The organism is Streptomyces sp. PTL18 (assembly GCF_059510295.1).
This window is the reverse complement of sequence record NZ_JCAJZO010000001.1, coordinates 846,391-904,061: the sequence shown is the minus strand read 5'-3', so window position 1 is coordinate 904,061 and position 57,671 is coordinate 846,391. Positions and strand designations below refer to the sequence as shown.

Sequence of the window (57,671 nt, the reverse complement as noted above, 5' to 3'; positions counted from 1 at the left end):
GCCCCCCGTCCGAAGGTCTCCTCCTCGACCACCCCTGCGACCACCAGGTGCACGGGGCCGACGTCGGCTGTCGCGGCCGCGCAGATCATGGTGGCCAGTGGCCCCTTGGCGTCCACCGTGCCACGCCCGTGCAGGACGGTGCCTTCCTGCCGCACCTGAAGCCGGCTCGGCACGGTGTCCATGTGGCCGATCATCATGATCGTCGGGCCGGAGGCCGGTCCGCGCCCGGCGATGACGTTGCCGACCTCGTCGATGTGCGTCTCGAAGCCCCAGTCCCGCAGCTCCCGGGCGAGGAAGGCGGCCAACTCCGCCTCGCCGCCGGACGGCGAGGGGATCTCGACCATGCGTCGCAGCAGTGACTCGGCGCGCGTGCTCATCGGGTCCTCCCTTTCAAGCGGGTGAGAACTGGTCGTTCCTGCAACGGGTGGGGGCCGGTGGCTTCGGGTGGGGCTTCGGGCATGGCTGTCATCGGGCAGCCGTCGGACGGCACAGGGAGCGGCCCTCGTTACGGAGTGTCATACGGGTCGGGTTTCGCGTCACACGCGCGGTCCGACATCGGAGCCGGGAAGCGCCCTGACGAATGTGGTGCCGGCTCCCGTCCGTGCGGCGAGCACCGGGGAGTCCTGCCGGCCGTCGGCGAGGACGACATGCGGGACCCCGGTCAGGAAGGCCTCAGCCGCGCTGTGCAGTTTGACCTTCATGCGCCCTCCCACGTTGTTCAGGTAGCGGGACAACTCCTCGCAGGGCACCTCGGTGACGAGGCTCGTCGGATCCGCGGGGTCGCGCAGCAGCCCGGGCACGTTGGACAGGATGATCAGCCAGTCGGCTGCCAGGGCGATGGAGAGCCGGGCGGCGAACCGGTCGGCGTCGACGTTGAGCATGCCGCCTGCCGGATCCAGTGCCGGAGGCGACACCACAGGGACGTAACCGCCGCCCAGCAAGGTCAGCAGGAGATCCGGATCGACCTTGTGGATCCGCCCGGACAGGTCGTCCCGGACGACCCGCTCGACGCCGTCGACCACAGCCCTGGCCGGCGGCGTCCGGTGGGCGGTGACCAGGGATCCGTCGATCCCCGACAGGCCGACAGCGCGTAGTCCGGCGCTGCTCAGAGCCGTGACCAGCGCCGGTTTGAGACGGCCGAGCATCGCCATGGCGAGCGCGTCGAGCGCGGACGCGTCGGTGCAGCGGCTGTGCCGGCCGTCACGCGCGGTCATGGTGCGGGTGGGCCGGCCGAGTTCGGCGGCGAGCCGGTCGGCTTCGGCTCCACCACCGTGCACGACGACCACCTCGGCGCCCTGCTCGGCGAGTTCGGCGATGTCGGCGCATGCGCCGGCCGTCTCCGCGCCGAGCGAACCGCCGACCTTGATCACGAAGCGCTCAGGCCGGGTGGAGCCCGGCGAACCGCAGTCCCGCAGTCTCGTCGTGGCCGGAGGCGACACATCGCGGCCCATGAGGACAACGGCATGATGAGCTACATCGACGTCGTGGACCAGATCCGCCCCGGTTGGCCCGCAGGCGAACACCGCCAGGTTCACGAACCGGCGGAAGGACACCTGGGGCGTGTGTCGAATATGCCGGTCACCGCACTCGTCGCCGGCCGCGACGAGTGGCGGTCGCCCCGACCGGGACGAACTTCGGCGGCCGGCCACCGTGAGAGCCGCGCTTCCTGCGGTTGCGGGCCTGGTCGGCGTTGTCCGGGATGGTGCGGTGGACGCCAAGCGTCAGGCACCGGCAGTCGACCGGCCCACGGGACGGCCCGTCGTACGTCGTGGCCTGCTGTACGTCATGCACGCGCCGGCACTCACGCGCAGTACGGCCGGGTGTTCACTCCGCTTGGGCGTCGTACCGATACGGCAGGATCGCCGCCTCCTGCGAGGCGGCGATCCGGATGCTGCTTCACCGCTGTGGGCCGGCTTCGCGGGAAGCCGGCCTCGAGGTCAGTTCCAGATGCCTGCGATGTCGGAGGCCTTGGCAGCGGCCCCCGCGTGGGTGGTCAGCCCGGCCAGGTCCTCGAGGGTCCGCAGCGTGTCGTAGTGGTTGTAGCGCGTCGAAGTGGAGCTACCCGGCGCTACGTGCGCACCGTAGAACACGGTGGCGATGTGGTTGCTGTGGGAGCTGTCGTCCTCGTCGAAGGTGACGGCGAGGATGCTGTTGTGGCTCTGGGCCCAGGTGGCGTAGGCGCTGAGGTTGTTCTTCAGCCAGTTGTCGCCCGTTGTGATGGAGCAGTCGTGCATGTCGTCGCACAGGTTCGGGATGACGAACGACACCTTGGGCAGAGTGGTGTAGTCCGTCGGGAACTGCGTGAAGGGGTACGCCGTGTTCAGCGGGACGTTGCTGAAGGCGAACCACGGGTTGTGCTTCCGCGCGTACTTGGTGGAGGAGTTGGTGCACACGGTGGAGCCCTGGGAGGGCAGGCCCTCGTTGTAACTGCGCCACGTCTTGCCTGCGGCGATGAGCTCGGAGCCGAGGTTCGCGGCGCTGCTGAACTGCGGGGTGTAGCAGTTGTCGTTGGTGATGCCCTGGTTGTTGCCGGAGAACAGATCCAGGTAGTTCGGCTGGCTGGGGTGGGTGATGGCGTACGAGCTGGTGAGGTTGCCGCCACCGGCCACCAGCGTGTTGTTCAGGTACGGGGCGCTCGAACTGCCGATGACCTGCTGGTAGGCGTGGTTCTCGAACACCACGACGACGACGTGATCCGGTGCGGGGAGCGCGGCGGCCTGCGCGGCCGGGGCAGCGGCCCACACCCCGACCAGGGCGGCGGGCAGGGCGGCGGCCAGGCCGAGCGCCCGGCGGGAGCGCTTGATACGGGACAGCAAGGACACGGTGGACCTCCCGGATGAGCGGCGGGGAAAACGGCGGGAAGCGTGTTCACCGATCAGACTCTTCCTGATCAGGCGGTAGGAGATTAGGGGAGCCGTGTCGACCCCGTCAGGTGGCTGCACATGAAGACCCGTCAAACAACCGTGGCCTGTCCCGGGCTCATCCGCCCTTCGTGTTCACCTGCGCGGGCCAGGGCGGGCAGCGTGTGGTGCTCCTTGCGTCTTCGACGTCGCGAGGTCACCGTGTGTGGTGGCCGGGGGCGCGTGGGCCCGGGCCTCCCCGGGATTCACTCGCTGTTCTCTCAGGGGGCCTCACCGCGACTCGCCGGCCTTGCCGGGCCGCCGTCCGGCTGCTCGGTGTGGAGGACCACGTAGTCCGCCGACGGGGCACCGTCTGCGGGACATGTCGTGGGCGGCAGCACCAGGTTGTGGCCGTAGTCGGCACTTGACTGCTGGAATCCGGTGTCGGCGCCGACACGGTATCGGGTGGACGCTGCACTCCCACGCGTCGGGCGCACTGCACCGGGACGGGATCGACTCCGCCTGGGCCGAGGCGGACGAATCCAACGCCGCGGCGATCGCGCCGGCCGAGGGCGCCGGCGCCCGAGCAGCCACCCGGAGGCGGGCACCGCTGACACCTCCTCAGGTGCCGCGGTACAGCAGCGAGGAAGCGCTCCCGGGAGACCTCGGTCCCGCTTCGGCCGCCGTTGCCGCCACGGCGCCTGTCGCCTCGTGCCGCCGTCGACGTCCCGGTGAGGCATGTGATCCGGGTCCGCCCGGGTCGGCGCGGTCCCGGCCGCCGCGCAGACGGTCTCCGGCAAGAAGTCGAGCGGGTGGAGAACGACCGCTGCCTTTCGGTCCGGGGCGGCGAACAGGTCCACACCCGACGTTCGGAGCTGCTGCCGGCGTATCCGGCGGACCGATGCCCTTGTTCCTCGCGGGGCGTGTGTTCCCCGCTCCGCTGATGCCACGTCCCGGGTCCGGATGGGTGCGCCTGGCAGACGGACGGCGCGCGTCGGCCACGGGGCGCCTTCGGTGAGCAGGGTTGCGGTCAGGCGGCGGCCATACCGGGAAGGAGCTCGGACGGTGGACCGGGTGGTGTGCGTCTCCGGCCTGATCGACACCACCGTGTGCGCCGAACCGCGGCGACGCTCCTCTCCCCGTGCGTCACCGAATGGTGACAGTCCGCGAGGGAAGGATCGCCGGGCGGCTGCGACGGTGAGCGGTGGTGGCCCCTGCGCGTCACGGCTGCTCGCCGGGTTGTTCGCAGGTCGCGGACGAACGGCGATAAAATGACCCGAATCGGTGGCCCGGCTTCCGGGCCCTGGGCTGCCGCTCGACCCGTACGACTCTGGGAAGCGGCACGGTGGCGAGGTCTTCTGAGGACCGCGGAGGTATGCACAGCGGTGGTCTGCGGGGCAGGGCGCTGTCCCTGCTGCCTGCTCTGCTGCTGTTCATCGGCCTGTTCATCGGCCTCTTCACGCCCCGTGACGTCAGACCGGATGCCTTCCTCGCCACGGCCATGGTCTCCGCCGCCGCGCTGCTGCCCCTGTGGGGGACCGTGCTCATCGGAGTGGGCGCGTGCGCCACCTTCGTCGGCCTGATGGTGGACTTCGATTCGCTGCGAGATGCGACCGCCTACTCGGAGCTGGCCACCCTCACGGCGATCGCGGCATTCGCCGTCTTCTTCAACCGCCTGCTCGGCCGGCGCGCCCTTCAGCTGCTCCAGGTCCGCTCAGTGGCCGAGACCGCCCAGCTGGCGGTGCTGCACCCGGTGCCGCGACACCTCGGCCCCGTCGCGCTCGAGAGCCTCTACCTGGCCGCCGCCGCGGAAGCCCGGATCGGCGGCGACCTGTACGAGGCGCTGCGCACCCCGCACGGGGTACGGCTGCTCATCGGCGACGTGCGCGGCAAGGGCCTGCTCGCGATCCAGACGGCGGCGACGCTGCTCAGCGCCTTCCGCGAGGCCGCCCACGACGCGCCCGACCTGCCGCACCTCGCGCGCCGACTGGAGACGAGCATGAGCCGCCACGCCTCCCAGACCCCCGGGGTCCCGGGCTCGGAGATCGCTGAACGTTTCATCACCGCCCTCCTCGTCGAGATCCCGGACGACGAACCGGTCGTCCGGACCGTCACCTGCGGCCACCCGCCCCCGCTGCTGCTGCACCGCGGCGAGGTCCGGGAGCTGCGGCCCGCCGACCCCTCGCCGCCGCTCAACCTCGGCATGCTGGTGAGCGGCGGGTACCACGTCGACCTCACCCCCTTCCACCCCGGAGACCAGATCCTGCTGTACACCGACGGGGTCACCGAGACCCGCGACCGCTCTGGCGTCTTCTACCCCCTCGCCGAACGCATCCGCTCATGGAGCGGCGAGGCGCCCCACCAGCTCCTCGACCATCTCCACCACGACCTGATCGCCTACAGCGGCGGCGAGCTCGACGACGACATCGCCGCCCTCGTCGCCCGGCGGCGCCCGAGCAGCTGAGTCTGTCGCCCAGGAGCCGCACGACCGGCCGGGTCACCTGCCGTAGCCGGCCTCCGGTGATGCCGGCCTGCACCGCGTTGCCGCACCGGCCCCGGGCCGGTGTCCTCGCTGTTGTGCTCGGTCGCGGCCGGTCGTGGGGTGGCGCGACGACATCGTTGCCGGCCGCCCCGTCGACGGGGGGTGAGCAGCTGCGACGGCGTCGAGGCGGGAGGACTGCCGGCGGGAGATCCAGCGTGGACGGTGCGGGCTGCGGACCTTTCGTGCCGAACGCCCGCCCTCGCGTATCTCTTACCGAAAAGCGACGGTGGGCAGGGAACAGGTGGCGCGGGAATCCGGTCTTGTGGGGTGACAGCGTCTTGGTCCGACCGCAGCCGTCGGCGGTAGGGAGGCCGCAGCGGGCCGGGACTTCGCATCGCATGAGGGGGAGGACGACGAGATGGATCGTGGGATCGGCCGTGCCGGGAAGGCAGGCTTGGGGCGTCAGGGGGTCAGGGTTGCCGCAGTGGGGGCACTCGGAGCGGCTGCCCTCGTACTGGCGGTGACGCCGGCGTTCGCCAAGGGTAGCGCCGACCTGACCGTGTCGCCGAGCACCGTCCGGGCCGGCCACACCGTCCATGTGACGGGGCAGGGCGACAGCGACGCGGTGCAGTACGCGATGTTCTGCGCGCAGGAACGCGCGGGCACGCACGGCGCGTGGCACACCCTCGCGTGCGGCCGGATCGTGGAGAGTGCGGCCGAGGAGGCCACGGTGGACGTGGAGTTCAAGGTCCGCCACCGTGGCGCAGTGCAGTTCCGCGGCGTGCTCTACGGCGTCGACGGCCCGCGCGGCGGCCACCCCTACCAGGACATCACCACTCCCGCCAGGACCGTCCACGCGCACTGATCCCGTCGGGAGCGACGACTCAGGCGGCGCCGACGCCGGCCGTTCAGCCTCGGTGAGTTCGTGCTACCGCCGGGTGCCGCACCCCGGGCAGAACGCCGCACCGTCCGGCACGACTGCGGAACACGACGAACACTGGTGACGCTGAGCGAGCTGGTAGCCGCAGCCGGAGCAGAAGGCGGCTCCGCGGGTCTCGGTGTGGCAGCGCGGACACACCAACTGCCGTGGCGTGGTGGTGTCGTAGCTCTGCCCAGCCTGCTGCCCGGCGGCGTACGAACGCTGTGCGGCCATGTCGTTCAGGCCGCGCTGCTGGGCGGCCATGGCCTCGGCCGCGGTGTCCGGGGCGCAGCGCAGGCACAGCCCCTGCGCTGCGTTCCAGCAGCGTCCGCAGACGTAGTCGGTGCAGCGGGCGCAGCGGTTGAAGTGCCCTCGTGCGTTGCTGGTCGCTCTCTCGAAGGCGTGGTCGCGCGCCCGTCCCCAGCCGGCGCCCGCCAGCCCGTCGGCCGCAGACAACAGCCCGCCGCCGCTGCGCCCCAGCAGGCCCCAGGCCATGTCGACACCCTTTCTCAGCCAGGTGGCGGCCCGCTCGCCGGTGTAGGGCTCGAACGGCGAGCGCCAGGTGTCATAGCAGCGCGAGCACGAGAACTCGAACTGGAACCCCGCCCCCGTGCCGTTCCGCTCGCACAGGTCGCGGTAGTTGTTGCTGAAGTAGAGCTCGCTGCTCATGTAGTCCCCCCATGGACCAGGCGGTTTGCACACACTGTCGTACGACGCTGGAGGAACGGTAGCGGTTCTGGCCAGTCGACGATGCATCCCGGCCAACGACTGGAGATCTCAGCCACGGGGCCGTCGCCGGGTGCGGCCGTGGCTGTCAGCCTCCGTCGGACTGCTGTGCCTTCGGGGACGACGACGGGGAGACGGAGGCGCTGGTCGGCGAGGTGTCCTTGGCGGTGGCGCTCGGGCTCGCGCTTGTGCCGGCCGAGGGAGTGCTCGGTGACGCGGACGGGGAGGTGGCGGCCGTGGGAGCGGTCGGTGACGCGGACGGGGAGGTGCCGGCCGTGGGAGCGGTCGAGGGAGGCGTCCGGTCGGGCGCGGCCAGCACCGCGTCGATGACCAGGCCGTCCGCGTTGGTGGTGAGAGTGACGGGGTCGGTGGCGCCGAGCAGCTGGTCGCAGCCCAGGTTGGTGAACGTCTGGTTGGCCCGTGCGGCGAGGAAGCCGAAGAGGTTCGGCGCCATGGCGGGGTCCGGCGAGGGCGCCTTTTCCAAGAGCGCCTTGTCCTTGAAGACGCGTTGGATGCCGGCCGGATCGCGGAAGAGGGTGGTGCAGAAGGCCGCTCCGTCACCGTCGGCACCGGCACCGACCGCGGGCATGTCGACTCCCGCGCGGTACGCGTTGGTCTTCGCGACGCTGCGACGGCCGTCGACGAGCGCCATCGGATCGTTCTGCGGTACCAGCGCGACGGGGGCCTTCTGGTGTGCCGCGGCGGACAGTTCGTCCAACGCGAGCGCGGACGTGGCCTGGCCGTCGCTGGACTGGTCGGGCACGGTGAACGGCTTGCAGCCGAGGGCAGGGTCCATGAACTGGGTCAGCAACAGGTTGTCGCTGCCGTTGGCCAGATCCTTGGGGGCGCGGGTGGTCGCCCACTTGGCCCTGCCGTTGTGCCGGTGGCGCCGGTCGCCCCGGTTGCTCAGCCGGGCGGCCTTCTTGAGTGCGGCCCTGCTCGCGGCGTTGTTCTGGGCGATACGGCCGTGCGCGTCGGCGAGGTAGTGGGTCACCACGTTGTCGCTTCCGTCCTGGTCCACGACCGAGAAGTCCCGCGTGGTCGGGCAGGGCAAGCCGTCCTTGGCGGTTCCGAGCGCCGGAATCCTCAGGTGGCCCTTGGCGATCTGGGCGTTGGCGGCGCGGAAGAAGGCCGGCGCATTGCAGTACGCGAACTGGCCGAAGGCCGATCCCCGCAGGCCGTTGACGCACTTGCTCCGGGCGAGTCCGTGCGGACGGCCGCTTGCCCGCAACGTCAGCTTGGCGCTGTTGAAACCGAACCAGATGCCCACGGTCGAGCCGCGCGGCACCCAGGGCCGGGCGGTGCGCGCGGCCGGTCTCGTTCCCTTGTCGATCACCAACGGGTTGTACAGCGTGAGCTTGCCGTTCGGGGTGACGATCGCGGCTTCCACGAACGCCGACTGATCGGGGTTGGCCTCGTGGCAGGGGCCCTGTGCCGGATCGGTCGCGACGAGTCTGTACGGCGTGGCCAGGCCACGGGCGGTGAGCGGGTTGTCCGGCACCAACAGCGTGCAGTTCGGATCGGGTTTGCCGGCTGCCGCGGGCTGCGCGGCGGCTCCCCGGTTCCGTTGCGGGCGGGGCTGGTAACGGCTTTCCGCGGCGAACACCGAACCCGCGACGACGGCGAGGATCACCGGCCCGCCGATCAGCGCGAGCGACACCTTCGACCGCTTCCAGCCTCGGGCGTGCTCCCGCCGCGACGTACGCGACGACGGTGTCAGGTTCTTGCGGGCCACTGAGCTGCTCCTCACTGTGCGTCCTCCGTGGGCAGTGCCCCACGGTCGCGTGGTCGCACGACGGTCATGACAGTCCGGATCCATTCGCGGTACGTGCCGGGCCCACGGGATGTTCAACGGCCGCACGTGTCATTGCCGAACCTTGGCCGAAGAGCGGGGCCATGGAGCGCCTTCGGCGCGGTGCACGGGGCCCGCGGAAAGCGTCAGGACGCGGGGCCGCCCTCACCGTCGAGCAGGACCTCAGCGAGTCGGCCGGCGCGCGGGGGTCACACGTCAGACCGAGGCGGAGGGCAGGGGCTGTTCGGTCCAGATCGACTTGCCGGTGCGGGTGTGGCGGGTGCCCCATCGTTGGCAGAGTGCGGAGATGAGCTGCAGGCCGCGGCCGTCCTCGTCGGTGGCGGAGGTGTGGCGGATGTGCGGTGTGGTCAGGCTGGCGTCGGAGACCTCGCAGATCAGTGCGCGGCTGCGGAGCATGCGCAGCCGGATGGGACCGCAGGCGTGCCGGACGACGTTCCCGACCAGCTCGCTGACCAGGAGCTCGGTGGTCATGATCAGGTCCTCATCGGCCAGAGCCCAGTCGGCGAGCTGGGCGCGGACCAGTTCGCGGGCCTGGCCCGCCGCCACCGGGTCCTCCGGCAACGGCCACTCGGCGACGTTCTCCGGGCCCAGCGGGTGGGTGCGGGCCAGCAGCAGAGCGGCGTCGTCGACCAGCGCGCCGTGGGCGGGGAGGAGAGCGGAGGTGAGGGTGGCGGAGAGGGCGTCCAGGTCGGACGCGTCAGGCGACGTCAGCATGGCGTTCACGGACTGCATGAGGAGGTCGGCGAGGCGGCTCATGCCGGTGGTGACATCCCTGTCCTTGCTCTCGACCAGGCCGTCGCTGTAGAGGGCGAGCAGGCTGTCGGCGGGCAGGAGGGTCTCGAGGGTTTCGAAGGGGGGAGCGGCCACCCCGAGCGGCGGGTCCGGGGTCATGGACAGGAAGGTGACGCTGCCGTCGGGGCGGGCCACCGCCGGGGGCGGCTGGCCGGCGCTGGCGTACGACAGACACCGGGTCACCGGGTCGTAGATGCCGTACAGGCAGGTTGCGAAGGCATCGGTGCCCAGCTCGCCGACGATGTCGTTGAGGTGGCCGAGGATTTCGTCGGGCGGCAGCTCCAGCTCCGAGAGGGTGCGGACGGCCGTGCGGAGCGCGCCCATGGTGGCGGCCTCGGCCATGCCGTGGCCCATGACGTCCCCGATCACGAGCGCGACCCGGGCCGCGGACAGCGGGATCACGTCGTACCAGTCGCCGCCGACGTCGGCTCCCTGCTTGGCCGGCTGGTAGCGCGCCGCCGCCGTGACCTCCGGCAGCTCGGGCAGCGCCTGCGGCAGCAGGTTGCGCTGCAGGGTACGGGCCCGCGTCGTGGCCTCGTCGTAGAGCCCGGCCCGCTCCAGGGCCTGCGCGATCAGGCCGCTGAGTGCGGTCAGCAGTGTCCGTTCGTCGTCGTCCGGCACCCGTGGCCGGCCGAAGCAGATCACCGCCGCGCCGATCCCGCGCCCGGATACCGCCAGCGGCAGGACGGCCCACGCCTGCTTGCCGTCCTCGCGGGTGAGGATCTCGGCCCCCGGGTAACGCCTCAGGAGGTCCTCCGGGGAGGAGATGTAGAGGGAGGTGCGGGTACGCAGGGCGTCGCTCACCGGGTTCGTGGTGTCCTCGACCGTCCACTGCCCGTCCAGCAGGCGGGTGAACTCCTCCGAATGTCCCCGGGAGCCGACCACGGTCAGCCGGTCGCCGACCACGCCGAGCACGATGAGTCCGGTGGCCCCGAGGGGTGCCATCACACCGTCGGCCACCGCCGTCATCACGTCCTGGGCCGTGACGGCCTCGGCCAGATCCCGCGTGATCCGCTGCACCAGGGCCGCCCGCTCCGCGGCCGCCCGCTCCGCGGCGGCCCGCTCGGCCTCCCGCAGATGCCGCTCGGTGATGTCGGTGATGTAGAGCGTGAGGCCTTCCGGCACCGGGACAAGACGCAGGTGGTACCAGGACGTCCCGTCCGGCCCCGGTACGTCGAATCCGGCGGGCCGGCCCTCGGCCGCCGTGGCCCGGCAGCATTGTTCCAGCCCCGGCACGGCACCCATCGCGGGAACGTTCCAGAGCAGGGCCCCGGCCACGTCTTCCGCAGCGCCCAGGAGCCGCTCGGCGGCCTGGTTGAGGAATCCGATGCGCCAGTCCGTGTCCAGGGAGACGAAACCGTCGCTCATGTGCCGCAGCGCCCGTCCCACCGACTCGGCGGCGGCGTGCGTTTCGCTGCTGTCCCGGACGGCGCCGACCACCTCCACCGGCGTCCCCTCTTCGTCCGTGATCGTCCGGACACGGGCCTCGATCCAGAGGTATGTGCCGTCCTGGCGTCGGATCCGGTACTCGTTCCGGAAGCCGCCGCGCACCTGTATGCCGGTGTCGAAGCCGGCCACCGCCCCTGGCAGGTCATCCGGGTGGATCAGCGCTGCCCAGGCCTCGATGCCGCCGGCCATCACCTCCGGATCGATGCCGGCCAGCACCTCCTCGACGGGCCGGTCGGCGGTCAGCTCGCCGGTGCGCAGGTCCCAGGTGAACGTGAGGGAGGGCACCCCTTCCAGGTCCCACGGGGTGGTGGCATCCCGCGGTCCTGGCCCGTTCTGCAGGGCGCACAGCACGGTGGGGGGCGGATTGAGGATCCCGGACGACTTGAGCCTTCCGGATATCCAGACCGCCACCTCGTTCAGAAACGCACGCTCCGCCGCGCCGGGCTCGGTGCCCGGCGGGAAGAGGACGGAGAGCGCGCCGCGTCGCCGGCCACCGCCCGGAACGGGGACGGCCAGGTGACCGATGCCGACGGGGAGCCGCGAGGGCCACAGGGCGGCGGGATCCCGTCCCGGTACCGGGTCGGGCGGGGCCAGGTGGGGCTGCCAGGTGACGGTGTCGTCGCGGGCGGCCCTGCTGGGCGGTGCCGTGCCCCGTGCCGGGATGATCAGCCAGGGCCGGGTCATCGACTCCGGCAGGCCACTGTCGGCGACGAGGTAGAGGATGCCGCTCATACCGCCGCCCGGGAGATGCACCATGCCGCCCAGCCCCTGGACCTCGGCCACCGCCTGCTGGAGCGCGGTCAGCAGCACCTCGACATCGCGCCGGTCCTCGTCCACGGCGTCCAGCAACCCCATCCGCAGGTGTCGGGACAAGGACCGCGAGGCTCCTGTGGTCCGCGGGCCCTGAGGCCGGTGCGACGGATGGAGGACGCGGGGCATGGTCGGGTTGGTGTCGTCGGCATCGCCGCCTCTGGTGGTCGCCACTGCAGACTGTCGCCTCCGCTCACGCTTCGGGTACCGGCTGGACCGTATATGACCGGATGTGGACCTGTGGCGATCTACATCCGTCGAAATACATCCTAATCAGAACAGCTCAGGCGATTTCATCCGTCAGGGGAAAGTCTTTGGCGCTGGTCAACCGTGCGTGACGCCTCCTCGCCCTGTGTCGCCGCGGAGGATCTTCCGTTCGGTGGTTCGGTGGAGGGGTCCTGTCGTGTGGCGCGGCTCCCGGACGCAGGCCCGGGACCCCGGTGCGATGGGACGGGCGGGGGGCGGGGGATCTGATCCCGCCGCCGGCACTGTTGAACGGCGGGGAGGGGAAGGTCGCCGTACCGACGGTCTCGCCCCCGGGAGTCGGCGCGGTCCGGCGGAGCCCTCCTTCACGTCTGCCTCTCGAGGGCGACGGGGCGGGCGGGGCGTGAAAAGCATTGCCGTACCAGGGGTGTTGACGGGCCTCACGAACACTTTAAGATCCCAGCTGCTCGAAGTACCGATCGTCGTACGAAATATCGGACGAGGTCAGCTGACGCTTCGGCGGGCTGCCTTACTCCGGCCGGTACGCAACACAACGGTCCGTCACAAAGGAATGAGCCGCATGCCTTCAGAAGCCGGAGTGCCGCGCAGAACCGTCCTGACCGTCCTGGGCGCCGCCTCCCTCGCCGGGACCTTCGCCGCCGCCGCTCCCGCCGGAGCCGCCGAACTCACCGGCACCACCGCGAGCGCCCCCGCCGCGGAGCTCCCCGCCGCAGCCGCCCACTGGACCTTCGACGAAGGCTCCGGCACCTCGGCCGCCGACGCCTCCGGCAACGGTCGTGACGCGACGCTCCAGGGCGCGGCCGGCTGGGCCACCGGCAAGGTCGGCACCCACAGCCTGAGCCTCACGGCGGGCGGCGACGCCACGGCCGGCGGGCCGGCCCTCGACACCTCCAAGGCGTTCTCGGTGGGCGCCTGGGTCAACCTCGCTCAACTCGGCGGCTACCAGACCGCCGTCAGCATCGACGGCAAGGTGGTCAGCGCCTTCTACCTGGGGCTGCGCGACGACACCGGCACCTTCGCCTTCGCCCGGCTGGCCTCGGACGCCACCCAGGGCGCCTCCGTGGCGGCCGCCGCTTCAGCGCCCCCCACCGGCACCTGGACCCACCTGGCCGGCGTCAGCGACCCGACCGCCGGTGTCATCCGCCTCTACGTCAACGGCGTGCTGGAGGGGGAGACCGCGTACACCGCGGGCTGGGCCGGCAGCGGTGACACCGCCATCGGGCGTGCGCTGTACGGCGGTGGGCACGTCGACCAGTGGCACGGCCTGGTCGACGACGTGTGGATGTTCCCGTCCGCCCTCACCTCCGAGCAGGTCGCGGCACTGGCCGGGGTCCCCGTGGAGACGACGACGCCGCTGCTGAGCGTGGACGTCGCCCACCCCGCGCACGCCGTGTCCCCCGTCCTTCCCGGCTTGATGTTCGAGGACATCAACCACTCCGGCGAGGGCGGCATCTACGCCGAACTGGTGCAGAACCGCTCGATGATGGCCGACGACACCACGCCCGTCCACTGGTCCGCCGTCGGCGGGACGACCCTCGCCCTCGACACCGCCACCCCGCTCAACGCCGCCCTCGACCGTTCCCTCAAGGTCGTGCTGCCGAGCGGCACCGGAGCCGGAAACCGGGCCGGCGTCGCCAACGACGGCTTCTGGGGCATACCCGTGCGACCCGGAACCACGTACACCGCCCGGTTGTTCGCCAAGGCGTCACGACGCATCGGCCCGGTCACGGTGGCCATCGAGTCCCAGGACGGCGCGACGGTGTACGCGTCCGCCCACGTGCCCCACATCGGCACCCACTTCCGCGACCGTCCGTTCGAGCTGACCCTGCGCACCACTTCGCGCACCCCCGTGGTCGGCGACGCGAGGCTGACCGTCACCACCGCCGACCCCGCCGCCGCGGGCCAGACCCTGTGGCTCCAGCACGTCTCCCTCTTCCCGCCCACCTACAACAGCCGGCCGAACGGTCTGCGCATCGACCTGATGGACAAACTGGTCGCCCTGAAGCCGAAGTTCCTGCGTTTCCCCGGCGGGAACTTCCTCGAGGGCAACACCATCGCGACCCGGTTCAACTGGAAGAACACCATCGGTCCGGTCTGGGAACGCCCCGGCCACATGGACGACGCCTGGGGCTACTGGTCCACGGACGGCCTCGGACTCCTCGAATACCTGGAATGGGTCGAGGACATGCACGCCCAACCGGTCCTCGCCGTCTACGCCGGTTACGCGCTCAAGGGCGAACACGTCACCGGCGACGCACTCAGGCCGTTCATCCAGGACGCACTCGACGAGATCGAGTACGTCACCGGTCCCGTCACCAGCACCTGGGGCGCACGACGTGCCGCCGACGGACACCCGGAACCGTTCCCCCTGGAATACGTCGAGATCGGCAACGAGGACTGGTTCGACTCCTCGGGGTCGTACGACGAGCGGTTCGCGGCCTTCCACGACGCGATCAAGGCGAAGTACCCGCATCTGAAGCTGATCGCCACGACGTCCGTGACGAGCCGTACGCCGGACCTGATCGACGAGCACTACTACCTCGCGCCGTCGGCCGCCCAGGCCTCCACCCACAAGTACGACAACCGGGACCGCTCGTCGACGAAGGTGTTCGTCGGGGAGTGGGCCGCGCAGGAGGGCCGCCCCACACCCGACCTCAATGCGGCGCTCGGGGACGCCGCTTGGCTGGCCGGGCTGATCCGCAACTCGGACCAGGTCCTCATGGAGTGCTACGCGCCGCTCTTCTCGCACGTCAAGAACAACGTCTGGGCCACCAACCTGATCGCCTACGACAACCTCACCAGCTACGTGTCGCCCAGTTACTGGGCACAGCACATGCTGACGAGCAGGCTCGGCACCACGGTGCTGCCGGCCACCGCACGTGCGCTGCCCGGCCTCGCCACCGTGGCCACCCGCTCCGGGAACCGCCTCTACCTCGCGATCGTCAACTGCGGGACGGCGAAGGCGAACGTGCCGGTCGAACTGAAGGGGCTGGCCAAGGGAGTCAAGAGGCAGGCCACCGCGACGGTCCTGACCGGCCCCTCGCGCACCACCACCAACACGCTGACGGAACCCGACACGCTGGTGCCCAGGACGAGCACCGTCACCGGCGCGGCAGCGTCCTTCACCAGCACCGTGCCACCGCTCTCGGTCACCGTACTGGAACTCGTCCTGACCTGATCGCGCACGGCTCGGCGCTCCTGCCCGGGCAGGGGAACCGACACCCGCTTCCGGCTCCTGGCCGGGGCGGGTGTGCGTCCCTTCCTCCGCCACCGCCTCGCTGCGGTGGGAACCCCGCCTGCCTGCGGTTGGCCGGCCACCGCTGCCTCGGTCCGGCCGGCCGGAGCCTTGGGCCGTATCTCCCGCCTCTCGCGTGACCTGTTTCACCCTGCACCCGCCCGAAGCCTTCTGCCCGGTCAGCGCACTGAGTCCGACGCATGGCAGGAATCGTCAACAGCCTGTCATTGTGGACGGTCCTCCGCGGGGAACAGGCTGTCACCATGAGACAACGACATGTTGTTATCGTGGTCTACCGCGGTGCCCAGACCCTGGACGTGAGCGGACCGCTCGAGGTCTTCGACACGGTGAACCGGCTCATGGCCGAGCACGCGAGCGCCTACCGTCTGCAGTGCGTCTCCCCTGATTCCCCGTCAGTGGCGACCTCGGCGGGCCTCGTCGTGCAGGCCGATCCCCTGGAGGCCGCGGAGGGGGCGATCGACACCCTCGTCGTGCCCGGTGGGCCGGGTCTCAGAGAGGCTTTGACGGATACGTCCTTCGTCGCATGGATCAGGTGCGCCGCGGCACGGTCCCGACGCGTGGCCTCCGTGTGCGGTGGGGCCTTCCTGCTGGCGGAGGCCGGCCTCCTCGACGGACGACGGGCCACCACGCACTGGGCGTTCGGGGAGCAGATGGCGCGGCGCTACCCCGAGGTGACGGTGGATCCCGAGCCGATCTACGTCCGGGACGGCCCGTACATCACCTCGGCGGGGGTGTCCACCGGTATCGACATGGCCCTGGCCCTGGTGGAGGACGACCTGGGGGCGGCGTGCGCCTTGGAAGTGGCGAAGTACCTGGTCCTGTACTTCAAACGGCCCGGTGGCCAGACCCAGTTCAGCATGGTCCTTGACACACAGCTGACCGACCAGGAGCCGATCCGGTCCCTTCAGGACTGGATCCAGGAGAACCTCCACCGCACGCTGACGGTGTCCGAACTCGCCGGACGCGCGAGCATGAGCCCACGTCACTTCGCCCGCGTCTTCGCGCAGTCGGTGGGTATGACGCCGGGGCAGTACGTACGGCGATTACGTATCGCCCGGGCCCGTCAACTCCTGGAGGCGACCGACCTGTCGGTGTGCCAGGTCGCGAGCCGCTGCGGATTCGCCGCGATCGAGACGTTCCTGCGCGCCTTCACCGCCGTCGTCGGCGTCACCCCCGCACAGTACCGGCACCACTTCCAGCTGCGGACGCACTCCGATCCCGTCGTCGAGCCGGCATGGGCGGAACGGAGGTCCGCATGACCTGCCGGATGCGTCTGGTGGACTACGTCACCGCCGAACTGGAGCGGATCGGTGTCCGGTACGTGTTCGGCGTGGGGGGAGCGAACATCGAGGACCTGTACGAAGCGGTGCACCGCGCCCCCGGCCGCATCCGCGGTGTCGTGGCCAAACACGAGTTCTCCGCGGTCACCATGGCGGACGGGTACGCACGGGCCACCGCGCGCCTCGGTGTCGTCGCGGCCACGTCGGGGGGCGGTGCGATGAACCTGGTCCCGGGACTGGCGGAGGCCCACGCCTCGCGCGTCCCGCTCCTGGCCCTGGTGGGACAGCCGCCCACCTTTCAGGAGGGCCGGGGCGCCTTCCAGGACTCCAGCGGCAAGGCGGGCTCCTTCGACGCCCTGGACGTCTTCGCACCCGTCTCTCGCTTCTGCGCCCGAGTGACCGAGCCCGACGCGATCCCCGGACTGCTGGCCCGCGCGGTCACCGTGGCACAGACCGAGCCCCGGGGCCCCGCCGTGCTGCTCCTGCCCAAGGACGCCCAGCAAGGACACCTCGAGGTGCCGCTCGCCGGGAGAGAAGCGGGCAAGGCGGCGCACAGGACGGGGGCGCCCCACCCGCCCGCCGCCCCGCAGCCGGATCCCGCCCGCCTGGCCGAGGCGGTCGGCGTGCTGGAGAACGCCTCCCACGTCGTGGTGATCGCCGGGGAGGGCGCGGCCGGGACGAGGGCGCGCGAGGAACTGGCGGGCATGGTGCGGCACCTCGGCGCCTGCGTCGCCGTGTCACCGGACGCCAAGGACGTCTACGACAACCGCAGCCCCCGGTTCGTGGGCGTGGCAGGGGTGATGGGCCATCCCGAGGTCGAGGACTGCCTGCGCCGGGCCGACGCCTGCCTGCTGGTGGGCACGCGCCTGCCCGTCCTGGCGCGGGGGAGACTGGAGTCGCTGCTCACCGGGATGCCCGTGGTCTGCGTCGATCCGGAGCCACCCTTCGTTCCGGGAATTCCCCTGCTCGGCCCGGTCGCCGACACCCTTCGGGCGCTGGAGCGCCGTCTGTCACCGCGGCCTCCGGCCTGCCCGGCCCATCACCCGCCGTCCTCCCTGCGCCCTGCTCCGCGTTCCGGTCCGGCCCCCGGCTACACCTCGGTGGTCGGCGCGATCGCCGAGGCGCTGCCCCAGGACGCCCATGTCTTCGTGGACGCCGGCAACGTGGGGGCCGCCGCCATCCACGCGCTGCCGGCCCCCCGCGACGGCCGCTTCGTCGTGGCGGTGGGCATGGGAGGCATGGGCTACACCTTCGGTGCCGGGATCGGCGCCGCGTTGGCCACGGGCCGGCGGACCTACGTGGTGGCCGGTGACGGGGCGTTCTTCATGCACGGCATGGAGATGCACACGGCGATCGAGTACGACGCGCCGGTCACCTTCGTCGTCCTGAACAACAACGCGCACGCCATGTGCGTCACGCGCGAGGAGCTCTTCCAAGGCGGCGCCCGCCTCGAGAACGTCTTCCACCCGTCCCGCATCGCAGCCGGCGCGTCGGCGATGTTCCCCAGGCTGCGCGTCGCCTCGGCCGGCGACCCGGCACAGCTGCGATCCGCGTTGCTGCACAGCAACGACCTCGGTGGGCCGGCCCTGGTCGCCATGGACCTCGACCACCGCGAGACACCGCCGTTCCAGCCCTTCCTGACCGCTTCCGCAGCCGGTCCGGGCGCCGCCGTCGCGCCCGGACACCGGCCGATCCACGACGAGGAGATGCACACCCATGACCGACCGATCCACGTTGGCTGACATCCCGGGCCTCGTGCGGGTGGAGAACACCAGCCCCGAGGAACTGGCCGCCCGCTGCCTGGAGATGACCTCGGACGCCTATCCGCACCAGCAGGTCTACGGCGAGTACTGCACCATCCAGGAGTACGTCGACTGCCCGCCGGAGGCGACGTACGACTATCTCCGCCGCGGCCACCACCTCGAGGAGTGGACGTGCAGCCTGCGGGGGTTCCAGCCCGCGGACGCGCCGGGGCTGTGGGTGGGCCACGACCTGCTGGAGAAAGGCACCCGGATCTACTGCCGGACCGAGGCCCACCCCGGGGCGATGACCGTCGACTACCACTGTGCCTGGGACCAGGGCGACGAGCTGTGGATGGTCTACCTGATGAGGGTGGTTCCGGCCGCCCTCGTCCTCGGCCGCTCCGGATCGGTGATCACCTGGACCAACTGCCGCCACCCGTACTACCGGCGCAATCCCCATCCGGACCTGGCACCGCGCCCCGACCGGCGCTGGGTGGGTGAGTACTGGGACCTGTTCTATGCCGGTCACACCCTCGAGATGCGCAACCTCAAGGCGATTCTCGAGCACCGGCACCGCAACGGTCTCCCCGTCAGCAGCTCCCCCGTCGAGCAGGTGTCCCGATGACGTCGGTGAGCCTGACCGACGTCTCGACCTATCTCCCCGGCGAGCCGGTACCCGCCGCCTTCTTCACCGAGCACCCGGCGGCGGAGGACAAGCTGCGCGACAGCCCGATGTTCAAGGTCCCCCCGTCACGCCACCACGTGTCGCCCGACGAGACCAACGCGGACATGATCGAGCGTGCCGTCCAGCCGCTGATCGAACGCCACGGCCGAGCGGCGATCCGCCGCGTCGACGTCCTGCTCGTGCACAGCCAACTGCCGGACCAGCCCTTCGTGGGCGCCGGCACCGAAGTGGCGCGCCGGCTGGGCCTGGCGCCCCGGTGGCTGATCGACGTGGCCAACGCCGGCTGTGCCTCCTTCGTGCACATGCTCGACCTGGCCCGGCAGATCCTGCTCGACGGCGAGGCCCGCACGGCCCTGATCTGCAATGCGCAGAGCGCCGCGGGCCAGCTGTTCACACAGTCACAGGTGCGCGGTCTCTCCCAGGCCGCCATCCCGGGCGACGGCTGCGGTGTCGGCTACGTGACGACCTCCGCACACGCCCCTGTCCTCGGGATCGAGAGCCGGCACATCCCCGCCCATGCCGGCGACATGACCATGGTGCGCGACGACGGGCGCAAGTACTGGGAGGCCGGTGAGGCCCAGGTCCACATCGGGTTCACCGAGACGGGAGTCACCCATGTGCTTCAGCGGGGCAACCATCTGGTGCCGCAGGTCGTGCACGACCTGTTCCACCGCCTGGGAAGGAAGACCACCGACATCGACCACCTGATCACCAACCAGCCCAACCGCACCTTCTTGCGCAACTGGCGTGACGCTCTGGACGTGCCCGCCGAGCGCCACCCCGACACCTTCGACCGGTACGGCAACCTCTTCGGCGCCGCGATGCCCGTCACACTCGACGACGCGATCCGCTCCCGGCGGATCCGGGAGGGCGACCTGGTGGTGCTCGCCGGGTTCGCCCACGCCGGGGACTACGCCGGCGCCGCCGCGATCCGCTGGGGGCAGGGATGGTGACCGCGGTGTCCCCCTCCCCGCGCCTGCTGGGACTCAACGAGAGCCCTTACCCACCGCTGCCGTCCGTCGGGAAGGCGATCCGGGACACCGCCGACCGGGCCCACCGCTACCCACCGTTCCACCCCGACCGGCTGGCCCGGCGGATCGCCGGCTGGTGCGGTGTGGACGGCGACGCCGTCGCGGTCGGCAGCGGATCGGTGGGCGTGGCGCTCCAACTCCTGCGGGCCGTGATCCGGCCGGGCGACCGCATGGTGTACGCCTGGCCAGGGTTCGACGCCTATCCGATGCTGGCCGCCATGGCGGGGGCCGAGCCGGTTCCCGTGCCACTGCTGCCCGACGGGCGACAGAACCTGGCCGCCCTGGCCCGGGCGATCGACGCGACCACCGGCGTCGTGGTGGTCTGCAATCCGCACAACCCGACGGGCAGCCTCGTCACCGCGCCCGAACTCGCGGAGTTCCTCGCCCGGGTACCGGAGCACGTCACCGTGCTGCTGGACGAGGCGTACATCGAGTTCGTGTGCCACCCCGCGGCCCCCGACAGTCTCCCCCTGCTGGCCGGCCGGCCGAACCTCCTGGTGCTGCGGACCTTCTCCAAGGCCTACGGACTGGCCGCGCTGCGGGTGGGCTACGGCCTGGGTGATCCCCGTCTGGTGGCGCGCATACGGAACCAGCAACTGCCCTACGGCATCAACGCGGTGGCCGCCGCCGCGGTCGAGGCCACGTTGGGGGCCGGTGAGGAACTCGCCGCACGCGTGGACGCCGTCATCCGCGAACGCGAACGCCTGCACCGCCGGCTCACCAGGCGCGGGCTGCCCGTCCTGCCCAGCCAGGCCAACTTCCTCTGGTTCGCCGCCGGGTCCGGCTTCGGCACCGAGCATGCGGCGCACACGCTCACCACCGCCCGGATCCACATCCGTCACTGGCCGGGGGAGGGCATACGGCTGACGGTCGGCCGTCCGGAGGACGGGGATGCGGTGCTGTCCGTCCTGGCGCCGGCGGGAAAGGGGTGCGCGGACGGACCGGTGAGCGGGTGACCGCGGGTCGGTGCGCCTGAGCGGTGCCGGGGGCCGTCACCTACGGCCTGGGCACCGGCGAACGTTCGGCGCGACAGCCCGGTCGGCCGACGCCGGCCGCCGGGCTGCACCCGTCTGCCGGTTGCTCGGCAGCCCGGGACACGCGCGGTGGTCCGCCGGCCGCTTCGTTCGGCGGCCCCGGCGTTGCTGCTGCCGGCGCCGGGCGTTCCGGCCGCCGGTGGGCCCAGGCGCGTTGTCGCCGGAGCTGAGGGGCGGCCCCGAGGACGCTGACGCGCAACGCCCCGTGCGGGTGGTGCCGGCACAGCCGGATTGCGGCCGGGGCGTCGGCGAGGTGGGCTTCCGTCCGTGCTCGAACGGGTTCCGGCCGACCGGCGTGCACCCGACGCGATCGCCGAGGCCACGGCCTCGGCGGGGAGCACAGGGCTGCCCACCGAGGCCGCAGGGCGGCCGTGGGATCAGGCGCCCTCGTCGTCGAGGGCCGCCAGCTCACGCTCCACCGCGCGCCGGTGCTCCACTGCCTCCTCACGTGCCTTCCGCGGGCTCCAACGGCCGGCCATGACGAAGATGAAGGGCAGGAAGAACACTTGTCCGGCCACACAGATCAGCCACCAGGTGCGCCACTCCTCGGGCCCCTTGGCCGCGGCGCTCTTCACCTGGGACCCGTAGCGTTGCAGCAACGCCAACTGCGGCTGGGCCTTGCGCACGGTGGCCAGGTCGGCGGCCCCGACCTCTCGCACCGCCTGCGCCGCCAGTGCCGACGGGACCGCGGTCGGAGGGTATGCCTGGAGTTCGGCGAAAAGCCGCGGGTGCGCGTTGATGACGGCCAGAGCGGGGGCGGCCCGGACGCTCGCGGCCTTCACCTGGGCACCGTGCTCGACCAGTGGCGTGGCAGACGTGACCACGACCGGGACGAACGCTGTGGAGATCGCGACCACCGCCCGGATGATCCACCCCCACACGGCCAGACCGGTCGCCGTGGCGGCCGCGTTGTGTTTCTCGACGGTCTCGGTGAAGCTCGCCATCCAGGGTGCGTAGGTGACGCCGGTGAACACACCGATGGCGACGAACAGTGCGGCGAACGTGTAGTAGCCGGTGCGCTGTTCTGTGGCGTGCAGGGCGAAGAGCGTGGTGACCGCGATCGACCCGAGGGCTCCGGCGACCATGAACGGCTTGCGGACCTTCAGCTTGTCGGAGAGCAGCCCGGCCGCCACCAGCGCCACCGCGTTGGCCGCCCAGTACCAGTTGGCCAGCCCGTTGGTGCGCTGCTCGCTGTAGCCGAAGGTCGCGGCGAAATAGACGACGAAGTTCCCCACAGCGCCGAAGTAGAGCAGGAGGAAGAGGCTGACAGCGGTGGCCGAGCCGATGACGTCCAGCCGCAGCATCTGCCGCCAGTGACCCTCTGTCGCCGTCCTCGGGTTCATGCCCTTGGCCCGCGCTTCGACCAGCGCACGGTCGCGGAGGCTGACCATGATCTGATCACGCAACCGGGGCGACAGCTCGCGCAGCCCCACCAGTGCCAGAACGAAGACGGCAAGCCCGGCCCAGCCGGAGTAGCGCAGCTCGTCCTGCCAGTCGGCGAAGGACAGGGTGCTGCTGGTGACGACGGTGACGACCAGGCTCCCGATCACCGGGCCCATGGTCCAGTAGCCCATCGCGGTGGCCCGTCCGAGTTGCGGGGAGAAGTCCCGGATCAGTGCCGGCGTGGCCACCAGCACGATGCCTTCGATGAAGCTGAGGCAGGCGAAGAGCGCCAGGTAGGTGCCCTTGTCCGGGGCGTTGGGCAGGGCGAGGAGGCTGAGCAGCGCGGCGATGAGAAGACCGTAGACCACCATGTTGGCCCGGCCCCAGCGGTCGGCGAGGCCCGCCACGAGCGAGGCGAACGCGCCGACCGCGTTGCCGATGACGGACACCCACACGAAATAGCTGTAGGTCATGTGGAAGTGCGTGATGATCGACGTGGCGACCGCGTACTGCACGTAGAGGGCGTAGTACAGGACCACGGTGGTCAACACCACGATCGCCAGGTACGCCATGCGGCGTGAGGTGACGGGGTAGTGGTTCAACTCCCGGCGCCACAGCCGGGCGACGCGGCCGGCTGTTTCCGGTGTGCCGGTATCGGTTGGTCCGGGATGAGTGTCGTCGGGCGAAGCAGGCATGGCAGTCATGCGGCGGCTCCTGGGTTCGGGCCCGAGGGCCCGGTGCGGTGAGTGCGGACAGTGCACGCCTTGCGGTGCGGCGGGCGCGAGCGCTGTTCGGCCTGGTGGGCCGAATCCCGGTTCTCTGCATTCGGGGAAGGTGTGCGCAGAGGCTAGTACCGACCAGTCGGTACGGCCTAGGTGTGTGTGGGGGGATGCCGAAACGTGACCTTGCGCCCGGGGAGGTGCAGGGGTGTGCGGTCGCGCCGGAACCTCTGTGGGCGCCGATGGATCATCCGGCCTGTCCCGGGCCGCACGTTCGTGCTTGTGCCGGTGACGGTCTTCTCCCCGGCCGGTCGGCACGGCGTCGAGGTCCGTCGTGGCCTCGCCGACCGGGCGAGGCGGCCGCCGGGGCCGTGCCGCCGCGTCGGGCTCCAAGCCGTGGTGGGCCACGGGATCCTGTGGCCGGTGTCCGAGGGGAGGGTGGGTTGTATGGTAAGAAAATCGGATGTAACGGACTTTCGGGGTGTCAGGGTGTGAAGCGGCGGTGCGTACGGCTCGTGCACCGGTCGGCGAGGCCGTCGGCGTCCCGCGATGGGCCGGGGCCCGTCCTCGCGGCGCACGGGGCCGGTGACGCGTACCCGAGCCCGCAGCCCGGCGGCGCACGGCGGTGACGGAGAGATGCAGGGCCGACCCGGACGCAAGTTGTCGCAGGCTCTGCCCGACCTCGTCGACCAGGCGATCGTGGTCTGCGACGCCTCCGGCGTGGTTTGCTGGTGCAACGGCCTGACCGGTGTCTACTTCCCGGACCTGCGGCCGGGGAAGGTGCCGGATGCCGCGGTGGCCGGGCCCCTCGGGCAGGCGGTCCTCTCCTCCGCGGCGCACTTCGACGCCGAGTTCCTCGGCCGGCGGCTGACCGGACGCAGGAGCACCGTGGAGGACTGCTCGGTGTGGCTCGTCCGTGACGAGACCGAGGTCCGCCGCTGCGAGGCCGAGCTGCGCGCCGAACGGTCACGGACGGCGTTCCTGAACGAGGCGGGCCGACGACTGGGGGCGTCCCTGCACCACGGCCGCACGGCCCGCAGCGTGGTGGAGCTCGCCGTGCCGGCCTTGGCGGACGCGGCGTTGCTCGTACTGCCGCCGCGTGCGGGCCACGCGGGCTGGTATCGCTGCGCCGCGCCGGGGACGGTGGAGTCGGGCACGTTGCCGGCGTCCTCCCTCCAGCGTGTGCCGCACCTGAGGCGGGCCCTGTCGGGCCTGTGGCAGCGGCCCGCCGCCTGCCCACCGGGAGAGTTCACCGAGCTCGATGGGGCGCCGCCGGAGCCCGGCGAGGGGGGAGGGGCGTCATTCGTGACGGCACTGCCGGGCAGCGAGGCCCCGGCGGGGGCCCTGGTTCTCTTCCGCTCGGCCGAAGCCGGGGGCTGGAGCGCCGAGGACGCCGCCGTGGTGGGTGACTTCGCCCTCCGGGCCGGTATGGCGCTGTCGACCGCCGCCCTCTTCGCCCAGCAGGCCCACACGGCGGCCGTGCTCCAGTCGGGCCTCAATCCGGCGCCCCTGCCCGACGTGCCGGGGGTGCGCCTGGGCGCCGCCTACCGCCCGGCCCCGGAGGAACTGGGCTTCGGCGGCGACTTCTACCAGGTGGAACCCACGCGGGGCGACGGCGGGGGTGTGGACTTCGCCCTGGGGGACGTGTGCGGCAAGGGCGTCGAGGCGGCCGTACTCACCGGCCACGTCCGCCAGAGCCTGCGGACCCTGGCCCTTGTCGAGTCCCGGCCACTGCGTGTGCTGGACGTGCTCAACCAGTCGCTGCTCGAGGCGGACTCGGGCCGATTCGCCAGTGTGGTCATCGGCACCGCCCGCCCGGGCTCCGGAGGTGCCCTGGACGTGGTCCTGGCCGGAGGCGGGCATCCGCCGCCGCTGGTGCTGCGCCGTGGCGGCGCCGTGGAGGCCGTGGTCGTGGGCGGGATGCTGGTCGGGGCCCTGCCCGGCCCGGAATTCGGCCAGGCCGGAGTGCACCTGGCGCCCGAGGAACTGATCCTGCTGTACAGCGACGGGGTCACCGAGGCGCGGGGCGGCGCCGAAGGTGCCGAGGAGTACGGAGCCGAGCGGCTGGCACACGACCTGGAGGTCTGCGCGGGGATGCCCGCCGGCGCGGTCGCCGAGCGGGTCGAGATGCGCGTCGCCGACTGGCTGGCCGGAGCTGCCCACGACGACATCGCGGTGCTGGTGCTGCAGGCCTCACCCGGTTCGTCCGGCACCGCCGGAGCCCTGCGGTGACCGGCGCGTGCGCCGTGGCGCCGGGCGTCCGCGCCGCCTTCGACGACCACCTCGCCCGCGCCGACGAGACCGGGGCAACCGCCCTCGCCCTGGGCCTGCTGCGGTCCGGTGCCTCGGCGGAGGAGGTTCTGCTCCGTCTGATCGCCCCGGCCCAGGCCGCTGTCGGCACCCGGTGGGTGTCCACTCGGTGGAGCGTCGCGCGGGAGCACGCCGCCACCCACGTGAGCGAGCGCGTGGTGGGCGCCGTGGCCGCCGAGGCCTCGGCGGCCCGCCCTCGGAACCCCGCGCCGGGCCGCCGTGTCCTGTGCGCGTGCGTCGAGGGGGAGCACCACACCCTGCCCGCGCGGATCGCCGCCGAGGTGCTGCGGCTGCGCGGCTTCGACCTGACGTTCCTGGGCGCCGACGTCCACGTCCCGCGCCTGGTGTCCCACCTGCACCGGCAGGGGCCCGACCTGGTGGCGCTGTCCTGCATGATCCCGGTATGCCTGCCTGCCGCACACCGCCTCGTCGAGTGCTCCCGGCGCGCCGGGGTGCCGGTGCTCGCGGGCGGGGCGGGCTTCGGACCCGCAGGCGTCTGGGCCCGCACGCTCGGAGCCGACCTGTACATGCCCGATCCGGCCGCCGCCGCCGACGCGCTCGCCGTACGGTGGCCGGACACCCCGGGCGAAACGGCGCCCCTGGAGCACCTGGCCGACGAGGAGCACTCCCGGATCGTCCGGCAGCGGTCCGAGTTGCTGCGGCGGCTGCTCGCCCGGCTGCGCGAGCGGTACCCGTCGCTGTGCGACCCCGGCGCGGAACATGCCGAGGCCGTTCGGGAGGACCTCGGCCGTCTCCCGGACGTACTGGCCGCGGCGAACTACGTCGACGATCCGCGGGTCCTCACCGACCACCTCTCCTTCGGTGCGGCGTTCCTCCGCGCCCGCGGCGTGCCCACCGCCGCTCTGGGCGTGGCCCTGGGGGCGCTGTCCGGCCCGCTCGGCGACCTTCCGCGGGCGTCCGGGCACCTGGACGCCGGGCGGCGGTGGCTGGCGGCAGCGGGCCAGGCCGTCCCGTCGGACTGACGGGGGGCGGCCGGCGTCGGCGCCGTGCCGTTGCGCCGAGCCGAGCGCGCGGGTGGCTCGTGCGGGCTCGGCCGAAGACCTGCACCGGCGTCCCGGCGGCCGCGCAGGTCACCGACGCGCAGGGACCACGGGGCCGCCCAGGGGAGTGCCGTCACCGGCGGCTGAGGCGCAGCGGCTGCCGCCGGCATCTTGTGGAGCCGAGCCGTCCGCCTCGGTATCGACACGGGAATCGTCCGACGCGCCCGGGGCATCCGGGCCGGATCGGCGTCGGGCCGAGTCGGCCGGGTCACCTCTTCGAGCGGCCCACGGCCGCGCCTATAGTCGGCGGCATGAGCCGTTGGGAGGAGTTGACCGGGGGAAGGTCGGGACAGGACTATGCCGCCCGGTTCGCGGCCCTGGCCCGTGGCGGGAAGGACGTGCACGGGGAGGCGCGGTTCTGCGCGGCGCTCGTGCCCGCCGGAGCGCGGGTGCTGGACGCCGGGTGCGGTACCGGGCGGGTCACGATCCGGCTCGCGGAGCTCGGGTACGACTGCGTCGGGGTCGACCTCGACGCGTCGATGCTGGCGGTGGCGCAGCAACAGGCGCCGGAACTGCCTTGGTTCCAGGCCGATCTGGCCGGGTTCGAGCCGAGCCTGCTCGGCATCGCGGCGGACTTCGATCTCGTGGTCGCTGCGGGCAACGTGCTCCCGCTGCTCGCCCCCGGCACCGAGGCCGCGGTGGTCGGTCGCCTGGCCGCGGCCCTGCGCCCGGGTGGTCTGATGGTCGCCGGGTTCGGCCTGGACGAAGCTCATCTGCCCGTGCCGCCCGGCATCGGCCTGGACGAGTACGACGACTGCTGCGCAGCGGCCGGCCTCACCCTCGTCGACCGCTTCGCCACCTGGGACGCGGACCCCTACGAAGGCGGCGGCTACGCCGTCAGTGTCCACCGCCGATGAGGTCCTGCGGCACGACCTGATCCCGCCCTGCCGGGCGGCCCCGCCGACCGCCTCCGCCTCGCCCGGATCCGTTCGACACCGCTGGTGCGACCGCTGTGGCCGGCAAGGGGTTCCGCCTGCCCTTCGCGGCATCTCGCCGCCCTCGGTCCTGAAGCCCCGGGCAGCCGCCGACCTGACACCTCGCCGGACGGCAAGGCCTGACCGAGTGTCAGATGATGAACGCCGGTAGCTGATGGTGAGTCAGCCCGCGCCAACTGTTCATTCTGCACGGGTGGTTCATGACAAAGGTGACTGTTGGGCTCATGCCGCGCATGACAATCTCGCTCCCGTCGATCGGACCGGAGGAAGGGGTGGCATGGACAAGCGGTACGAGGTGTTCTGTCTCGCCGACCGCCAGTTCTACGAGACCCCCGAGCGGCTGGCCGTCGTCCGCGAGCAAGCCGGGCCGCAGGAGTTCGAGCCGGCGCTGCGCCCGGCCCCCGAGGGCTGGCGGCGCACCCGCAAGGGGGACTGGCTGCATCTGAGGCCGTCCGGTCCCCACGGGCCCGCCCAGGGATGGAAGATCCACGTCTCGGCGTGCCTCGGCAACGCCGAGAAGTCCGCGGCCAAGCTGTGGGACTACTGCGTGTCGCGCGGCATCCCGTTCAAGTTCGTGCCCAGTGCCCGCGAGCTGTTTCTGCGCAACTCCAAGTACGCCGACCGCGGCGGCAGCGGCAAGTTCGCCACCGTCTACCCGGGCGACGAGGAACAACTGCACACCGTGCTGCGTGAACTGGACGAGGTGCTGGCCGGCGAGCCCGGCCCGTACATCCTCACCGACCTGCGCTGGAACGACGGCCCCCTGTACGTGCGCTACGGCGCCTTCGCGCCACGCTACTGCGCCGACGCCACCGGTGCGCTGGTGCCGGCCATCGAGGACGACCGAGGCCGGCTGATACCGGACCGCCGCGACCCGGTGTTCCATGTGCCGTCGTGGGTGCGGCTGCCGGCCTTCCTCGAACCCCAGCTCGCCGCGCGCGCCGCCACGACCGTCGCCGACCTCCCCTACCGCATCGAGCGGGCGCTGCACTTCTCCAACGGCGGCGGGGTCTACGCCGGCACCGACACCCGCACCGGCGAGCGGGTGGTGCTCAAGGAGGCCCGGCCGCACGCCGGACTCGCGGCGGACGGCGCCGACGCGGTGACCCGTCTCGAACGGGAGAGGACCGCCCTGGAACGGCTGGCCGGCCTGCACGTCGTGCCCGCCGTGCGCGACTGGCTCGACATCGGCGGGCACCGGTTCCTGGTGATGGACTTCCTGCCCGGCCGCACTCTCAACGCGTTCTTCGCCGAACGGCACCCGCTGATCGCCGCGCGTCCCGACCCCGAGGCCGTGGCCGACTACACCCGCTGGGCGCTGCGGCTGCACCGGGCGGTCGAGGAGGCCGTCGCCGCTGTGCACGGGCGCGGGGTGGTCATCGGCGATCTGCACATGTTCAACATCATGGTCGCACCCGACGAGGAGTCGGTCGCGCTGCTGGACTTCGAGGCCGCGGCCCCGGCCGAGGACGGCGCCCGCCAGACCGTCGCGCACCCCGGTTTCGTGGCACCGCCCGACCGCACCGGCTTCGCCATCGACCGGTACGCCCTGGCATGTCTGCGGCTCGCGCTGTTCCTTCCGCTGACGACGCTGCTGGCGATCGACCGCGGCAAGGCCGCCCACCTCGCCGGGCTGGTTCACAGCCACTTCCCGGACGTGCCCCGCCAGTGGCTCGCCGAGGCCGTCGCGGAGATCGAGGGCGGTGCACCGCCCTCGACACCGGCCGCGGCACCCTCCGCCGCACCGCCTGCGGACCTGCCGCAGGTGGCCGACTGGCCGCGCAGCCGGGACGCGATGGCCGCCGCCATCCTCGCCTCCGCCACCCCCGAACGCGACGACCGGCTGTTCCCCGGCGACATCGCCCAGTTCGGCGACGGCGGCGGCATCGGCATCGCACACGGCGCGGCGGGCGTGCTGTACGCCCTGGCCGCCACCGGCGCCGGCCGGTACCCGGACGGCGAGCAGTGGCTGCTGCGGCATGCCGCCGACCCGCCGCGCGGTACCCCGCCCGGCCTGTACGACGGGCTGCTCGGCGCGGCGTACGCGCTGGAGGGGCTCGGTCACGCCGACGCCGCGCTGGAGATCACCCACCGGGTGCTGAGCGAGAAGTGGGACCGCCTCGGCATCGGTCTGCACGGCGGACTGGCCGGCGTGGGCCTCGTCCTGGGCCATCTGGCGCGGCACGACCCGGCGCTGCACGAGCACGCCGACGACGTGGTGCGGCTGACCGCCCGCCGGCTGACCGCTGCGCCACCGGACCGCACCGGACTGCTGCACGGCGCCACCGGAGCGGCCCTGCTGTTCATCCGGCACCACGAACGCACCGGTGACCCCGCGCTGCTGGACGCCGCCGCCACCGCGCTCCGGACCGATCTGGCCCGCTGCGTGCGACGGCCGGACGGCACCCTCGTCGTCGACGACCGCACCCGCACCCTGCCGTACACCGGCGCGGGCAGCGTCGGCATCGCCATGGTGCTCGACGACTACCTCGCGCACCGCCACGAACCGGAGTTCGAGTCAACCCGGGCCGCCATCCTGCCGGCCGCCTGCTCCCGCTTCTACGCGCAGCCCGGCCTGTTCCGCGGCCGGGCCGGCATGGTCCTGCACCTGGCCCGCACCACCACGCCGGGCGAGCGCCCGGCCGCCGAACTCCCCGTCCAGCTCGCCGCCCTCGACTGGTACGCCATGCGCCAGGACAGCGGGCTGGCGTTCCCCGGCGACCAGATGATGCGGCTGTCCCACGACCTGGCCACCGGCACGGCGGGTTGCCTGCTCGCCGCCGGGGCGGCCCTCCACGCAGAGCCCGTCGGGCTCCCCTTCCTCCCGCCGCCACGGCCGCGGGACCACGAGCCGGCTCCGGACCCGGAGTCGTAACCCACCATCCCCGTCCCCACGAGGACACGGAAGGAAAGGAAACGATCATGTCGCTTCTCGACCTGCAGACGATGGAGACCCCCGAGCCGCAGGAAGACGAACTGCACGGCGGCGGCAGCGAGATCAGCCTGACGCTGTGCGACAGCGTCGCCAGCGTCACGCTCTGCCTCTGAGGCGCCGGCGGCCCTGACGGGCCGGCGCTGAAACGTCCCGGGCGGCTCCGAGCCGCCCGGGACACACCCTTTGATCTCACGACGTGGGCAGACTCCGGCAGGAAGGTGCGCATGACGAGGACCAGCGGGCAGTCCGCCATGCGACACAGCGCCTCAGAGCCCCGAACAAGACGGGCGTCCGTCTCGCGACGCCTGGCACGCACGCTCTCCGCGTCGCCGAAAGACCCTGGCGGCTCCGCTACGACGCCCTTCCCGCGCCTTGCGATCGCGCGCACCGTTCGCCGCGAGACGATCGGAGGCCCACTTCGCTCGGGGTTCCCACCCGCCGCCGTACTGTGCGCGGTCACCGTCTGCGGCTCGGCTGCCGCAGTGATCCTGCCCGCCGCACTCGGCCGCACCCTCGACCTGCTGCTCGCCCAGGAGGACCGCGCGGCCGCCACCCGCTGGACGCTGCTGTGCGGGTGCCTGCTGGCCGCCGTCTCCCTCTGTGACGCCTTGCAGACCTGGCTGACCGGCACCACCGACGCCCGCACCACCGCCCGGCTGCGCCGCCGGCTGATCCGCCGCGTCCTCGCGGCCGGCCCCGCCACCGCCCAGCGGTTCACCGTCGGCGACGTGGTGGCCCGCTGCACCGGCAACGCGGCAGCCGCCGGCACCGTGCCCACCTCGGTCGCCGCTCTGCTCGCCGCGCTCGTCACTCCGATCGGCGCCATCGTCGCCCTGGGCCTGATCGACCCCTGGCTGATGGGCGTCTTCCTGCTCGGTGCTCCGCTGCTCATCGCGCTGTTGCGCGCCTTCACCCGGGCCGGCACCGAGTGCGTCGCCCGCTACCAGCAGGCCCAGGCCGCCATCGCCGGACCGCTCGCGGAGGCCGTCGGCGGCGCCCGTACCATCGCCGCCGCCGGAACACAGGCCCGCGAGCGCGACCGCATCCTGCGCGCCCTGCCCGAACTGAGCCGCCACGGCCACCGCACCTGGCACATCCAGGGCCGGGCCGCCGCACAGGCGTCCGCGCTCGTCCCGCTGCTGCAGGCCGCGGTGGTCGCAGTCGGCGGGCTGCGGCTGGCCGGGGGCCGGCTCAGCGTCGGCGACCTGCTCGCCGCCTCCCGCTACGCCGTGCTCGCCGCCGGTATCGGCGTGATCGTCAGCCGGCTGGACGCCCTGGTCCGGGCCCGGACCGCGGCCGCCCGCACCGACGCCCTGCTCGAGCTGCCCCCCGTCGCCTACGGCAGCCGTCGACTGCCGCCGGGCCCCGGCCGACTGGAACTGCGCGGTGTGAGCGTGGCGCGCGGCGGTGCAACGGTACTGAGCGAGCTGGACCTGGTGGTGCCCGGTGGCACGTCGCTCGCCGTGGTCGGGCGCTCGGGATCCGGCAAGTCCCTGCTCGCCGCGGTGGCCGGTCGGCTGGCCGATCCTGATCGCGGCGCGGTCCTCCTCGACGGCGTGCCGCTGGACGAACTCGACCGGTCCGCACTGCGCGCCGGGATCGGCTACGCCTTCGAACGGCCCGCGCTGTTCGGAGAGACGATCGCCGACGCCATCGGTCACGCCGCCCCCGAAGCGGACCTGGACCGCGTCACCGCCGCGGCCCGGTCGGCCGGTGCGGACGGCTTCGTCAAACTCCTGCCCGACGGCTACCGCACGCCCCTGGCCGACGCCCCGCTGTCCGGCGGGGAGGCGCAACGCCTCGGCCTGGCGCGCGCCTTCGCCCACGCCGGCAGGTTGCTCATCCTGGACGACGCCACCTCCAGCCTCGACACCGTCACCGAACGGCACGTCACCGACGCCCTGATGCACCACACCGGCGGCCGCACCCGCCTGGTCATCGCACACCGCGCGGCCACCGCCGCCCGCGCCGACACGGTCGCCTGGCTCGACGGCGGCCGCATCAGGGCGCTCGCGCCGCACCGCGAGCTGTGGCGGCTGCCGGAGTACCGGGCGGCCTTCGCGGAGGGGGACGGATGAAGCCGCGTGCCCGCTTCCGGTCGGGTCCCGGAGGGCGTCTGGCCGCCGGGCGGGCCGCCCGCACGGTGCCCCCCGCAGCGGAGCGGCGCCTCACCGGACCGGGGAGCCCCCGCCACCTGCTGGTGCGGCAGGGGCTGCGGTTCCTGCGACGGCGGGCCGCAGTACTGGTGGCGCTGGCGTTGTGGTCGCTTCTGGAGACCGGGCAGACCTTCATCGGCGGCTATGCGATGGCCCGTGCCGTGGACGCGGGTTTCCTCGCCGGCCGTCCGGGCGCCGGCCTCGGCTGGCTGGCCGTGGGTGCGGTCGGCATCCTGCTCGGCGCCTTCGGTACCGGGCGCTCCTACGCCGGCGTCGCCGCGCTCGCCGAGCCGCTGCGGGACGCGCTGGTACGACGGGTGGTGCACGGTGCCCTCGGCAAGCCGGCCTCCGGCGCCGTCGCACGGCTCACCCAACAGGTCGAGATCGCCCGGGAGAGCTTCGCCGGACTGGTGATGGTGGCCCGGTCGTTCGTGTTCACCGCCGCCGGGGCGCTGGCGGGCCTGGCGTCCCTGTCGCCTGCCCTGCTGCCGGTGGTGGGAGTGCCGCTGGTGGCGGGGCTCGCGGCGTTCGCCGTGTCGCTGCGGCCCATGGCGACCCGGCAGCGCGTGTTCCTCGCCGCGGGCGAGAAGCTGGCCGATGAGCTGCAGGCCACCGCCACCGGGCTGCGCGACGTGGTCGCCTGCGGGGCGGAGGACCGGGCCGGGCGACGCGCCGAGGAGCGGATCGCCGCCGAGTACCGGGCCGCTCGGGCGCTCGCGCGGTGGGGCACGCTCCGGATCGTCGCCCTGGCCGCCGGCAGCCGGCTGCCCCTGGTGCTCCTGCTGGTCGCCGCGCCGTGGCTGTCGGCCCGCGGCGTGACCGCCGGTGACCTGCTCGGCGCGCTGACCTACCTGACGCAGTCGCTCTCGCCGGCGTTGCAGGCGCTGGTGCACGGCTTCGCCGGGGCGGGCACCCGGCTGACCGTCGTCATCGACCGCCTGACCGCAGCCTCCGATCCCGCACCACCGCCGTCCGAGGTGCAGCCGGAGGCGCCGGTGGCCGGGCGGGCACCGGCGGTGGAGCTGCGGGGGGTGAGGTTCGCCTACGGCGCGGGCGCCCGGCCCGTGGTGGACGGCCTCGACCTGGCCGTGGCGCCCGGCGAGTGGCTGGCCGTCGTGGGGCCCAGCGGGGTCGGCAAGTCCACGCTCGCCGGGCTGGTGGCCGGGACACTCGCGCCGCACGCCGGGCAGGTGCGGGTGCACGGTGTGGCGGTGCCCGGGAGCGAACCGACCCGGCAGGCCGCACTGCGGGTGCTCATCCCCCAGGAGGCCTACGTCTTCACCGGGACACTGCGTGACAACCTCGGCTATCTGCGCCCGTGCGCCGCGCCCGTCGGCGACAGCGAACTCCGCGCGGCAGCCGGCGCGTTGGGCCTCGGTGAACTGGTGGCCCGGCTGGGCGGCTGGGACACCGAGCTGGATCCGGCGGCGCTGTCCGCCGGGGAGCGGCAGCTGATCGCCCTCGCCCGCGCCTGGCTCAGCCCCGCGCCGGTCGCGCTGCTGGACGAGGCGACCTGTCATCTGGACCCGGCGGCTGAGGCGCGCGTCGAGCGCGCCTTCGCCGCCGGGAGGGGCGGCACCCTGGTGGTGATCGCGCACCGCATCAGCTCCGCGCGCCGGGCAGGCCGGGTGCTGGTGCTGGACGGCGCTGAGGTGGTCGGCGGCACCCACGAGGAACTGCTGCGTCGTTCAGCCCTCTACCGGGACCTGGTCGGCGCCTGGGACGACGGTTCACAGCCACCCGGCGCCGTGGGAGATGCGGATCGCGTCGACCCGGTTGCGGCCCCCGGTCTTGCGGGTGATGGAGGCCATGTAGTTGCGCACCGTGCCGTTGCACAGGTGCAGACTGCGGGCGATCTCCGAGATGGACGCCCCCTCGGCGGCCAGTGACAGCACGCTGAGCTCCCGCGGCGTGAGCGGTATCTCGGAGGCCCGCAGGAAGTCGTGACCGAGCGAGCTGTCGACGAAACGTTCCCCCTTGGCGACCCGGCGGATGGCCCTCAGCAGCGCGTCCGGCGCGGCGTCCTTGTTGACGAAGCCCAGCGGGCGAGCCCGCCACATCCTGCGCAGCAGGCCCGGTCTGCCGGGCGTGGCGAGCACCAGCAGGCCAGGACCGCCCGAGCCGTCGGACAGCGAGGCCAGGCCGGCCAGCTCGGCCGACTCCGGACCGTAGGCGGCCCCCGGAGCGGCGGACGTGTCCACGTCCACCACACACACCTGCGGCCCCAGTGAGCGGGCCTCCGACACCGCGTCCCCCCAGCCGGACGTGGCGACTTCCAACCCACTGTCCTGCCCTAACAGCGCCGCGAGCGCCGACCGCAGCAGCCTGTTCTCATGGACCAGAAGCACTCCGATCACAAGCCCTCCCCAAGTAGCCCCGTCCTACGGGTGTCGTCACGAAACACGATCACCCGTACCCGGTGGGTAACCGGGCATGGGGGTGGAAACCAGCCAAGCAACTCTCAAGGGGGCGCCCGCCGTGTGAGACGACGGCAGACCTGGGAAAGGTGGGTCGGCTTTCGCTCACGACGGTGCGGCGCTGCGAAGGTGTTCCCTCAGCCACTGCTCGGTGTGGCTGACGTGCATCAGTGCGGCGGCCTGGCTGAGGGCGGCGTCACGGGTGCACAGGGCGTCGAAGATCGCCTCGTGTTCCGCGAGGGTCCTCCCCGCGGCCTGGTCGTCGACCAGACCGCGCCAGATGCGGGCGCGCAGGGTACGGCCCGAGATGCCCTCCAGCAGGGTGAGCAGCGTCTCGTTGCCCGTGGCCGAGACCACGGCGCGGTGGAACGCCGCGTCGTGCGCGTTCAGCTGCTCGACGTCGTCGCGGGCCTCTCGCATCGTGTCCAGGTGCCGCTTCACCTCTGCCAGTTGGTCGTCGGAGATCCGGGTGGCGGCGAGAGCGGTGGCGACCGGTTCGAGGAGCCGGCGAACCTCCATCAGGTCCAGCAGTGCCGCCGAGTCGCTCTGCAGCAGTTCCACCGCGCCTCCGAGGCCCTCGAACAGCAGGCTCGGCTGGAGGCTGGTCACATAGGTGCCGTCGCCCCTTCGGACTTCGAGCACACGGGCGACCGCGAGTGCCTTGACCGCTTCGCGGGCCAGGTTGCGGGACAGGCCCAGCTGGGCCGCCAGCTCCGGCTCCGGCGGCAGCTTCGAGCCCGGGGGCAGCGCCCCGGTGCGGATGAGCTCGCGGATCTGCTCAATGGCCCTGTCCGTCAGAGACAACGCGCACCCCTTCCGTCTCCGGAGTGTTCTCCGCGCCGTTCCGCGGGGGTACGTCCGGCCTGATCAGGCCCTGGGTGCGAAGGTCGTCCCAGAGAGCGTCCGGCACGTGCCGACGGTGGAGTTCCACGTTGCGCCTGACCTGCTTCTGATCCCTCATTCCCAGAGTGACGTTGATGATACTGGGATGGCTGAAGGGGAAAGCGATCGCGGCGGCGGGCAGGGTGGTGCCGTGACGTTCGCAGACCTCGGCGATGGCCAGGGCACGGGCGACCACGTCCGGCGGGGCGTCCTTGTAGTCGTACTTCATGCCCGGCGTCGGACGCCCCCGGGAGAGCAGCCCCGAGTTGAACACGCCGACCGCGATCACGCTCTTGCCGTGTTCCCGCGCGGCGGGCAGCACGTCGTCCAGCGCCGACTGGTCGAGGAGCGTGTAACGTCCGGCCAGCATCACCACGTCGGCCGCGGTCTCCCGCAGGAAGCGGGCGAGCATGGCCGACTGGTTCATACCGGCGCCGATCGCGCCGATCACCCCCTGGTCGCGCAGGTCCGCGAGGGCGGGCAGGGCCTCCTCGGCGGCCTGCCGCCAGTGGTCGTCGGGATCGTGCACGTACACGACGTCGAGACGGCCGAGACCTGTGCGCTCCAAGGTGGCGTCGAGGGAGCGGAGCACGCCGTCCCGGCTGAAGTCCCACTGGCGGCGCAGGTCGTCCGGGACGACGAATCCCGCGCTGTCGACGCCCCGCGGCCGCTCGTTGGGCACGAGCAGCCGGCCCACCTTGGACGAGACGACGTACTGCTCGCGTGGACGACCGCGCAGGGCCGCCCCCAGGCGCCGCTCGGACAGGCCGAGCCCGTAGTGCGGCGCGGTGTCGAAGTACCGGATGCCGCTGTCCCAGGCCGCCTCCACCGCGGCGGTCGCGTCCCGGACCGGCGTCACCCGGTAGAGGTTGCCGATGACGGAGGCCCCGAAGCCCAGCTCGGTGACGTCGACGGTGGTGTTCGTGATCTTCCGGGTTCGCACAGCATGCTCCTCGGGTGCTACGGGCGGGGCAGGGGGCACCGATCAGCGTCTGACGGCGGCCGAGCCTCTCGCCACGAGCGCTTCGACCTCGGTGAGCGAGGCCATGGAGACATCGCCGGGCGTGGTCATGACGAGCGCGCCGTGCGCCGTGCCGTAGGCGAGGGCCCGCTTCAGACAGGCGGCGGTGAGCGGGCCACCGGTCGGCTCGGAGGCGGTGCGCCGGAGCCATGCCGAAACGGCCGTGGACTCCTCCTCGGAGCGGGGGGCGGACGTCAGCAGCCCGTGGATCAGTCCGGCCGCGAAGGCGTCGCCGGAGCCGATGCGGTCCAGGACGTGCAGGCCGGGCATGTCGGGGCCCGCGACGAAGCCGGTCGCCGGTGACCAGGCCGCCGAGGACCAGTCGTTCACACCTGCCGAGGGCACGCCGCGGAGCGTCGTGGCCAGTACCGCCACCCCGGGCAGCAGACCGGCCACCTCGGCGAGCGCGTCCGGCACCTCGTCCGCGTGGACGTGCCGCGTTCCCGGGTGCGGTCCGGCGAGGCCGAGGGCACCCACCACCACGTCGGCGTGCCGGGCGAGCCGCAGGTCCACCTCCCGGGCCCGTGCGGCGCCACCCCGGTCGGCCCAGAGGCTCGGACGGTAGTTGGGATCGTAGGAAACGGTGACGCCGTGCCGGCGCGCCGCGGCCATCGCCTCGTCCGCCACGTCCACCGTGGTGTCCGACAGGCCGGCGAAGACGCCGCCTGTGTGGAACCAGCGCGGGCCCCCGGCGAACAGCGCCTCCCAGTCGATGTCCCCCTTGCGCAGCTGGGACACGGCCGTGTTCGCGCGGTCGCTGACGCCGAGCGCGCCCCGGATGCCGAAGCCCCGTTCCACGAAGTTCAGCCCGTTGCGGGCGGTGCGGCCGATACCGTCGTCGGGCACCCAGCGGATCAGGGAGGTGTCGACTCCGCCCTGGAGGACCAGGTCCTCGGCGAGCCTGCCCACCGCGTTGTCGACCAGGGCGGTCACGACGGCCGTGCGCAGACCGAAGCAGCGGCGCAGCCCGCGCACGACGTTGTACTCGCCGCCGCCCTCCCAGACCTGGAAGGTGCGGGCGGTGCGGACGCGGCCCTCGCCGGGGTCGAGGCGGAGCATCACCTCGCCGAGGGCGACAACCTCGGGGACGCTCATCTCGAACTCCTCTCGACGGCCTCGGCGGTCAGTCGCCGGACCCCCTCGTAGTCGCCGCGCTCCAGATGGCCGGTGGTCGCCATCCAGCTGCCGCCGACGGCGAGGACCGACGGGTGGGACAGGTAGGCGGGCAGGTGTCCGGGGCCGATGCCTCCGGTCGGCAGGAAGCGTGCCTGGGGAAAGGGAGCGGCGAGCGCCCTGAGGACGCCCGCGCCGCCGAGAGGCTCGGCGGGGAACAGCTTGACCGTGTCGAGGCCCGCGCGCAGGGCGCGCATCAGCTCCGTGGCGGTGGCGACGCCCGGTACGACGGGCACGTCGAGCTCCACGCACGCGGCGACGACCTCGGCGTCGTAACCGGGGGAGACCACGAAGCGGGCCCCGGCCGAAACGGCCCGCTCGGCCTGCTCGGAGGTGAGCACGGTGCCCGCGCCGACCGCCAGCCCGCCGTGAGCCGCCATCGCCTTCACCACCTGCTCGGCGTCCGGGGTGCGGAAGGTGACCTCGGCGCACCGGGCTCCGCCCGCCGTGAGTGCGTCGGCGAGCGGGCCGGCGTTGGCGACGGACGGAACCGTGAGCACCGGCAGGATCCGGGTGCCGGCCAGCACGGAGGTGAGAGACGCGGTCATCGGCCCAGCCATCCGCCGTCGACGGGCAGGACGGTGCCGTGGACGTAGGCGGCGGCGTCGGAGGCCAGGAAAACGCCGGCGCCCGCGAGGTCGTCGGCGGTGCCCCAGCGCCCGGCGGGGATGCGGTCCAGGATCGCCTTGCCGCGCACCGGATCGTCCCGCAGGGCCTGGGTGTTGTCGGTGGCGATGTAGCCCGGTGCGATGGCGTTGACGTTGACGCCGTGCGGGGCCCACTCGTTGGCCAGCGCCTTGGTCAGTCCGGCGATGCCGTGTTTGGCGGCGGTGTAGCCGGGCACGGTGATGCCGCCCTGGAAACTGAGCAGCGACGCCGTGAAGATGATCTTCCCCCGGCCGCGGGCCACCATCGCCGCGCCGACCGCCCGGCTGAGTGCGAACTGGGCGTTGAGGTTGACCTGGAGGACCAACTCCCAGTCCGCGTCCGAGTGTTCGGCCGCAGGAGACCGGCGGATCGTGCCCGCGTTGTTGACCAGGATGTCCACCGGCCGCCGGCGGCCCGCGAGGTCCGCGCCCAGGGCCCGTACGGCGTCGGGATCGGCGAAGTCGGTCCGGATCGCCTCGAAGGTGCGCCCCGCGGCGACGACGTCCTTCTCCACCGCGCTGCCGGACTCCTCCAGTGAGGCGCTGACGCCGATGACGTCCGCGCCGGCCTCGGCCAGCGCACGGGCCACGGCTCGGCCGATGCCGCGCCGGGCGCCGGTGACGACGGCGAGCCGGCCGGTCAGGTCGAAAAGAGGCATCTCAGGCTCCCGTCGTGCCGTTGCCGCAGTCCACCAGGATCTTCATCACGCCCCCGCCGGCCTCCAGCGCCTCGAAGGCCGCGGGCGCCTCGGTGAGGGACACGACCTTGCTGATCAGCCGCTCGGCGGGAATCGTGCCGTCCGCCACCAGGGACACCGCCCGCTCGAAGTCGGAGCGGTCGTACAACCGGGCGCCGACGAGGGTGAGTTCGCGCCAGAAGAAGCGGTGCAGGTTCACCTCGCGGGGCCGGGGGTGGATGGCCACCAGGCACAGACGGCCGCGCACGCCCAGCACCTCCACGGCGGTCTCGACTCCGCCCGCCGCGCCGGAGACCTCGAAGGCGACGTCGGCGCCCGCGTCACCGGTCCACCGCCGTACCAGGTCGGGCACGTCGTCGGCACCCGGGTCCCAGACGGTCAGGCCCAACTCCTCGGCCAGCACCCGCCGGTGGGTGCTCAGCTCCACCACGCGGACCTCCGCACCCGCGGCCCGAGCCACCAGCGCGATGAGCACCCCGACCGGTCCGCCGCCGACCACCACGACCCGCTCACCCTCCCGCACCTGGGCCCGGCCGACGTCGTGAACGGCGACGGCGGTGGGTTCGACGAGGGCGGCCCGGTCCAGCGAGACGGAATCCGGCAGGCGTACGAGCGTGGAAGCGGGCACCGTCCAGCGCTGCTGCATCGCGCCCGGCGAGTCGATGCCGATGAAGTCGAGGTTCTGGCAGACGTGCCGGTGACCGGAGGCGCACGCCGGGCAGGTGCCGTCCCAGCGCAGCGGCATCACCGTCACCGCGTCACCGGGCTGCCAGCCCGCCACGTCCGGCCCCACGCGTACGACGCGGCCGGACATCTCGTGCCCGAGGACGGCGGGCGCGGCGACCCGGGCGTCCATGTCGCCGTGGAAGATGTGCAGGTCGGTGCCGCAGATCCCGACATAGGCGGGGGCCAGTTCCACCTCGCCGGGGCCGGGGGCGCGGGTTTCGGCGGGCGCCGTGTCCAGGGTGCGGGCTGCCGTGTAGCGGACTGCGAGTGTCATCGTGGGGTCAGGGTCCCTTCAGCGCGGACGCCGATGGTCAGCAGCAGGTTGGCGTACGTACGGATGTCGGCGGTGACGATCGCCAGCGCCAGGTCGGGGGAGCGTGCGGCGTCGTAGAACGCGAACCGGTCCAGCGTCTGGACCGGTGCGGGCGCCAGCCGGGCGCGGTACTCGGCGATGGCCGGCGGCTCCGGTTCGCCCGTGGGCGGCACCATCACCTGGGCCGACTCCACGGGGATGGTCCGCAGGAGGGTGTCGAGCACGGTGGTGACGTCCAGCAGGCCCGGTCTGAGGTTGAGGTGGACGGTTCTGGCCCGCTCGCCGGTGGCCGTACCGGCGGGGTAGTGGCCGTCGGCGAGCAGCACGCGGGCGCCGTGGCCGGCTCCGGCCAGGGCTTCGAGGATTCCGGGGTGCAGCAGTTCCGTCAGAAGCACGTCGTCTCCTCCTTCATCGGGGCGGGCGTCAGGCGGTAGAAGGTCGTCGCGGTACCGGCGAGGATCGCGTGGATCTCGGCGCCCGAGCAGCCGCTCAGGAGTTCCTCGACGGTGGCGGCCCAGCGGTTCCAGCCACCGGCGAGGACGCAGACCGGCCAGTCGGAGCCGAACATCAGCCGGTCGGGGCCGAAGGCGGAGAGGAGGACCTCCCACGCCGGGCGGATGTCTTCGACGGTCCACCTCTCGTGGTCGGCCTCCGTGACCAGGCCCGACACCTTGCAGCGGACGTGGGGATGCCGGGCCAGTGTCCGCACCTGCTGTGTCCAGTCGGTCAGTTCGCGCCGCAGGAGAGGCGGTTTGCCCGCGTGGTCCAGGACGAGAGGCAGCTCCGGGAGTCTTTCGGCGAGACGGATCGCCTGCGGGAACTGGTGGCTGCGGATCAGCACGTCGTATCCGAGTCCGCGCTCCGCGACCGCTCGCAGTCCCCGCTCGACGTCCGGCCGCCCGAGCCAGTACGGGTCGGACTCGCCCTGCACGATGTGCCGTACGGCCCGCAGGTACCGGCCCGCGGACCCGGTCCGCAGGTCGTCGAGTACGTCGCCGATCGCGGGGGACGTCAGGTCCGCCCAGCCGACGACGGCGCCGACCAGCGGGTCGCTGTCGGCCAGGGCGAGCAGGTCGCGTGTCTCGGGGACGGAGGTGATGCACTGGACGACCACCGTGCTCGTCAGCCGCCGTCCGGCGATCGACCGGGTCGCGGCCGAGCGCAGGGCGTGTGAGCTGAAGTTGCGGCGGAGCGGCTCGTGTCCGGGTTCGTCCAGCCAGGGCTGCGGCCGGAGGTTCAGGTTCCACACGTGGTGGTGGGCGTCGACGAGGGCGTGGGCGTCAGACACGGGCGGTCCAGACGGGGCCGTCGGGGTAGGTGTACTCCTTGAGGGACTCCGGGTGCATCTGCGCGCTCAGCCCGGGCAGCTCCGGCGCCAGGTAGTGGCCGTCGGCGATGCGCACCGGGTCGACGAAGTGCTCGTGGAGATGGTCGACGTACTCGATGACCCGGTCCTCAACGGTGCCGGAGACGGCGACGTAGTCGAACATCGACAGGTGCTGCACCATCTCGCACAGACCGACGCCGCCGGCGTGCGGGCAGACCGGCACACCGAACTTGGCGGCCAGCAGCAGGATCGCGATGTTCTCGTTGACGCCGCCGACCCGTGCCGAGTCGATCTGCACGATGTCCACCGCGCCGGCCTGGAGAAGCTGCTTGAAGACGACCCGGTTGGCGACGTGCTCGCCGGTGGCGACCTTGATGGGGCTGACGGCCTCGCGGACCGCGGCGTGGCCGAGGATGTCGTCCGGGGAGGTGGGTTCCTCGATCCAGTACGGCCGGTAGGGCGTCAGGGCGCGCATCCAGTCGATGGCCTGAGTGACGTCCCATCTCTGGTTGGCGTCCACGGCGATGCGGATGCCGTCGCCGACCGTCTCGCGGGCGGTGCGCATGCGTCGCACGTCGTCCTCCAGCGACGCACCGACCTTCAGCTTGATCTGCGTGAAGCCGTCGGCGACGGCCTTCCGGGCCAGGCGGGCCAGCTTCTCGTCGGAGTAGCCGAGCCAGCCGGGGGTGGTGGTGTAGGCGGGGTAGCCGCGCTCCAGCAGGCGGGCGATGCGCTCCTGGCGGCCCGGTTCGGCACGGCGCAGGACGTCCAGGGCCTCCTCGGGAGTGAGCGCGTCGCTCAGCCAGCGGAAGTCGACCTGGGCGACCAGTTCCTCGGGCTGCATCTCGCCGAGGAAGCGCCACACGGGCTTGCCGGCGCGCTTGGCGGCCAGGTCCCAGGCGGCGTTGACCACGGCGCCGGTGGCCATGTGGATGGCGCCCTTCTCCGGGCCCAGCCAGCGGAGTTGGGGATCGTGCACGAGGGAGCGGGAGAACGCGCCGAGGTCGCCGCAGACCTCGTCGACGGAGCGGCCGACCACGTGGGGTGCGAGGGCCGCGATGGCGGCGGCCTGCACGTCGTTGCCGCGTCCGGTGGTGAAGGCCAGGGCGTGGCCCTCCAGCCCGTCGCCGGCGTCGGTGCGAAGGACGACATAGGCGGCCGAGTAGTCGGGTTCGGGGTTCATCGCGTCCGACCCGTCCAGGTGCTCGGACGTCGGGAACCGCACGTCCAGGACGTCGAGGGCGGTGATACGGGAGGCTGCGGACACGGCAGAGGACATGAGGGACACTCCTGTGAGAGCAGGTGGGAACACAGGCCCCCTGCGACGGAACGGGCAGCGGCGAGCGGTGTGCGGCGGCGACGGCCGCCGGATCACTCCTGGACCTTGCCGCCGGTGATGCGCGAGATGGTCAGCGCGACCAGGATGATCAGGCCGTTGAGGGCGCCGATCCACTGCGCGGGGACGCCCGCGAGGGTCAGCACGTTCTGGATCATGAACAGCAGGAGGATGCCGCTGAAGGCCCCGAACATGGTCCCCTTGCCGCCGTTGAGGCTGATCCCGCCGATGACGGCGGCGGCGAAGACGGTGAAGATGTAGCCGTTGCCCTGCGCGGAGGCCACCGACGCGAGCCGCCCGGACAGCAGCAGTCCGGCGAGGGCGGCGAGCACGCTGCCGGTGACGATGACGATCCACAGCACCCGGTCGGTGCGGATGCCGGCCGCCTTCGCGGCGTCGACGTTGCCGCCGACGGCGTACAGCGAGCGCCCGAAGCTGGTCCAGCCGAGCACCACGATCGCGGCGGCGAAGAGCACCAGGCAGATCCAGATGGACGCGGGCATCCCGAACCATTCCGCGGTGCCGAGGTAGAGCATCGACGGCGGCAGCTGGAAGAAGGTCTGGCCGCCGGAGATACCGGTGAGGACGCCTCGCAGCACGATCAGCATGCCCAGGGTGACGATGAAGCCGTTGAGGCCGAAGCGGATGATCAGCAGGGCGTTGACCACTCCGACGAGCAGGCCCATGGCGAGCGTGACGGGAATCGCCCAGGCACCGGGCAGCAGACCGAGGCCGTGGCCCGCCCCGGCAGGCACCACCAGCCAGGCCGCGACGCCGGGTGCGAGTCCCATGGTGGACTCCAGCGACAGGTCCATCTTCTTGACGATCAGGATCATCGCCTGGGCGAGGACCAGCAGCGCCATCTCGGACATGGTCTGCAGGACGTTGATGAGGTTGTCCGCCTGCAGGAAGACCGGGTTGACGATCTGGCCGACGATCGCGATGGCGACGATGGCGGGGACGAGTGCGAGGTCGCGGAGCCGGGCCAGGGGTATCCGGCCGCCGAGCAGCGCGGTCCGCTTCGCCCGACGCTCCGTGCCCTTGGTGGCGGCGGTGTCCGCGAGGACGGTTTCAGGCATGCAGGTCCACTCCTTCCATCGCGGCCACGAGTTCGTGGTCGTGCCAGCCGCGGGCGATCTCGTTGGTCACACGGCCCTGGAACATCACCAGGACCCGGTCGCACATGCGCAGGTCGTCGAGCTCGTCGGAGGCGATGAGCACTCCGGTGCCGGTCTGCGCGGTCTCCTGGACCTTGCCGAGGAGGAACTCCTTGGAGCGCACGTCCACGCCCGCGGTCGGGTTGATCAGGACCAGCAGTCTCGGGTCGTCGGCGAGGGCGCGGGCCATGACGACCTTCTGCTGGTTGCCTCCGGACAGCGAGGAGACGGGCAGTTCGGGGCCGGGGGTCTTGATCGCCAGGTTCTGGATCAGGCCCGCGGCGAGCCGGTCCCGGCGGCGGGCGCTGATGAACCCCTTCCGGCCGAGCCTGCCCGGCACGGAGAGGGTGGCATTGTCCGCTATCGACATGCCGGGCACGAAGCCCTGGTGGTGCCGGTCCTGCGGGACGAATCCGGCGCCGGCGACGAGTGCGGCGGGCACACTCCCGGGGCGCGGACGATGGCCGGCGATCTCGACCACGCCGCGGTCGGCGGTCCGCAGTCCCACGACGGTCTCGGCCACCTCGGTACGTCCGCTGCCCGCGGCCCCCGCGAGCCCGACGATCTCCCCGGCCCCGACCCGGAAGGTGATGCCGCCGTAGGTCTCGCCGCTCAGCTCCCGCACGCTCAGCGCGGCCGTGGCGCCGGCGTCCAGGGTGCTCGCCCGTTCTTCGCGCCGGTCGGCCGCCGCCTCACCGGTCATGGCGGCGACGAGTTCTGTGCGGGGGAGCTGCGCGACCGGAGCGGTCAGGATGTGGCGGGCGTCCCGGAACACCGTCACCGTGTCGCAGATCTCGTAGATCTCCTGCAGGTGGTGGCTGATGAACAGGAAGGTCACGCCCTGCCGCTGCAGGCCGCGGATGCGGTCGAAGAGCCGGTTGATCGCGGCCGCGTCGAGCTGGGCGGTCGGCTCGTCGAGGATGATGAAGCGGGCCCCGAAGGACAGCGCGCGGGCGATCTCGACGAACTGCCGCTGCTCCACCCCGAGGTCGCCGGCGGGGGTCTGCGGGTCGACGTCCACGGACCAGGTCGACAGCAGGTCCTGTGCGCGGCGGCGTAGGCCCTGCCAGCTGATGAGCCGACTGCGGCCGTGATCGTGCCGGTTCAGGAAGAGGTTCTCGCCGACGGTCAGCGCGGGGATGATCGTCGACTTCTGGTAGACGCAGGCCACGAGCTGCCGCCAGGCGTCGCGGTCCGTGAGCCGCGGTGCGGGCCTCCCGCCGAAGGTGACCGTTCCCTCGTCCGGGGTCTGCAGGCCGGTGAGGATGGACACCAGGGTGGACTTGCCGGCTCCGTTGCGGCCGACCAGGGCGTGGGTCTCGCCGGACCTGATGGTGATCCGGGCGCCGTTCAGGGCCACCGTCGGACCGAATCGTTTGACAATGCCCGTCGCCTCGACGACGGGCGGATCCGCCGGGATCCGTCCGTCGTTCGCCGGGGCGGGCACGGGGTTTGCCGTTCGCTCCCCGTCGCTCATCTCAACCGCCTTGTGTCGCTAGCTGTTGGCTTTCCGGGACGCGCTGTCAGCCGAGGTTGTTGCCCCACAGGGACGTGTCGTCGCTCTTGAGGCTGGGCGCGCCGCCGTAGGTGCCGCCGTCGGCGGTGACCAGCGGAGCGGAGAGCTGGTCCTCGAGCAGGCCGGGGCGGACCTGGATGATGGTGCTGTCGTGGTCGGTCCTGCCGGGCTTGAACTTCTTCCCGTCGATCGCGGCCTTCAGGTAGTACAGGGCGTACTTGGCGTAGAGGTCGGCGGGCTGGGAGACGGTGGCGTCGATCTGCCCGGCGGCGATGGCCTTGAGCTCCTCGGGGATGCCGTCGTTGGAGACGACGAAGACGTGCTTCGGGTCCTTGGGGCCCACCAGCAGGCCCTTCTGCTTGAGGACCTGGAGGGTGCCGGAGAGGGCGAAGCTGGCCTCCATGTAGACGCCCTTGATGTCCGGATTCGCGGTCAGGTCCGTCTGCAGCTTCTGTGCGGCGACGGCGCCGTCCCAGTTGGTGGCCTCGCCGAACACCTTGATGCCCGGGTAGTTCTTCTTCATGCAGTCGTTGAACGCCTCGGTGCGGTCACGGCCGTTGATGGAGTCCAGACCGCCCTCCAGCATCACGACCTTGCCCTTGCCGCCCAGCTTGGTACCGAGGTACTGACAGGCCTTCTCGCCGTACGCCCGGTTGTCGGCCCGCACCACCATGAACACGTTGCCGCTGTCGGGGCGGGTGTCGACCGTGACCACCGGGATCTTCTTCGCCTCCAGCTGCGCCAGGGTCGGCGCGATGGCGGCGGTGTCCTGGGGGGCCATCGCGATGCCCTTGACGCCCTGGCTGATGAAGGTCTGCGCGTTGGCGGTCAGCTTGGCCACGTCGTTCTGCGAGTTGGTGGTCTTGAGCGACAGGCCGAGCTGTCCGGCGTACTTCGGCGTGTACTTGATGTACGAGTTCCAGAAGTCCGTGTCGGAGCGCGGGTAGTCGACGCCGACCAGCGGCGCGCCGCTCGACGACGCCGAGGCGCCGGAGCCGCTGCTGCAGGCGGTGAGCAGCGCCAGGGCGGACAGGGCCGAGGCGGCGGAGCAGAGGGCGGTTCTGAGTCTCATCGTGTTTTCCTCGCGCTGGTCCCGGAAGCGGGAGACGGTTCGCAGGGCGACAGCCGTGTGTCGCCACGTCGAAGAGATGGGATGTATATATAGGCGCCCCTCGTGCGGGCTGTCTAGGTCTCGCGCCAAATCGCTGTTGGAAGCGATACCCGTGAAGTCGAACATGACGGGCGATGGGAAATCAATCCCATCAATAGGAAGCCCTGGTGATGCGCCGACGGCCTTTCCTGGCGGCCTGGCAGGACTGGTACGTCGCGCAGACATTCCATGTCTTGCTCTCGAGAAAAGGGGCATAACCGTATGCATGGTTATGAAGTGACCGGTCGGGAAGTTCATTCATCCCTGCACACCCGTTGACACCAGTGCGTCACATCGTCGAACTTCGTGCGTAACGTCCGGCACTCCAGAGCCGTGGGCGTCTTGTCTTCCCTCTGTCCCCCAGTCCAGGGATGTCCCCATGACGAGCTCGTTCAACAGACGCCAGTTCCTGACCGCCGCCACCTGCGTGGCCGCAGCAGCCGTCGCCGGCGGCGGCCTCGGGGCCGGCGTCGCAGAGGCCGCACCGAGCACCTACACACCGGCGTGGACCTCGGTCGACCAGCACCCGCCCGCCCCCGAGTGGTTCCAGGACGCCAAGTTCGGCATCTACTTCCACTGGGGCGTCTTCAGCGTTCCCGCATACGACAGCGAGTGGTACCCGCGCAACATGTACATCGCCGGCAGCGCGGCCAACCAGCACCACGTCGCGACCTACGGCGACCCGTCCGTGTGGCCGTACCACAACTTCATCAACGGGGCGAAGGACCTCGCCGGGAACACCGTGCAGTTCGCACCGAAGCTCAAGTCGGCGGGCGGCAACTTCGACCCCGACGCATGGGCGCAGCTGTTCGTCGACGCGGGAGCGAGGTTCGCCGGACCGGTCGCCGAACACCACGACGGCTTCTCCATGTGGAACAGCCAGGTCAACGAGTGGAACTCGGTCGCCAAGGGCCCGAAGCTCAACCTGCTGCAGCTGTTCACCACGGCGATCCGGGCCAAGGGGCTCAAGCTGCTGGTCGCCATGCACCACGCGTACAACTTCAACGGCTACTACGACCACGTCCCCGCGCAGTCGGACCCCAGCCTGCAGAAGCTCTACGGGCAGTTGGGCAGGACGCAGGAGAACCAGCTCTGGTACGACAAGCTGAAGGAGGTCGTCGACCTCGCCCAGCCGGACATCCTCTGGCAGGACTTCGATCTGAGCGCGGTCGACGAGACGCAGCGCCTGAACTTCCTGTCGTACTACTACAACCAGGCCAACGCCTGGGGCCGTGAGGTCGTCGCCACCTACAAGGACGGTTTCGACAACAAGGGCGAGGTCTTCGACTACGAGCGCGGCGGCCCGGCCGACCTGACCGCGCCGTACTGGCTCACCGACGACAGCATCTCCAGCTCCAGCTGGTGCTACACGCAGGGCATCGGCTACTACAGCACCCAGCAGATGGTGCACTCGCTCATCGACCGCGTGAGCAAGAACGGCAACATGCTGCTGAACATCGCGCCGATGGCGGACGGCACGATCCCGCAGGGACAGAAGGACATCCTGCTCGGCATCGGCGACTACCTGAAGCGCTTCGGCGAGTCGGTCTACTCGACCCGGCCCTGGACGGCGTACGGGGAAGGCCCGACGAAGATGGGCGGCGGCTCCTTCACCAACCCGACGGCCGGCACCGCGCAGGACATCCGCTTCACCCGGAACAAGACCAGCACGGTCCTGTACGCCACCGTCCTCGGGTGGCCCGGCAGTTCACTGACCATCAAGTCCCTCAGCTCCGACCGGATCGACCTCTCCTCGCTGACGTCGGTCAAGCTGCTCGACTCGACGGCCGGCAGCTACACAGGTCTCGCCACGCCCACGCAGGACGCCTCCGGGCTGAAGGTGACCCTGCCGTCTTCGGCGCCGTTCAGCGCCGACGCCTACGTCCTGAAGCTCGCCTTCTCGGGGCAGATCCCCAGTCTGCGGCCCCTCTCCGGCGCCGTGGTCTTCGGGGACGTCACCTACTCGGGTACGACCGCCGTGCTCCCCGCCGGCGACTACGCCGCCGACCAGCTGAGGTCGGCCGGACTCGCCCCGCTCACCCTCTCGTCCGTGCGCCTGGCTCCGGGCTTCCAGGTGATCGGCTACTCGGGGGACAACTTCACCGGCACCTCGTGGACCTTCACCGCCGACAACCCCGATCTCAGGGTCACCGGCAACAACGACCAGATCACCTCGCTGAAGGTGCAGCTCAATCCGTCGACGCACTTCCGGATCACCAACGTCACCGACGGCCTCGCTCTGGACAGCGGCGGCAACGTGGCCTCCGGGTCCAACCTCAAGCAGTGGACCTGGGACGGCAGTCCCAACCTCCAGTGGCAGGCGGTCGAGGTCGGTGGCGGCTACTACAAGCTGGTCAACCGCACCAACGGCATGGTCGCCGACGGTTGGGGGGACACCGGCAACGGTTCAGCGGCCAGGCAGGCGCCGTGGAACAGCGGCACGAACCAGCAGTGGACGATCACCCACCGGGGAGACGGCCGGTACACGATCGCCAACCGCACCACCGGCCTGGTCCTCGACGGCGGCGGCAACGTCGCCTCGGGCTCGGTCACCAAGCAGTGGGCGTACGGCAGCAGCACCAACCTGCTGTGGACCTTCACGGCCCTGTGACCCCGTGAAAGCAGCCGCGCCCCGACCTGCCCACCGCGGACTCGGCCGGGGCGCGGCCTGATGATCTGCCGGGTGAAGCCCAACGGCCGCTTGCAGCAGCGGAGCCGGTGGTCCAGGAGGCCACCGCGCGGTCTTGGTTGCCGAGCCGCATGCCTGCCGCCACCTGTGCCTTGACCTGGGCGGGCGGGATGGACGGCGGCGTACCGGGGGACGCACGGGTGGGGATGCGGCGCTCACCGGGAGCGTCGGCCGCGCGCCGTAGCCCGGCGCACCGACTCGGCCGGCGGACGCTCGCGCAGAGCGCCGTAACCGATGAAGTACGCCGGCACACGCTTGAGCCACGGTGCGCCGGCGAGCAGTCCGCTCATCCGCTCCGCCCGCCCGGCGTGGCCGAAGGGCGGCCGTCCCTGGAGTACGGGAGCGATGACCCGCGCATGGGCGGTTCGCTGGAGTGCCTGCGTCGCCGCCGTGGTCGGCCACCGGCGGCGCTGGACGTTGCGCACGTCCCGCAGACCGACCACGCCCTCGCGCAGCGGTCCGACCAGGTGACGCGCGGCGGCGACCGCGTCCTCGACGGCGAGGTTGATGCCGATCCCGAAGACCGGCGACATCGCGTGCGCCGCATCGCCGATGCACAGCAGGCCCGGGCGGTGCCAGCGCCGGAGGCGGTCGAGCCGTACATCCAGCATCTTCACCTCGTCCCACGACCGCAGCGCGTGCGTCCGGTCCGCGAGCCAGGGCACGGCAGCCGAGAACGCGGCCATGAACCGCTCGAGACCCGCGGCGCGGCGCTCGGCGTCGGTCCCCTTGGGGATCAGCGCGGCGCACTGCCAGTAGTCCCCTCGGTCGATCAGGGCGGTGAGGAAGCGATCGCCGATGCCCCCCAGCAGCCCATGGGGGTCGCTCTCCCGACGCGGCAACCGGAACCACCAGGCGTCCATGGGGCAGGTGAACCGCCGCAGCCCCAGTTCGGGCAGCGACCGGGCCAGCGAGCCGCGGCCGTCGCAGGCCACGGTGAGGGTGGCCCGCAGCTCACCGCTGCGGCCGTCGGACGTGCGGTACCGAACTCCGGTGATCCTCCCCCGAGCTCTCGACTTCGCTCCACCAGGGGGGACCTCCACGCGTTCCTCCAGAAAGGACGTCGCCTCGGTGTTCATGCGCAGGGAGAACGACGGCTCCTTGCGCGCCTCGTCCGCGAGGAGGTCGAGCAGGTCCCACTGCGGCACCATGGCCACGTAGTTGTAGGGGGCCGGCAGGGCGCTGATGTCCGAGACGGTCATCAGGGAACCGTCCGCGCCGATCGGCAGCCGGACCGCGGTCACCCGGCGCTGCGGCAGGCGGGCGAAACGCTCGGCCAGGCCGAGATCGTCCAGCAGCGCCAGCGTCGACGGATGCACGGTGTCGCCGCGGAAGTCGCGCAGGAAGTCGGCGTGCTTCTCCAGAACCGTGACGGCCACGCCGGCCCGGGCCAGCAGCAGGCCGAGGACCATTCCGGCGGGTCCCCCGCCCACCACGCAGCACGTCGTCCGCTCCACAGCCGCCCTTTCCGCGACGACATCCGCCCCCACGCCGGTGCGACGCGGGAACCTGACGGTGTGCTGTGCCCCCGCATGCCTCGCTGAAAACACGTTCCGTACTGGACCATCCGGATGATTCACGGACGCCGTGGGGTGAACGGTGGGAACCGGTGCCCGGAACCGACGGCCGGCAGCCCCTCGCGACCATACGTTGAGTGCTGTGCCACTGAGCTACGCCTTTGTGAACCTGAAGCCCGGAGTGGGGAAGACGACCAGCGCGGTCTGGTTGGCTCACGCACTTCACGAGTCGGGCGTCCCACCGCTGCTGGTCGACAGTGACCCCGCCTCCTCCGCGCTGCACTGGAGCGAGTTGGCGGGCGGCTTTCCGTTTCCTGTGGTCGCTCTTCCGGTGGGCGACGTGCACCGGCGTGTGAACGACTTCCTGGGCGACCGGCAGGCCGTCGTGTTCGACGCTCCGCAGCTGGAGGACCACGCGCACATCGCCCGGAGCATCATGAGGTACGCAAGCCAGTGGATCTTGCCGGTGGCTCCGGCTCCCATCGAACTGGATCGCATGGCGCCCATCGGCGGCGAGATGGGCGACGTGCAGTCCTTGCGCATCCAGCCCGCCCGCGCCGCCGTTCTGCTCAACCGAACGAATCGTGCCGAGGCCACACGCACCGGTCCCGACGCCGACGCCCGCGAAGCTCTCACCGAGCGGGGATTCGACGTGCTGTCCACCCACATTCCGCGGCTCGACCTGTACGCCCAGTCGTTCGGCAGTCCGGTCGAGGCGAAGGGGTCGGCGTACATGGACCTCGCAGACGAACTCATCAAGCGACAGGACACCGCATGAACCAGCGCAAGGACACCTACCGAGCCGCGTTGCACCGCGGACCCGATGCCGCCGTACCGCGTCCCGTCAAGGTCACTCAGCTGTGCACCCGATACGTCCGGCTCACCATCGAGGTCGACACCGGCTTGCCGCGCGACCTCATGCGATGGGTGGGGGCACCGGTCTCCGCGATGGGGCGGGTCGGCGCCGCGGCACTGCGCCCCCTCAGGAGTGCCCCGTAGACGACGGGCCCTGGGTGCGTGTGCCGCATGTGCGGGTCACCGCGTGGCGGGAATCCTCTCCAGGACCCCACCCGCGAACACGTCGTACAGCGGCAGCGTCTCCAGGTGGACATAGCCGATGTGACAGTCGCAGACGGTCAGCGGGCACGCACGGGGGCGCAGTGCCCGCCGGTAGGAGCCGTCGTACAGATTGCCCAGCTCCGACCGGACGAAGTGACAACGGCGCACCGTGCCCTCGCCGTCCACCGATATGACGGACTCCCCCGTACGGCAGGGCAGGCCCGCACTGCGGTGCGGATGACGGCTGTAGGGGAAGAGCGGATCGAGGGCGGTCCACTGATCGGCTTCGGCGTCGGTGTAGGTGTGCCCCTCGGCCGCGTTGACCCACAGGTACACCTGGGCGGGGAGGTCGGCGCGCAGGCGGCGAGCGTGCTCCAGGTGTGCGGGCAGGCCGACGACGCCGACGCTGTGACGGACCCCGCGGGCGGCGAGGTCGTGGCACTTGGCGAGGAAGCGGTCGTACGGCGTCTGTCCGGGGTGGAAGGTGCACCACAGGGCGAGTGTGTTCAGGTCGGCTGCGTCCAGCCAGTTCGTGCGGCAGCTGAGATTGGTCTGGATGGCCACCCGGCGGATGTGCGGCAGCCGGCTCAGTTCCGCGAGCGTGCGTCGGTACCAGGAGCGCACCAGTCCCTCGCCCCACGGCGTGAACAACAGGGAGAGCCGGTCGTTCTGCTGTGCGCCCGCCCAGTCGGCGAAGCGTTCCAGCGCGGCGCGATCCGCGGCCAGCTGGGCGTGGGTGTCCCGACGCTTGGCGAAGGGGCAGTACGGGCAGTCGTAGTCGCACGACGCCAGCGGCCCACGGTAGAGGATCGTCAGGTCCATGCGGGCTCCGTCACTTCGGTTCGTAGGCGGTCATGCGCTCTCGCACGGCGGCGGAGAACAACTCGGGGCCCAGCGCGTCGGAGTGGGCCAGACCCTCGGGGGACAGGCGCAGCAACTCCGGGCCGGCGGTCTCGTCCAGCCAGCCCCGGTCGCGGAACCTGTTCAGCTCGTCGGCGAAGTCGGCACCGGGCTCGGTGCCGAAGCGGGCCCGGTAGTCCGCGACCGGCATGCCCTCGGCCTGCAGCAGCGACTGCAGCAGATGGCGGCGCCGGGTCTCGTCCCCGTTCATCTCCCAGCCGTAGTCCGCGTGGCGGAAGTCGTCGACCGAGCGGGCGGTGTAGTCGTCGATGATGCCGCGTATGCGGTGCATGTCCACGGCGTAGTCGAAGGAGTAGTGCAGCGCGGAGGTGTACGAGCGGGCGCCGCAGCCGAGGCCGACCATGCCGTCGGTCTGGCACGCGTAGTCCTCCGCGCCGGTGACGGGGGCGCCCGTGCGGCGGAACATGCGCATCGACACCTGCTCGTAGCCGTGCGTGAGCAGGTGGTCGCGTCCGTGGCGGTACAGCCGCAGCCGCTGTTCGTCCCATGCGGCTTCGCCGGGCACCCGGTCGGCGTGCCGGCCGAGACCGGTGAGCGGGCGCACATAGAGGGGATAGAGGTACAGCTCCTCCGGCTGCCAGGCGAGGGCGGCGTCGAGGGAGTGCGTCCAGGACTCCTCGGTCTGGCCGTCGATGCCGTAGATCAGGTCGATGTTGAGGACGGGGATGCCGGCGTCGCGGATCCGCGCGAGGGCCGCTTCGACGTCCGCCCGCCGCTGGGGGCGTACGGCCGTGCGCGCCTCGGCGTCGACGAAGCTCTGCACACCCAGGCTCAGCCGCGTGGTGCCGCGCGCGGCCAGCACGGCCAGCCGGTCGGCGGTTGCCGTGGCGGGTGAGGCCTCCACGGACAGGGGGACGGCACGCAGGTCGGCGCCCAGGCCACGCTCGGCGAGATCGCACAGCCGCTCAAGCTCCGCGGCCTCCAGGAACGTCGGAGTGCCCCCGCCGAAGGCCGCGTTCGCGAACCGCGCCCCGTCGCCCAGCGCCTCGCGCACCGCGGCCGCCTGGCGCTGCAGCGCGTCCAGGTAGGCGGTGGTCAGGCCGTCCGGCGCGCCGATCCGGGTGAAGAGATTGCAGAAGCCGCAGCGTACCTCGCAGAAGGGGATGTGGAAGTAGAGCGAAAGGGCGTTCTTCGGCTCGCCGGCCCACAGGTCGCGCAGGGAAGCGTGCTCCGGGCGCAGCGGGCGGTACGCGGTCTTGTGCGGATACGCATAGACGTACTGCTGGTACGGCCGGACGGCGGGCGTGGTCGCTGCTTCGGTGATGGTCATCGGGCCTCGTCGAGGAAGAAGTGGGCGTAGGGGACGGTCCAGACGACGTCATGGCCGATGCGGTGGCCGGTGTAGCCGTCCTCGCCGTACGCGGTGCCGTGGTCGGAGCAGACGACGGCGAAGCACGGACGACGGCTGGAGGCCGCCGCGAAGAGCCGTCCGATGTGCCGGTCGACGTACTCCAGGGCCGCGGCGTGGGTGGCCCGCGTGTCACCCGCCTCACGGGTCGCACCGGGCAGGTGGAACCAGTTGGGCTGGTGCAGGGCCGACACGTTCACGAAGAGGAACAGGCGCTGCTCGTGGGGGAGTTCGGCGACGACCTTCTCCGCGCAGGCCACCTGTGCTTCGAAGGACGTGGGTGAGGGCACGCCGAACTCCGGCTCCCAGTGGCTCTCCTGGAACATCCCGGGCAGGACGGAGCCCAGCGGTCCCCGCTTGTTGAAGAAGCCCACGCCGCCGATGCAGACGGTGCGGTAGCCCACGGCGGCCAGACCCGAGACCAGGTCGGGCGTGTCGTGGACGAAGGTGCCGTTCGCGGTGGTCTCACTGCCCGCGAAGCGCGCGGCGAAGAGCCGCGGATGCGGGCCCGGCGCGGCCGGTGTCGGCAGGAAGCCCGCGAACATCGCCTGGTGGGAGGCGTAGGTGAAGCTGCCCGGGGCGTGCCGGCGCTCCCACGCGCCGCCGGGCAGCTGACGGGCCAGGTTCGGGATGCGCCCTGCCGCGGCCAGCTCCTGTGCCACGTCGTAGCGGAGTGTGTCGAGCGTGACCAGCAGGAGGTCGTGGCTGCCCACGACCTCGTTCATGTCAGGCGACGGTGTCATGGTGACGCTCCTCGTGTTCCGCTCGCCGAACGGCGGCCGGTGCGGCGGCGACCTGCGCGGCATAGGTGTCCAGGCCCTCGGCGCCGCTCCCGGGCAGGCCGGTCAGCCGGGGCAGCAGATCCCCGAAGGCGTTCACCTCACCGACGGTGAAGCGGCGCCACCCGGTGGACGGCAGGACGTCCACACCGACGCACAGCGTGTCCGGGAAGCACGCGGCCGCCTGCTCGGCGGTGTCCAGCACGTCGGTGAAGCTCCCTCCCGCGGCCCGGATCGCCTCGCGCGCCGCGCCCAGGTCGCCGCGGACGCCGCCGAGGTGCAGATTCGTCATGGGGTGCCGGCTGGTCCGCACGACGGCGTGCGTGGCCCGTCCCGCGACCACGACCACCCGGAGATCGGCGGCCCGGCCGCCCTGCGAGGCCTTGGGCAGCCACCGCTCCACGTGGATCCCGTCCGGGACCAGGGCGTCGACGAGGGCGGCGACCTCGGTCTCCGAGGTGTGGTGGCGCACCCGGAGCGAGTTGTACAGGCGGCCGTCGGGAGCGGTTTCCACGGACGTGGTCGCCTTGATGCGGCGGGGCCCCGCCATCGCCAGGGCCACTACACCGGAGGCCGACGAGCCGTGCGCCGGTTTCACGAACGCCCGCGGCATGCGGGCGGCCTTCAGATGGTCCCTCAGCTCCTCCCAGCCGCCGACCGGAGCCGTCAGCGCCGGCGGGACCGGGACGCCCGCGGCGGCGAGCCGGGCATGGCAGCGCCGTTTGTCGAACATGACCGCGACATCCTCCGGGTGTGCGGACGTCACCGCGCCCGCACGGCGCGCGGCAGCGGTCACCTCCCGGACCGCAGCGGTGAAACGGCGGTGCCACAGAGCGGTCCCCTCCACCCGGGTGGGGTCGTCGGTGCCCCGCAGCAGCCGGTCGACCTCGGCGTTCTCGCCGGGGGAGTCGACGCGTACGAACTCGCCCGGTGTGAAGGCGTGGCGTCCGCGCAGTACGTCCCGCCACGCCAGCACGCGCGGTGGCGCGTGACCCGCCGCACGGACGGCATCGGTGAACATCGTCGTCCGCCGGTTCTCGGGGTTGCCGATGACGGCGAACCGGAGGCCGGTGCCGGACCCCGGGTCACTCGGAGACAGCGACATAGCGCCACTCCTCGTCCCGCCAGCGGTGCGGAGTGCGGTGGTCCGACAGGTCGATCTCGGTCCCGGAGGAGCCGACGGCCATGCGGACCCGTTCGGCCGTGGAATCGCTCAGGAAGTGGTGGTGCAGGTCCAGCCGCTTGAGATGGGTGAGCGGCTGACCGCGGAGCAGAGCTTCGGCACCGGTGTCGGTGAGGGTGCCCATCGACAGGCTCAGCGACTCCAGCTGTGCCACGACCGGCGCCGAGGCCACCGCCGCCGCGATCTCGTCCTGCAACTCACTGTCCTGAAGACCGAGATGGCGCAGCGCCGGGAAGCGTGCCCCGGCCAGGACCGGCGCGAGGTCGGCGACCGTCGTGTCGCCGCCGTACTGGGACACGCCGAGCCATAGTTCCAGACGCTCCAGAGCGGGCAGTTCGCAGGCGCCGACAGCCCGCACCACCTGCCCGGGCAGCCCGCCCGACTCGAACCGCAGTACCCGCAGCGCGTCATGGCGCACCGGACGCATCGACAGGGGCTCCTCGCCGAGCCCGTGCGAGTCGCCCCCGCGGACGGCGAACTCCTCCAGCAGCGGGAAGGCCTCCAGGACGGGGGTGACATCGGTGAGCTGCAGCCAGGAGATCTCGCATTCCTCGCCGGTGACGTCGGCGAGGAACAGGGCGCGCAGCGCGGGGAAGCGCTCCGCGTCGGCCAGCACCAGCTCCAGCGCCGGACGCAGCTCGCTGTACTCGTCGTCCCACCAGGGCCCGATGACGAGGGCCTGTACATCGGCGCTCGGCACCCGCTCCACAAAGCTCCGCCACAGCTCGGGGAACGGCATCTCGCCGGCCGCGAAGCAGTCCAGCCGCCAGGCCACCCCGCCCGCCGCCGGAAGCGTCTGTTCGGCTGGCTCGGGAAGGGTGAAGACGGGCAGCCCGTGGAACGTCTCGAAGTGATCGGCGAAGGTCATGACGGCCTCATTCCGCCACGGCGGTGAAGCGGCGGACGACGCCGTCGTCCTCCCACGAATCGCCCGGCTCGGACAGGTCGATCTCCACGCCGGACGGCTCCAGCGCCACCCGTATCCGCTCGGCCACCGGCTCGGTGACGAAGTTGTGGTGGAGGTCCAGCCGGGTCAGGTGGGTGAGCGGCTGGCCGCCGAGCAGCGCCGTCACACCCTCGTCGGTGAGCACTCCCAGGGACAGGTCGAGCGAGGTCAGCTGGGCGACGACCGGGGCCCCGGCGACGGCGGCGGCGATCTCGTCCTGGATCTCGCTGTTGCGCAGGCCGAGGTGGCGCAGCGCGGGGAAGCGTCCCGCGGCCAGGAGCGG

General features: G+C 71.9%; 44 protein-coding genes and 1 pseudogene (2 of these 45 only partly in view). 18 read left to right on the top strand and 27 right to left on the bottom strand.

The window, feature by feature from the left end; translation table 11 throughout:
- From AC5WS8_RS04160 to AC5WS8_RS04150, 3 genes are all read right to left on the bottom strand, one after another.
- Positions 1-377, bottom strand: the start of a protein-coding gene (locus AC5WS8_RS04160) for a M20/M25/M40 family metallo-hydrolase (RefSeq protein WP_496101858.1). The gene continues 694 nt to the left of window position 1, outside the view; only the first 377 of its 1,071 coding nucleotides appear in the window; it begins with the start codon at positions 375-377; its stop codon lies beyond the left edge, outside the window.
- A 159-nt stretch (positions 378-536) separates the two neighbouring features.
- Positions 537-1,451 carry a [LysW]-aminoadipate kinase gene (locus AC5WS8_RS04155; protein WP_496101857.1) on the bottom strand — a complete coding sequence of 305 codons (915 nt, stop codon included), beginning with the start codon at positions 1,449-1,451 and terminating at the stop codon, positions 537-539.
- Between the two features lie 486 nt (positions 1,452-1,937).
- Positions 1,938-2,822, bottom strand: coding sequence for an alkaline phosphatase family protein (locus AC5WS8_RS04150; protein WP_496101856.1), 885 nt, complete (start codon positions 2,820-2,822; stop codon positions 1,938-1,940).
- Positions 2,823-4,215: 1,393 nt separating this feature from the next.
- On the opposite strand from AC5WS8_RS04150, the gene AC5WS8_RS04145 reads away from it, so the two are divergent.
- Positions 4,216-5,304 (top strand): PP2C family protein-serine/threonine phosphatase, encoded by a 1,089-nt coding sequence (locus AC5WS8_RS04145; RefSeq protein WP_496101855.1) that lies wholly within the window; start codon positions 4,216-4,218, stop codon positions 5,302-5,304.
- 502 nt (positions 5,305-5,806) lie between these two features.
- Entirely contained in the window at positions 5,807-6,187 is a 381-nt protein-coding gene (locus tag AC5WS8_RS04140; protein WP_496101854.1) for a hypothetical protein, read from the top strand.
- 63 nt (positions 6,188-6,250) lie between these two features.
- Here the strand turns inward: AC5WS8_RS04140 and AC5WS8_RS04135 are convergent, their stop codons facing one another.
- The 3 genes from AC5WS8_RS04135 to AC5WS8_RS04125 form a co-directional block, all read right to left on the bottom strand.
- Positions 6,251-6,910 (bottom strand): double zinc ribbon domain-containing protein, encoded by a 660-nt coding sequence (locus tag AC5WS8_RS04135; RefSeq protein WP_496101853.1) that lies wholly within the window; start codon positions 6,908-6,910, stop codon positions 6,251-6,253.
- Between the two features lie 145 nt (positions 6,911-7,055).
- A complete protein-coding gene (locus tag AC5WS8_RS04130) occupies positions 7,056-8,702 on the bottom strand; it encodes a hypothetical protein (protein ID WP_496101852.1) in 1,647 nt (548 codons plus the stop codon).
- Between the two features lie 273 nt (positions 8,703-8,975).
- The gene (locus AC5WS8_RS04125; protein ID WP_496101851.1) at positions 8,976-11,894 is read right to left on the bottom strand and encodes a SpoIIE family protein phosphatase; all 2,919 of its coding nucleotides are present in this window, start codon (positions 11,892-11,894) and stop codon (positions 8,976-8,978) included.
- A 721-nt stretch (positions 11,895-12,615) separates the two neighbouring features.
- On the opposite strand from AC5WS8_RS04125, the gene AC5WS8_RS04120 reads away from it, so the two are divergent.
- The 6 genes from AC5WS8_RS04120 (at position 12,616) to AC5WS8_RS04095 (ending at position 21,006) form a co-directional block, all read left to right on the top strand.
- Positions 12,616-15,234, top strand: coding sequence for an alpha-L-arabinofuranosidase family protein (locus AC5WS8_RS04120; protein ID WP_496101850.1), 2,619 nt, complete (start codon positions 12,616-12,618; stop codon positions 15,232-15,234).
- A 320-nt stretch (positions 15,235-15,554) separates the two neighbouring features.
- The gene (locus tag AC5WS8_RS04115) at positions 15,555-16,571 is read left to right on the top strand and encodes a GlxA family transcriptional regulator (RefSeq protein ID WP_496101849.1); all 1,017 of its coding nucleotides are present in this window, start codon (positions 15,555-15,557) and stop codon (positions 16,569-16,571) included.
- Positions 16,568-18,334 (top strand): thiamine pyrophosphate-binding protein, encoded by a 1,767-nt coding sequence (locus tag AC5WS8_RS04110; protein ID WP_496101848.1) that lies wholly within the window; start codon positions 16,568-16,570, stop codon positions 18,332-18,334. The genes AC5WS8_RS04115 and AC5WS8_RS04110 overlap by 4 nt, the downstream gene beginning before the upstream one ends.
- The gene (locus AC5WS8_RS04105) at positions 18,309-18,959 is read left to right on the top strand and encodes an SRPBCC family protein (RefSeq protein ID WP_496101847.1); all 651 of its coding nucleotides are present in this window, start codon (positions 18,309-18,311) and stop codon (positions 18,957-18,959) included. Before AC5WS8_RS04110 ends, AC5WS8_RS04105 begins: the two co-directional genes overlap by 26 nt.
- Entirely contained in the window at positions 18,956-19,972 is a 1,017-nt protein-coding gene (locus AC5WS8_RS04100) for a 3-oxoacyl-ACP synthase III family protein (protein ID WP_496101846.1), read from the top strand. The genes AC5WS8_RS04105 and AC5WS8_RS04100 overlap by 4 nt, the downstream gene beginning before the upstream one ends.
- A gap of 5 nt (positions 19,973-19,977) precedes the next feature.
- Positions 19,978-21,006 carry an aminotransferase class I/II-fold pyridoxal phosphate-dependent enzyme gene (locus tag AC5WS8_RS04095; protein WP_496101845.1) on the top strand — a complete coding sequence of 343 codons (1,029 nt, stop codon included), beginning with the start codon at positions 19,978-19,980 and terminating at the stop codon, positions 21,004-21,006.
- A gap of 455 nt (positions 21,007-21,461) precedes the next feature.
- Here AC5WS8_RS04095 and AC5WS8_RS04090 read toward each other — a convergent pair whose 3' ends face one another.
- The gene (locus tag AC5WS8_RS04090) at positions 21,462-23,171 is read right to left on the bottom strand and encodes an MFS transporter (RefSeq protein WP_496101844.1); all 1,710 of its coding nucleotides are present in this window, start codon (positions 23,169-23,171) and stop codon (positions 21,462-21,464) included.
- 651 nt (positions 23,172-23,822) lie between these two features.
- Here AC5WS8_RS04090 and AC5WS8_RS04085 point away from each other — a divergent pair.
- The 7 genes from AC5WS8_RS04085 (at position 23,823) to AC5WS8_RS04055 (ending at position 34,472) form a co-directional block, all read left to right on the top strand.
- Positions 23,823-25,418 carry a PP2C family protein-serine/threonine phosphatase gene (locus tag AC5WS8_RS04085; protein WP_496101843.1) on the top strand — a complete coding sequence of 532 codons (1,596 nt, stop codon included), beginning with the start codon at positions 23,823-23,825 and terminating at the stop codon, positions 25,416-25,418.
- A complete protein-coding gene (locus AC5WS8_RS04080) occupies positions 25,415-26,479 on the top strand; it encodes a cobalamin B12-binding domain-containing protein (RefSeq protein ID WP_496101842.1) in 1,065 nt (354 codons plus the stop codon). The genes AC5WS8_RS04085 and AC5WS8_RS04080 overlap by 4 nt, the downstream gene beginning before the upstream one ends.
- 329 nt (positions 26,480-26,808) lie before the next feature.
- Positions 26,809-27,414, top strand: a complete 606-nt coding sequence (locus tag AC5WS8_RS04075; protein ID WP_496101841.1) for a class I SAM-dependent methyltransferase — start codon at positions 26,809-26,811, stop codon at positions 27,412-27,414.
- A 355-nt stretch (positions 27,415-27,769) separates the two neighbouring features.
- Positions 27,770-30,367, top strand: a complete 2,598-nt coding sequence (gene lanKC, locus AC5WS8_RS04070; RefSeq protein ID WP_496101840.1) for a class III lanthionine synthetase LanKC — start codon at positions 27,770-27,772, stop codon at positions 30,365-30,367.
- Positions 30,368-30,414: 47 nt separating this feature from the next.
- Positions 30,415-30,540 (top strand): SapB/AmfS family lanthipeptide, encoded by a 126-nt coding sequence (locus AC5WS8_RS04065; protein WP_496101839.1) that lies wholly within the window; start codon positions 30,415-30,417, stop codon positions 30,538-30,540.
- Between the two features lie 138 nt (positions 30,541-30,678).
- Positions 30,679-32,505: an ABC transporter ATP-binding protein gene (locus tag AC5WS8_RS04060; RefSeq protein ID WP_496101949.1), complete on the top strand. Its 1,827-nt coding sequence runs from the start codon at positions 30,679-30,681 to the stop codon at positions 32,503-32,505.
- On the top strand, positions 32,502-34,472 hold the full coding sequence (locus AC5WS8_RS04055) for an ABC transporter ATP-binding protein (protein ID WP_496101838.1): 1,971 nt from the start codon (positions 32,502-32,504) through the stop codon (positions 34,470-34,472). The genes AC5WS8_RS04060 and AC5WS8_RS04055 overlap by 4 nt, the downstream gene beginning before the upstream one ends.
- On the opposite strand, the pseudogene AC5WS8_RS04050 reads toward AC5WS8_RS04055, so the two are convergent.
- The 13 genes and pseudogenes from AC5WS8_RS04050 to AC5WS8_RS03990 all read right to left on the bottom strand — a co-directional run.
- A pseudogene (locus AC5WS8_RS04050) lies at positions 34,398-34,643 on the bottom strand (response regulator transcription factor); the annotation flags it as partial. The gene AC5WS8_RS04055 and the pseudogene AC5WS8_RS04050 overlap by 75 nt on opposite strands.
- A 462-nt stretch (positions 34,644-35,105) precedes the next feature.
- A complete protein-coding gene (locus AC5WS8_RS04045; protein WP_496101837.1) occupies positions 35,106-35,804 on the bottom strand; it encodes a FadR/GntR family transcriptional regulator in 699 nt (232 codons plus the stop codon).
- The gene (locus AC5WS8_RS04040; protein WP_496101836.1) at positions 35,779-36,825 is read right to left on the bottom strand and encodes an aldo/keto reductase; all 1,047 of its coding nucleotides are present in this window, start codon (positions 36,823-36,825) and stop codon (positions 35,779-35,781) included. Before AC5WS8_RS04040 ends, AC5WS8_RS04045 begins: the two co-directional genes overlap by 26 nt.
- 42 nt (positions 36,826-36,867) lie before the next feature.
- Entirely contained in the window at positions 36,868-37,998 is a 1,131-nt protein-coding gene (locus tag AC5WS8_RS04035; RefSeq protein WP_496101835.1) for a PfkB family carbohydrate kinase, read from the bottom strand.
- Positions 37,995-38,624, bottom strand: coding sequence for a bifunctional 4-hydroxy-2-oxoglutarate aldolase/2-dehydro-3-deoxy-phosphogluconate aldolase (locus AC5WS8_RS04030; protein ID WP_496101834.1), 630 nt, complete (start codon positions 38,622-38,624; stop codon positions 37,995-37,997). The genes AC5WS8_RS04035 and AC5WS8_RS04030 overlap by 4 nt, the downstream gene beginning before the upstream one ends.
- Positions 38,621-39,382: an SDR family oxidoreductase gene (locus tag AC5WS8_RS04025; protein WP_496101833.1), complete on the bottom strand. Its 762-nt coding sequence runs from the start codon at positions 39,380-39,382 to the stop codon at positions 38,621-38,623. Before AC5WS8_RS04025 ends, AC5WS8_RS04030 begins: the two co-directional genes overlap by 4 nt.
- A 1-nt stretch (position 39,383) precedes the next feature.
- A complete protein-coding gene (locus AC5WS8_RS04020) occupies positions 39,384-40,421 on the bottom strand; it encodes a zinc-dependent alcohol dehydrogenase (RefSeq protein ID WP_496101832.1) in 1,038 nt (345 codons plus the stop codon).
- On the bottom strand, positions 40,418-40,855 hold the full coding sequence (locus AC5WS8_RS04015) for an RbsD/FucU family protein (protein ID WP_496101831.1): 438 nt from the start codon (positions 40,853-40,855) through the stop codon (positions 40,418-40,420). The genes AC5WS8_RS04020 and AC5WS8_RS04015 overlap by 4 nt, the downstream gene beginning before the upstream one ends.
- A complete protein-coding gene (locus tag AC5WS8_RS04010; protein ID WP_496101830.1) occupies positions 40,846-41,748 on the bottom strand; it encodes an amidohydrolase family protein in 903 nt (300 codons plus the stop codon). Before AC5WS8_RS04010 ends, AC5WS8_RS04015 begins: the two co-directional genes overlap by 10 nt.
- Positions 41,741-43,066 carry an L-fuconate dehydratase gene (locus AC5WS8_RS04005; protein WP_496101829.1) on the bottom strand — a complete coding sequence of 442 codons (1,326 nt, stop codon included), beginning with the start codon at positions 43,064-43,066 and terminating at the stop codon, positions 41,741-41,743. Before AC5WS8_RS04005 ends, AC5WS8_RS04010 begins: the two co-directional genes overlap by 8 nt.
- Positions 43,067-43,158: 92 nt before the next feature.
- Complete coding sequence (locus AC5WS8_RS04000) at positions 43,159-44,202, bottom strand: ABC transporter permease (protein WP_496101828.1); 1,044 nt, start codon at positions 44,200-44,202, stop codon at positions 43,159-43,161.
- On the bottom strand, positions 44,195-45,757 hold the full coding sequence (locus tag AC5WS8_RS03995; protein ID WP_496101827.1) for a sugar ABC transporter ATP-binding protein: 1,563 nt from the start codon (positions 45,755-45,757) through the stop codon (positions 44,195-44,197). Before AC5WS8_RS03995 ends, AC5WS8_RS04000 begins: the two co-directional genes overlap by 8 nt.
- Positions 45,758-45,803: 46 nt before the next feature.
- Positions 45,804-46,868 (bottom strand): sugar ABC transporter substrate-binding protein, encoded by a 1,065-nt coding sequence (locus AC5WS8_RS03990; protein WP_496101826.1) that lies wholly within the window; start codon positions 46,866-46,868, stop codon positions 45,804-45,806.
- A 457-nt stretch (positions 46,869-47,325) separates the two neighbouring features.
- On the opposite strand from AC5WS8_RS03990, the gene AC5WS8_RS03985 reads away from it, so the two are divergent.
- A complete protein-coding gene (locus AC5WS8_RS03985; RefSeq protein ID WP_496101825.1) occupies positions 47,326-49,557 on the top strand; it encodes an alpha-L-fucosidase in 2,232 nt (743 codons plus the stop codon).
- 233 nt (positions 49,558-49,790) lie between these two features.
- Here AC5WS8_RS03985 and AC5WS8_RS03980 read toward each other — a convergent pair whose 3' ends face one another.
- Positions 49,791-51,092, bottom strand: a complete 1,302-nt coding sequence (locus tag AC5WS8_RS03980) for an FAD-dependent oxidoreductase (protein WP_496101824.1) — start codon at positions 51,090-51,092, stop codon at positions 49,791-49,793.
- Between the two features lie 202 nt (positions 51,093-51,294).
- Between AC5WS8_RS03980 and AC5WS8_RS03975 the strand changes: the two genes are divergently transcribed.
- Entirely contained in the window at positions 51,295-51,930 is a 636-nt protein-coding gene (locus tag AC5WS8_RS03975; RefSeq protein WP_496101823.1) for a nucleotide-binding protein, read from the top strand.
- Positions 51,927-52,151, top strand: coding sequence for a hypothetical protein (locus tag AC5WS8_RS03970; protein ID WP_496101822.1), 225 nt, complete (start codon positions 51,927-51,929; stop codon positions 52,149-52,151). Before AC5WS8_RS03975 ends, AC5WS8_RS03970 begins: the two co-directional genes overlap by 4 nt.
- 36 nt (positions 52,152-52,187) lie before the next feature.
- Here AC5WS8_RS03970 and AC5WS8_RS03965 read toward each other — a convergent pair whose 3' ends face one another.
- The 6 genes in view from AC5WS8_RS03965 to AC5WS8_RS03940 are tightly spaced (at most 10 nt apart) and all read right to left on the bottom strand, a layout consistent with a single transcriptional unit that may run on beyond the window.
- The gene (locus AC5WS8_RS03965) at positions 52,188-53,033 is read right to left on the bottom strand and encodes an STM4011 family radical SAM protein (protein WP_496101821.1); all 846 of its coding nucleotides are present in this window, start codon (positions 53,031-53,033) and stop codon (positions 52,188-52,190) included.
- 10 nt (positions 53,034-53,043) lie between these two features.
- Positions 53,044-54,402 (bottom strand): STM4012 family radical SAM protein, encoded by a 1,359-nt coding sequence (locus AC5WS8_RS03960; protein ID WP_496101820.1) that lies wholly within the window; start codon positions 54,400-54,402, stop codon positions 53,044-53,046.
- Positions 54,399-55,205, bottom strand: coding sequence for an STM4013/SEN3800 family hydrolase (locus AC5WS8_RS03955; RefSeq protein WP_496101948.1), 807 nt, complete (start codon positions 55,203-55,205; stop codon positions 54,399-54,401). Before AC5WS8_RS03955 ends, AC5WS8_RS03960 begins: the two co-directional genes overlap by 4 nt.
- A gap of 1 nt (position 55,206) precedes the next feature.
- Entirely contained in the window at positions 55,207-56,364 is a 1,158-nt protein-coding gene (locus AC5WS8_RS03950) for an STM4014 family protein (protein WP_496101819.1), read from the bottom strand.
- The gene (locus tag AC5WS8_RS03945) at positions 56,345-57,310 is read right to left on the bottom strand and encodes an STM4015 family protein (RefSeq protein WP_496101818.1); all 966 of its coding nucleotides are present in this window, start codon (positions 57,308-57,310) and stop codon (positions 56,345-56,347) included. Before AC5WS8_RS03945 ends, AC5WS8_RS03950 begins: the two co-directional genes overlap by 20 nt.
- Before the next feature lie 7 nt (positions 57,311-57,317).
- Positions 57,318-57,671 carry the end of an STM4015 family protein gene (locus AC5WS8_RS03940; protein WP_496101817.1) on the bottom strand. 603 nt of this gene lie beyond the right edge of the window, so the window shows 354 of its 957 coding nt (coding positions 604-957); the start codon falls outside the window, past its right edge; it ends in the stop codon at positions 57,318-57,320.

What these genes read in the sequence shown, in the direction of transcription:
- AC5WS8_RS04105 (WP_496101847.1), top strand. Translation starts at nt 18,309, where the DNA reads ATGACCGACCGATCCACGTTGGCTGACATCCCGGGCCTCGTGCGGGTG.
- AC5WS8_RS04030 (WP_496101834.1), bottom strand. Translation starts at nt 38,624, where the DNA reads ATGACCGCGTCTCTCACCTCCGTGCTGGCCGGCACCCGGATCCTGCCG.
- AC5WS8_RS04090 (WP_496101844.1), bottom strand. Translation starts at nt 23,171, where the DNA reads ATGACTGCCATGCCTGCTTCGCCCGACGACACTCATCCCGGACCAACC.
- AC5WS8_RS03990 (WP_496101826.1), bottom strand. Translation starts at nt 46,868, where the DNA reads ATGAGACTCAGAACCGCCCTCTGCTCCGCCGCCTCGGCCCTGTCCGCC.
- AC5WS8_RS04035 (WP_496101835.1), bottom strand. Translation starts at nt 37,998, where the DNA reads ATGAGCGTCCCCGAGGTTGTCGCCCTCGGCGAGGTGATGCTCCGCCTC.
- AC5WS8_RS04005 (WP_496101829.1), bottom strand. Translation starts at nt 43,066, where the DNA reads ATGTCCTCTGCCGTGTCCGCAGCCTCCCGTATCACCGCCCTCGACGTC.
- AC5WS8_RS04155 (WP_496101857.1), bottom strand. Translation starts at nt 1,451, where the DNA reads ATGGGCCGCGATGTGTCGCCTCCGGCCACGACGAGACTGCGGGACTGC.
- AC5WS8_RS03950 (WP_496101819.1), bottom strand. Translation starts at nt 56,364, where the DNA reads ATGTCGCTGTCTCCGAGTGACCCGGGGTCCGGCACCGGCCTCCGGTTC.
- AC5WS8_RS04145 (WP_496101855.1), top strand. Translation starts at nt 4,216, where the DNA reads ATGCACAGCGGTGGTCTGCGGGGCAGGGCGCTGTCCCTGCTGCCTGCT.
- AC5WS8_RS04120 (WP_496101850.1), top strand. Translation starts at nt 12,616, where the DNA reads ATGCCTTCAGAAGCCGGAGTGCCGCGCAGAACCGTCCTGACCGTCCTG.
- AC5WS8_RS04055 (WP_496101838.1), top strand. Translation starts at nt 32,502, where the DNA reads ATGAAGCCGCGTGCCCGCTTCCGGTCGGGTCCCGGAGGGCGTCTGGCC.
- AC5WS8_RS04025 (WP_496101833.1), bottom strand. Translation starts at nt 39,382, where the DNA reads ATGCCTCTTTTCGACCTGACCGGCCGGCTCGCCGTCGTCACCGGCGCC.
- AC5WS8_RS04065 (WP_496101839.1), top strand. Translation starts at nt 30,415, where the DNA reads ATGTCGCTTCTCGACCTGCAGACGATGGAGACCCCCGAGCCGCAGGAA.
- AC5WS8_RS04135 (WP_496101853.1), bottom strand. Translation starts at nt 6,910, where the DNA reads ATGAGCAGCGAGCTCTACTTCAGCAACAACTACCGCGACCTGTGCGAG.
- AC5WS8_RS03945 (WP_496101818.1), bottom strand. Translation starts at nt 57,310, where the DNA reads ATGACCTTCGCCGATCACTTCGAGACGTTCCACGGGCTGCCCGTCTTC.
- AC5WS8_RS03995 (WP_496101827.1), bottom strand. Translation starts at nt 45,757, where the DNA reads ATGAGCGACGGGGAGCGAACGGCAAACCCCGTGCCCGCCCCGGCGAAC.
- lanKC (WP_496101840.1), top strand. Translation starts at nt 27,770, where the DNA reads ATGGACAAGCGGTACGAGGTGTTCTGTCTCGCCGACCGCCAGTTCTAC.
- AC5WS8_RS03960 (WP_496101820.1), bottom strand. Translation starts at nt 54,402, where the DNA reads ATGACCATCACCGAAGCAGCGACCACGCCCGCCGTCCGGCCGTACCAG.
- AC5WS8_RS04085 (WP_496101843.1), top strand. Translation starts at nt 23,823, where the DNA reads ATGCAGGGCCGACCCGGACGCAAGTTGTCGCAGGCTCTGCCCGACCTC.
- AC5WS8_RS04000 (WP_496101828.1), bottom strand. Translation starts at nt 44,202, where the DNA reads ATGCCTGAAACCGTCCTCGCGGACACCGCCGCCACCAAGGGCACGGAG.
- AC5WS8_RS04110 (WP_496101848.1), top strand. Translation starts at nt 16,568, where the DNA reads ATGACCTGCCGGATGCGTCTGGTGGACTACGTCACCGCCGAACTGGAG.
- AC5WS8_RS04020 (WP_496101832.1), bottom strand. Translation starts at nt 40,421, where the DNA reads ATGACACTCGCAGTCCGCTACACGGCAGCCCGCACCCTGGACACGGCG.
- AC5WS8_RS04060 (WP_496101949.1), top strand. Translation starts at nt 30,679, where the DNA reads ATGCGACACAGCGCCTCAGAGCCCCGAACAAGACGGGCGTCCGTCTCG.
- AC5WS8_RS03955 (WP_496101948.1), bottom strand. Translation starts at nt 55,205, where the DNA reads ATGAACGAGGTCGTGGGCAGCCACGACCTCCTGCTGGTCACGCTCGAC.
- AC5WS8_RS03965 (WP_496101821.1), bottom strand. Translation starts at nt 53,033, where the DNA reads ATGGACCTGACGATCCTCTACCGTGGGCCGCTGGCGTCGTGCGACTAC.
- AC5WS8_RS04100 (WP_496101846.1), top strand. Translation starts at nt 18,956, where the DNA reads ATGACGTCGGTGAGCCTGACCGACGTCTCGACCTATCTCCCCGGCGAG.
- AC5WS8_RS04075 (WP_496101841.1), top strand. Translation starts at nt 26,809, where the DNA reads ATGAGCCGTTGGGAGGAGTTGACCGGGGGAAGGTCGGGACAGGACTAT.
- AC5WS8_RS04115 (WP_496101849.1), top strand. Translation starts at nt 15,555, where the DNA reads ATGAGACAACGACATGTTGTTATCGTGGTCTACCGCGGTGCCCAGACC.
- AC5WS8_RS03985 (WP_496101825.1), top strand. Translation starts at nt 47,326, where the DNA reads ATGACGAGCTCGTTCAACAGACGCCAGTTCCTGACCGCCGCCACCTGC.
- AC5WS8_RS03970 (WP_496101822.1), top strand. Translation starts at nt 51,927, where the DNA reads ATGAACCAGCGCAAGGACACCTACCGAGCCGCGTTGCACCGCGGACCC.